This window comes from Bacillus sp. BS3(2021) (assembly GCF_021043345.1).
In the GTDB taxonomy this organism is placed as follows: domain Bacteria; phylum Bacillota; class Bacilli; order Bacillales; family Bacillaceae; genus Bacillus; species Bacillus paralicheniformis.
In genome coordinates this window covers 1-55869 of the sequence record NZ_JAJNDM010000010.1, presented here as the reverse complement: position 1 = coordinate 55869, position 55869 = coordinate 1, and the positions used below count along the sequence as shown (strand labels likewise).

The window sequence follows — 55869 nt, the reverse complement described above, 5'->3', positions numbered from 1 at the left end:
TGCTTATCCATAAAGACTGGGCGAAGAAGCATACGACAGCGCTGCTTCAAAAGCTTGAAGAAGCAGGCGTTGAAATCAGGGGAGACGAAGCTGTATGTGCGCTGCTGCCATCTGCGGTTCCTGCTCGCGAGACCGACTGGGAAACCGAGTTTCTTGCGCCGGTTGTCAGCATCAAAATTGTCGCCGGAATCGATGAAGCCATCCGGCACATCAGGCAGTACGGCACGCGTCATTCGGAAGCGATTCTGACTGAAAATCAGGAAAACGCCCGGTTTTTCTTAACGTCTGTTGACGCTGCAGCGGTTTACCACAATGCTTCCACGCGTTTTACGGACGGCTTTGAATTCGGCTATGGCGCCGAAATCGGCATCAGCACGCAAAAGCTTCATGCAAGGGGGCCGATGGGCCTTAAAGCGCTGACTTCTTCTAAATATATCATTAAAGGAAACGGGCAAATCCGGATATGAAAGTGAAACATCCTGTCTTGACATGCAGACAGGATGTTTTTTTGTTGCGTTTTCGTATTTAATTTTATAAAATTTAATTGTGCACAATATAAATTAAAGGAGACGATAAATCATGAAACCGCTATTTACCTCGCAAGCTACTGCCAAAGGCGGCAGAGACGGACAAGTCACCTCATCTGACCGCGTCCTTGAACTGGAGCTGGCCATGCCGGGAACGCCAAAAGCCAAGAAGAACGAAAATGCCACCAATCCGGAGCAGCTGTTTGCTGCCGGATATGCGGCATGCTTTGACAGTGCATTGCAATTGACCGCCCAAAAAGCGCGTCTTCGAATGGAGACAGAGGTGACGGCAAACGTCAGCCTTCTGAAAGATGAAGCAGATGAAGGCTATAAGCTCAGTGTCACGCTGCAAGTAAAAGGAACCGGCGTTGAACAGTCGGAGCTCGAAAAACTCGTTCACCAAGCTCATACCGTTTGTCCGTATTCAAAAGCGATTTCCGGAAATGTTGATGTCAGCCTTGAAGTCATTTCTTAAAAAAAAAGGCGCCTTCATATCGAAGGCGCCTTTTTGCTGTCTTTACAGCGCATCTGTGTTTTTCGTCAATGAAGCCAGAAGGGATTCAAGCGTTTGTTTCAAGTTCTTCAGTTCGCCAGCCGACAGATCGGTCTGGGCGATCATGTGTTGCGGAATGCTGCTCGCTTTTTCCTGAAGTGCCTGGCCGCCTGCTGTCAGTCTGACGACCACAGACCGTTCATCTTCAGGTGACCGCTCCCTTGTTAAAAGCCCGTGCTGCTCCATCCTCTTCAGCATCGGCGTCAGTGTGCCGGAATCGAGATAAAGGAGCTTGCCCATTGTTTTGACGTTTAATTCCCCGTGCTCCCATAATAAAAGGAGTGCGAGGTACTGCGGATACGTAATATTGAGTTTATCAAGCAGCGGCTTGTAAAGCTTCGTCATTTCACGCGAACTGGCATAAAGGAGAAAACAAAGCTGTCTGTCAAGCCTCATATGTTCAAATTCGTTTGTCATCGTTTCACCAACTCTTTTTTATGTTCCTTTTTATTGTATAAGATTTTTCGTTTTTTTCCCATTGTTCTGCAGAAAACCCGAAAAAACAAAAACGGATGTTTAAAAAACTCATTTTGTGAAATATAAAGAGTAGAGGAAAAAAACGTAAGGAGGAATCAGGATGACTGCATTATTTACAGCAAAAGTCACGGCAAAAGGCGGAAGATCAGGACATGTCACATCAGATGACGGGGTTTTGGATCACAACATTGTCATGCCAAATGAAAAAAAAGAAGGCGAATCAGGGACAAATCCTGAACAGCTCTTTGCGGCGGGATACGCGGCGTGCTTCGGCGGCGCATTGGAGCATGTCGCAAAACAAAAAGGCATTAACATCGATTCTGAGGTTGAGGGCCATGTGAGCTTGCTGAAGGATGAGAGTGACGGCGGTTTTAAAATCGGCGTCAAGCTGATCGTCACCTCAGGCGGGGTAGACAAAGAAAAAGCGAAAGAGCTGGTCGAAGCCGCTCATGACTTTTGCCCTTATTCAAAAGCGACGAGAGGAAATATCGACGTCAGCCTTGAAGTAAAATAAACAAACGGGAAAGATGAAAACGAGAAAGCAAACAAAGCTTGTTTGCTTTCTTTTTTAGAAAGGAGCAGCAAATGGCATATCTTAAAAAAGCGCTTGTATTCGCCGTGCTCTCTGCCGCCTTCGTCCTTGTAGGATGCGGAACCGGAGCGAAGGAGAACAACGGAAATCAACCCTCGGCTGATACGGCCAAACAGAAAGCGCCTGATTTGAAAACATATTCTCTTGACAAAAATATCCGGTCTGAAGAAGATTTTGATTTGATAGGCAAGTATGTTCATGCCGAAGACGACCAAATCACGCTCGAAATAAAGGATAAGGAACTGATTGTCCCGAAAAGCAGCCGTTTTCACAGCGAAGAAGACCATGATGACTTAATCGGGAAGCTTGTGAAGGTAGAGGTGGACGGAAAAACGCAAAAAGCCGAAGAAGCTGAGCTCATGCCGCAGTCAAAAGCCGACCAAAACGGCGTATATGAACAGGAGAATGACGGCAGCCGAAAAATCATTGCCGCGTTTGTCAGCGAATCGGAACAAAACATTACAATCAAAACAAAAGCAGGGGAAAAAACTTATCAGAAAACAGCCGATTTTGAGAGGGATGTCGCCGAAGCACCTGAAAAACTGAAAGGGAAAATCGTCAGGCTTGAAATTGAAAAGGATGGAAAGGCGGAAAGCCTTGATTTGGAATCTGAAGATCAAAAGCTTGAATGGTATGAGCCGTCAGCTTCAAAATGAAAAAGCTTCCTTCATCAGGAAGCTTTCTTTATTTTAATATTCCACTTTTTGATCGGTCGTTTCCCACGTGAGAAAGGGTTCAAGCTTTGCTTGAAGGTCCATTTTATAAAAAGGAATTGTCCGTTCGCTTTGCGTTTTTGTGATTTCTTCATAAATAAAAGAATCGTCAAAACCGGCCGATGCGGCATCTGAATGCTGAGCGGCGAAGTAAACTTCCTTCGGTCTTGCCCAGTAGATGGCTCCCAGGCACATTGGGCACGGTTCACAGCTTGTATAAAGAATGCAGTCGTTCAGCTGATAATCGCCAAGTGCTTCACAGGCGAGCCGAATAGCCGTTACCTCAGCATGCGCGGTCGGATCATTGCTTGTTGTGACATTGTTTTTTCCCTCGGCAATAATTTGGCCGTCTTTGACAATCACAGCGCCAAAAGGTCCGCCCGTGCCGCTTTTCACGCTCTCCACCGCAAGGTCGATTGCGCGCTGCAAAAATGCTTCATGATTCATTTCTGTATCCTCCTTGGTTGTCTTGCCTTCTTATTATAGCTGATGAATCTTGTAAAATAAACGCGCATCAGAATATTCAGTATGTTTGATTTCGAACGGACCATCGCATACAATGAATGCTAGAATGATGAACGGAGGATGATGTTTTGCTTACATTGTATATTGCAAGACACGGTCAGACGGAATGGAATATTGAAAAAAGAATGCAAGGCTGGGAAGACTCCAATTTAACGGCTTTGGGGCTGGCAAATGCAAACGCCCTCGGCGAACGGCTGAAAGATGTTCAATTCCAAGCCGCATATTCCAGTCCAAGCGGCCGGGCTGTTGATTCTGCGCGGGCTATGCTGCAGAACCGCAGTGTTCCCTTTATAACAGACGACAGATTAAAAGAAATATCGATCGGCCGCTGGGAAGGAAAAACGTATGATGAGATCAAACAAAGCGATCCTGACTTGCTGGAAGCGTATTTTAATGCGCCTGAAACATACATGCCTGATGAAGGGGAGAGCTTTTACGATTTTGAAAGACGGGTCAGCCGGGTGTATGAATTCATTCTCCGCCGCCATCGGGAAGGCAATGTCCTCATTGTCAGCCATTCCGTGTTTATTTTGATGCTTTTGAATCTGTTAAAAAAGAGGCCGGTCAGTGAACTATGGAACTCCAGCTATGTTCATGACACAGCTCTTGCAGTTGTAGCAGTTTCTGATGATGGAAGGGTCACAATCGAAAGAGAAGGAGACGGGGAACATAGAGTAGAAGCAAAGAATGCCACCTGGTAGGCATGCCAAAAAGCCTGATTTCAACAATCAGGCTTTTAGCGTGTCGACAAACCCTTGCAGGCCTGCAAAGGCGGTGCTCACAGGATCGGCGGCAAACCATCCAGGCGTCCTGCCTGAACGCCGCTGTCATCATATCCTGTGAAAGTCCGCTCCGAGCCTCTTAGCCGGAATACATTTTGGCACTGAAGCTGTGGAGCGTGGCAGCGGAAATCGTTTTGTTTTTTGAAAGACAAACGGTTTTGACATCTGCCGCATCTGCTTCCGCTTTTTTTCCGAAAAGGAAGACCGTAAGAGAAAGAGGGCCTTTTGCGATTTGCTGATACGCCAGAAGGCAAAGGTTGTCGGCGATTGTGCGGCTGATCATGCGGCGTGCTGACCACAGCTGCTGCTGTCCTTCTTCATCTAACTGAATATATGCTGCGGCTCGTTTTTTCGTAAAGAGTCCTGACAGGCCGTTTTGTTTGATCTGCTTCATGAGAGCGAGCGGTTCAGACAGCGGCGGCGCGGTCAGTCTGTAGCTGTCAGGGGAACATTTTGCCGCAGCCAAAAAAGACATGATCGGCAGGTAGCCTGCCAGACGCCCGCCGCTCTGGAAGAGCTTCTCTGCAAGCATTTGATCGGTCTTTTTCATGCGGATTTCTGTAAAGTGCAGAAGATGCTGCAAATCATCGAGCGTGTGTAAAAATCCATTGAGTTCATGTTCCATTTCGGATTGCGCCTGATCGATCCCGTAGGTCCTTGCTGTTTTCACGCTGGAGAAAAGAACATGAAAATGGCGGTTCAAAAGGTTTATTAAATCGCTGATTCGCTGGTGGGAATAGCGAAATTGGCGGGCGAGCGCGTGCAGATCATTGATGTTCAGCCGGATCGTCATGTCAGCTCCTCGGCTTTCAGCTGAAGCCGCTCAATTTCTTCGGACGCCTGCTCCTTAATGGCCCTCAGCCTGTCATACACGCGCGATTCCGCCCGGTCAAGATCGTCCAAAAGTGCGTCATACATTTCGCGCGCCTGTCCGCGCCATCCGTTGATATACATTTGGTGTGCTTTTAAAATAGAAGAACTTTCCTGCCTCAGCTCATCAATGGCGGCAGTCACTTCTTTTACGTATAGCTGAAGAGAGTGAATGTCTTCCTGATATATTTTTCGTTTGATTTTTCGTTCTAACGCTATTCCATCGTCAATCACTACATATTTTCCTTCCCTTCCATCATCTACTACAAATATGTTAAAAGAAAAGGATACGGAAGGAAATCGTACGAATGAATCAAAAGTCTTAATGATTTTTGGGCGGACGTACCTTATATAACGGTTCTTTCGGCCTAAAAAGGGCTGAGGACATGAAAAGAGCCGCCCGTGTGAACAGGCGGCGTTTGTGTTGGATTTTTTGTGGAATTAAACAGTCTGAGCGAGTTTGCCTCTTGCTTGTTTGGCTGCTTCAACCATATGTTTAAGCGCTGCGATCGTTTCTTCAGGCTGTCTCGTTTTTAAACCGCAGTCAGGGTTTACCCAGAAGCGGTCAGCCGGGCAGACTTTCAGCGCATCTTCTATAATCGTGAGCATTTCATCGCTGGAAGGGACGCGGGGACTGTGAATATCATAGACGCCAAGCCCGAGTCCTTTCAGGTAAGGATGCTGTTCCAGATAATCAAGGAATCCGCCGTGGCTTCTGCTGTGCTCGATCGTAATGACGTCTGCGTCAAGATCTTCGATCGTGTCTACAATATCTTCAAAGTTGCTGTAGCACATATGCGTATGGATTTGCGTCGTATCTTCTACTGATGAAGTGGACAGTCTGAACGCTTCGGCAGCCCATTTAAGGTACTCGTCCCAATCCCGTTCTTTAAGCGGCAGGCCTTCTCTCAAGGCGGGTTCATCGACCTGGATGATTTGAATGCCTGCTTTTTCGAGCGCTTCAACCTCTTTGCGGAGAGCTTGGGCGATTTGGAAGGCAATCTCTTTTCTCGGCAGATCATAGCGGGCAAAGGACCAGTTTAAAATGGTAACAGGACCTGTCAGCATGCCCTTGACTTTCTTCGAGGTCAAGGATTGGGCGTAAACTGTTTCTTTTACCGTCATCGGCTCTTTAAACTCGACATCTCCGTAGATGATCGGCGGACGGACGCAGCGGGAACCGTATGACTGAACCCAGGCGTATTTGGTAAAGGCGAATCCTCCGAGCTTTTCACCGAAATATTCAACCATGTCTGTCCGTTCGAATTCTCCGTGAACGAGAACGTCAAGTCCGAGGTCTTCCTGAATGTCAATCCATTTCTTTGTTTCTTTCTGAATAAATGCTTCATACTGCTCGTCAGACCATTCTTTTTTCCGCCATTTTTGCCGCGCGCTCCGCACTTCCGCCGTCTGCGGGAAGCTGCCGATCGTCGTTGTCGGCAATAGAGGAAGTCCGAGAGATTCATTTTGGATCCGCAGTCTTTCTTCAAAAGTTGTCGAGCGTTTAAAGTCTTCCTCGGTCAGCTTGTCTATTTCTTCGGCAAAGGCCGAATTTGTCGCTGCACCGTATTGTTTGAGAGCTTGAAGGTGCCCGTGCGCTTCATCGATTTCCGTTTGGATGGCCGCTTTTCCGGAAACAAGTCCGTTCTTCAGCAGTGTAAGCTCCAGAAGCTTTTCTTTTGCAAAAGATAAACCGTTCAAGAGATCATCGGCAAGCTGCTCGTCCGGGTGTTTTGCGACAGGGACGTGAAGCAGGCTGTTTGAAGGCTGAATCCAGACTTCGTCAACACCCGCACTCTGGATCAGCTCAAGCGTCAGGTCCAGGCGTTCTTCGAGATTGGCTTTCCAAATGTTGCGCCCGTCTAAAATACCGGCGGCAAGGACTTTGTCTTTAGGAAAACCGTGCGCTTTTAAATGCTCGTAGTTTTTCCCTTTATCATGAACAAAATCAAGACCAATCCCGGCGACAGGAAACGATATCAGCTCTTCATAAGCGTCAACCGAATCAAAGTAGGTTTGCAGAAGGATATTCACTCCAGGGACTTCCTCTGTAATCGTCTGATAGATTTCTTTGACTGCAGCCGCTTCTTCATGTGAAGCCGTCACTAGAGCGGGCTCGTCGATTTGCACCCATTTGCCGCCTTCCTGCTCAAGCTCTTTCAGAACTTGGATGTAAAGAGGCGTCATTTGGTTATAAATATCTTTAATATCTTGTTGTTCATAGCCTTTTGCAAGGGCTACGAAAGTGTAAAGGCCGAGTATGACGGGCTTCGTTTCTGTTCCCAATGCTGCTTTTGCTCTTTTATAATCTTCAAGCGGTTTGTTTCTCGTCACGCGGTATTGTGCGCCTTTTTCAAATTCAGGCACAATATAATGGTAGTTTGTGTTAAACCATTTTGTCATTTCACACGATACAGCATCTTTCGTGCCTCTCGCCATTGCGAAATAAGTATCTAACGGATCATTTACATCCTTGAATCTTTTTGGAATCCAGTTGAACATCACCGCCGTGTCAAGAACGTGGTCGTACAGGGTAAAGTCGGAAACCGGTATGATATCGATTTGCTGATCAAGCTGGGTCTGGAGGGCTGCTAAAAATTGTTCGTCCATTTCTTTTAAAAAGGTCTCACGGTCTGTGTTTCCTTTCCAATAAGCCTCAAGCGATTTTTTCCATTCTCTGTTCAAGCCGATTCTTGGAAATCCCAAGCTACTCGTTTTTACATTTGTCATTCTGGTCTCCTCCTTTAGTGTTCAATAAAAAAAGACACTCACACTTCGGACAATGAGAAGGTGAGTGCCTGAAAACAGCATTTTGCGAACGAGAAATAAACGTAGCGATTGTTACGTCAACTCGAACACCTCCTATCGACCGTAGGTTGATGGTGCGTCAGAACAGGCAGGTCTCCTGGCTCATGAATCGACGGTTATTTCCCCCTTCCCGTATAGAAACAGTGGGTTTTATGAAATAACCTCCTCATTCACAGTGGCGGGACCGCGTCGGATTTTCACCAAACTTCCCTTTTAAAATCTAACCTCGTTAGATTACCATGTTCCCGGCGATGAAATTGTTTAGTAGATTATATACCGTCACGATCTTTTAGTCAAAATAATTTTTGAATTCTTGCAATTAAAAAGATTCAGCCTTATCAATAGCCATGAAAAAGGCCGCCGACATTGTCGGCAGCCTCCTTAGGCTGTTAAAGGGAAAGAAGTTTTGCTTCGCCGGCTTTTTCCGCCAGTACCTCCGGCGCCGACAAATATAAGAATCCGTTGCCGATCAGCGCTTTTGAGTAATCAAGAGGAAGCGTGCGGCGGATTAACTGAGCATACAGTTCCGGTTCTGTCAGCTTCCGTTTAAACGCCTCTTCTTCAGCTGACTTGATGAGAGCGAGCGCGCCGCTGACGTGCGGTGTGGCCATCGATGTTCCCGTCAGCTTTCCATATTGATGATCGGGCAATGTAGAGAGGATTTCTTCTCCTGGTGCAACGAGGTCAATTTCTTTGTTCGCATTTGAGAATTCGGAAGACTCCCGCGTCAATGACACAGACCCGACAGCGATGACTTCGTTGTATGCAGCAGGGTATGAGTACTCCTCTGTACGGTCATTGCCGTCGCCTTCGTTTCCGGCGGCGCAGACGACGAGCACTCCGTTTTTCACGGCGTTTGTCACCGCTTCTTTCAATTCCGGAACGTCGGCAGGTCCGCCGAGCGACATTGAAATGATATCGGCTTTTTGTTCGACGGCGTAGTTGATCCCGTTGATGATCCATTCATAATCGCCGCTGCCGTCTTCACCGCCGAGCACCTTGACGATTAATAGGTTCGCTTCAGGTGCCACGCCGGAGATGCCGCCGTTTTGATCGTTTGCGGCAATCGTACCCGCCACATGGGTGCCATGTCCATTATAATCATGAAATTGATCTTCTTTTCCATTGTCATCATCAGTAAAGTTTCTGCCTCCGATGATTCGGTCTGCCAAATCGGGATGGGTTGCGTCACAGCCTGTATCAAGCACTGCGACAGTGATATCTTTTCCTTTAAAACCTTGTGACCACAGCTCCGGTGCCTTAATCGCATCGATTCCTTCCGGCAATTCGTTCACGTCCATCAGCTTTGTGTCAGTGACATAAGGAATTAATCGCATTTGCATTTCAAAGCCCTCCCTGTTATATGCTGCTTTAGATGGGTTACAAGGTGCGTGATTTTATTGTAAAACATTCACTTTGTTAAAAAAAGGTTCATTTGTATGAATTTTATGAAAAGTTAAAAAATATAGATAATAGAGGAGAAAAGTCGAATAACTGCGAACAATGCTGGAATTGTAAGCGAAAAGACCTGTGAAATCGGCGAAAGGGCGAGAGAATCACTATATATATGAGATTTCGCTTCATCATATTATCCCGGCAAAAGGATATCCTATTATAAAAAGGAGTTGATACAGGGTGAAAGAACAAGAAAACGAAAAAAGAGACGAATTGTCAATCGAGCAGGCGGAGTTTGTGCCGCATCCAAAATATGAAGGAGAATACGCGCTTTTGCTGCACGAAAACTATCACCTGCTGTCAAAGGACGACCTTGAACAGGATAGCGAAAAGTAAGAACGGAGCTCGGCATCTCGGCGAAAGAGCTGGTTTAATTTTGACGAAAAAGGGAATCAACCATAATAGAGAGCATTAAGTTTGCTTTTCTTATTGACAGTTATCCTTTTTTTCTGTAATCTCATTGTGTCCGGTAAATACAGCTCTTCGTTAGGTGAGGCTCCTGTATGGAGATACGCTGCTGCCCAAAAATGTCCAAAGACGCCAATGGGTCAACAGAAATCATCGATCTAAGGTGATTTTTAATGCAGCTGGCATGCTGCCTATGCCATACAGTGCTAAAGCTCTACGATGGAAGGCGTTAGGGTTTTATTTTGTATGGCTTTTAACACCTTCATTTCAATGAAATAGGTGTTTTTTTATTTTTTGAGGAAAGTGAACTTTCCGTATTAAACAAGGAGGTGGAAGTATGGATTCTCCCCATTCGAGGCGGTTTAATCATACGAGAAATATTTTACAGCATCACACATTGATTGATGAGGAGATCCTTATACTTCACCCCTTTTGCTATGGTGATATAAGGATCTCCTGAAAAGGGAGGTACAGATTGCCATGGTAAAAAACATGACATATGATGAACTGATTTTACGCATTATTATTTTACTGAGAGACGGAAAACGAAAAGAGTTTCAAAACGTTTTAGAGGAACTGCAGCCTTATGATATGGCGATTCTGTTTAAGGAAATGCCCGAAAAGCACCGCGGCCGGTATCTGTCTTTTTTAACGGTTGAAGACATTACCGATCTCATGGGCGAACTGGACAGAGAAGAGCAGCTTGTCGTTCTGAACAAGGTCGGCAAGGAAAAGGCGATCCATGTGATGAATAAAATGGACAACGACGACCTTGCCGCGCTCTTCGAGGAAATGGACTCAGAGCTGAAAGACCAGCTTCTTTCCAGTATGGAAGCGGAAGAATCTGAAGCGGTCCGCGTTCTGATGAACTACCCGCCTGAAACAGCGGGAAGAATCATGACAAACCGCTATGTCTGGATTCCGCAGCATTACACGGTAAAAGAAGCGGTTGTCAAGCTGAAAAGCTTTGCGGAAATCGCGGAGTCGATCAACTATTTATACGTTATCAATGAACAAAAGCAGCTTGTCGGGGTTATCTCATACCGGGATCTCATTTTGGCAGAACCCGATGAGAAGGTTCAGGAATTAATGTTTACAAGGGTCATCTCGGCGGACGCTCTTCAAGATCAGGAAGAAGTCGCAAGGCTCATTGAGCGGTACGACTTTCTGGCGATTCCCGTTGTAGAAAAAAACCATGAGCTTGTCGGGATCGTAACGGTCGATGACATTATTGACATCGTCATCCAAGAAGCGAATGAAGACTACGAAAAATTTGCTGCATCAGGTAAAGCAATCACGTTTGATACAAAATCGTATGTCGCTGCATATCGACGTCTGCCGTGGCTGATCTTGCTTCTGTTCATCGGTTTGATCTCAGGCAGCATCATGAGCTATTTTGAAGACACACTGCAGCAGGTTGTCGCATTGGCCTTTTTTATGCCGATGATCGCAGGAATGACGGGTAACACCGGGACGCAGTCTCTCGCTGTCGTCATCAGAGGGCTGTCAAAAGAAGAACTCAATAAAAAAACGATTTTCCGCTTGATTTTCCGGGAGCTCAAGGCCGGCATTATTATCGGCGTTGTTTGTGCGGTCGTGATTACAGGAATCGCGATTGTATGGCAGGGGAATCTGCTGCTCGGATTTGTGGTAGGGACTTCGCTCTTTGCCACACTGATCATCGGAACGATGGCGGGAACGATCGTCCCGATCATCCTTCACAAGTGCAACGTCGACCCTGCGATTGCATCGGGTCCGCTGATCACAACTTTAAATGACATTTTGTCACTGCTGATCTACTTCGGTATTGCAACTGCATTCATTCATTCACTGTAAGACAGCAGCCCTCCTTTTTTAGGGAGGGTTTTTTGCTTGCCAGAATCCGTAAAAGCCTATATATTTTAGGCAGAGATCAGGGGGGATTGGTATGAGAAGATTTGCAGCTGTGCTGATTTGTTTAGCCGTTGCAATGATTGCTGCCGGCTGTCAGAATGAAGATGAAGGAAAAGACAGGCGGCTCGTCGCAGTCGAGGGTATGCTTGAGGCGATATTGAACGATGATGTGTCAAAGATGAAGCGGTTGTACGTGGAGGGCGCAACCCCCTCTCCGGAAACAATCCTGGAAAACAAACAGAAATGGGGAATTTCCGGGCTTCGTGCTGATGATTTTCAAATTTCTGAAGCGAGCATCCATGTGTTTCATGCCGCTTACAAGATGGAAAATACCGGTCAGCCCGGAACGATCGCGTTTCGGATACGCAATGATCCAGATAAAGGCGTTATGATTGATTTCATCGGATACATAAAGGAAACGAAACAGCAGGAAAACAGGTGACGAATCATCCGGAGGGTATGATTCGTTTTTTTAGCGGTTTTTGTATTTAAAATGAGCGTTAAGCTGTCCTTCGAGCATTTTCTTTCTGAGCTGCTGGTCGTTTTTCAGTCTCTGTTCTTTTTTGCGCATATCTTTGAGGATTTCTGCCGTCTGAACACCGTCTTCCCGCTTGTTTGCGATTTCCATCAGCCGTTCGACGTCAGCAAAGGAATACTTGCGCGTGCCTCTTGAAGAGCGCTGCGGATAGATCAGCTTGCGTTCTTCATAATAGCGGATCTGCCTGACCGACAAACCCGTCAGCTCGCTGACAATGCCAATAGAAATCACTTTTTTATCTTTATAAGAAAGATCTTCGACTGTCATTTTCCCACCCCTAAGATGACTTTTTTTGTATTATATAAGAAAACGCGCGAAAAAACCTGACGTTTGTTAGAAAATCTAACATTGTTGAAAAACTTTTAAAAAAATCGCGGAAGAAAAGTTTACAGGAACCATGCAAGGGGTAAAAGTGTTTTGTATGCTGTAGATACAGACTGATGAGGGGGAATCATTGGATGAAGGAACACAAAGCGGTCTCACTCGCCAAAGAAATCGTTGCTTTAGACATTAAAAGAGACGAATTGCTCGAGACATTAATGAATCTTGCCGGAAAGGATGCGTTTCCGCTGCTGAGGGCGGTGCAGAACGGCATTTATCAAAAGTCCTCTTAAATCCGGAAGCGGGAGTGAAAGCAAACTTTACACGGCCTTAAAGCCTGGTTAATAAATAAGGTCTATTCTTATATTACAACACACGAAAATGAAAGGAGAAGATCATGAGCAGGTTGTTAAAAAACGCTTTGGAAAAGGAAAGAAACCATTACTCAAAAAAACTGAGCTCACTCGGTGAGTATAATCAGGATGTTTTGCAGAGGATGACGATTACGGAGCTCAGAAAAGAATATTTTTATTTTTTCCGGAAAAATAAAGCCCGTGTTCAAAATCGGCCATTTTGAAAAAACGGGCTTCTTTTTAATATCTTAAAAAAAATAAGCAGGAGTTTTCTTTCGAATAACGAAAATATATACTTATAGAATATGGGAAAAGCATGACCCTTTCTTTTTCTACATTTGTAAGGGTTTTCATTTCCCGGGTTCATTTTAAGAAAATAGTATAAGAGGTAGATGATATGAGACTTTCGTTTAATGAGGAAGAAGTTCACCGTGCTATGTCGCTGTACAAGGTTTTTGCCAGGGCTTTTAAAAGCGTTTCAGAACATAGTATTCGGGACAGCAAGGAACACGGCTTTAATCCTACAGAATTTGCTGTATTGGAGCTTTTGTATACGAGGGGAGCCCAAAAGCTGCAGCAAATCGGCTCGAGGCTGCTCCTTGTAAGCGGAAACGTAACCTATGTGATCGACAAATTGGAAAAAAACGGTTTCATCAAACGAGAGCAGGACCCGAAAGATAAACGGTCTGTCTATGCGAATTTGACAGAGAAGGGAAAGGCATATCTCGATGAGATTTATCCGATCCACTCCCTGAGAATTGCGCGGGCTTTTTCAGGCTTGACAAAAGAGGAACAGGAGCAGCTGATGGCCCTTTTAAAAAAAGCCGGAATCCACAGCCAGCACCTATTGTTTCGCTGAAAAAGTCAATTTTCCGAACGGTCAATTTCTTTTAAGTGATCGAGAATAGCTTTGATCTGTTTGTCTTGGGGCTGTCTGAAGAAGCTTTCGAAAGGGCATCCGAGCTCCTTTGTGCGTTTGATGACAGCCTCCATCGTAAAATTTGAGGGTGCCAAGTCTGAATGGACTTCATCCCAAAACAGTGGTGCGGCCACTGTGCCAATCTCATTGCCTCTTGTGGAATACGGGCAGATGATCGTTTTTCCCGGAGCGTGCTGCACATAATCAATATAGAGTTTTCCGCCCCTGTTTTTAATCAGGCGTTCGGTTGTGAACAGATCGGGAAAAAGTGAGACGCAATAAGAAGCCGCAAAGCTTGTGAAAAGGCGGGTTTCTTCATAAGTAAAGGCGTTTTTTGAAATCGGAATATAGATTTGTATCCCTTTATTTCCCGACAGCTTTGGAAAAGACAAGAGGCCAAGCTGTTCAAATAAACGGTGCAATTCATTCGCGGCTCTGACGGCCAGTGGAAACTCCGACCTTGAAGGCGGATCGAGATCGAAAACGATTTCGGTCGGACGGGTCGTATCCGCTGTTTGAAAAGGGATATGGAACTCCAGCGCAAGCTGATTGGCAAGCCACAGCAGAACTGAATAATCGCTGCAGATGATATGCTCGTGCTCGTCATCCCGAATGGTCGTGATAAATTCGGGTGCGTAGTCGGGCTTGTTTTTTTGAAAAAAAGATTCTCCGCCGGAACCGTGCGGATAACGGATAACGGTAAGCGCCCGATTGTCGAGAAACGGAAGCAGAAAATCGCCGATTTCATTCAGATATCCGATGTAATCCGCTTTTGTTTTATTGCTTTTAGGAAAGATGACTTTATCAAGGCTTGTCAGCTGCAAATCGGGGTGGACGTTTCTTGAATGAAGCAGCAGGCGCTTGTAAGTACAATCTTCCCAAGCCATGTCAAATTCAAAAGAAACAAACGACACCTCGCGCAATGTCCCGTAATGAATCGTTAAATAATGGACCGTCATGCAAATCGACGGATCTATGGTATATTCGCCGGGCTTTGTTTCGGTTCCGTACTGCTTGACGATTGAAAGAATGGCGTTTCTTTCCTGTTCTCCGAGTCCGTGGGAAACCGAACCGACTTCTTTGATTTGACCGCGGTCATAGACGGCGATTGTCAAATAACGGTTTGCCATGTTGTAGCCTGTCATAAATACAGCTGCTTTTTTGTAGTTTTTGAGCTTGAGCCATTCGGCTGTTTTTTTATTTTCAGCCCAGCGGCTGTCTTTTTTCTTCGCAACAATTCCCTCGCCGTCAAACCTTTTAACAGCATTCCATAGAGCATGGAAATCTGAAGTGTCAGGGATGTATTGAATTCGTGCGTGAGCCATCGGATCGGGAGCCATCGGCAAGCCGAGTTCTTTCATCAGGTCGGAAAGCACGCGTTTTCGTTCGGTATAGGGGAGTGAGGTTAAACTTTCTCCTTTAAAGACCAGTAAATCAAAAGCGAGGTACTGACACGGTTTCTTCGCGGCAGCTTGTTCAATCAACTCGGCCTTTTTGCTTAACCCTCTTTTTTGGACGTATTCAAACCGGGAACGAAAACGGTTTGTCAACGACACAATTTCCCCGTCAATCATGATCGGCAAGTGTTCTTTGAGATTTTCGATCATGCTTTTTGCAAATTCCGTAATTTCCGGAAATGTGTTTTCGAGCGGCTGCGCGTTTCTGCTGATGAGCGAAACGTCGCCGGCCGCAGAAATTTTTAAAAGCCCCCGATACCCGTCATACTTGGCTTCATACCGCCAATTGCCGCCTGAAGGAGCGGATGTGGTCAACACGGGCTGCATCGTAATTCCCATTTTTTATTTTGCCTCTGAAGCTTTTTTGCGCGACGTTTTTTTCTTTTTTTCCCCGGTTCCTTTTGCAACAGGCGTTTTTGCCGCTTCCCGGTCAGGCGCTTTTGTCCGTTCGATGCTGGCTTGGAGAGCGCTCACGAGATCGATGACATCCTCGCGCGGAGCGGCGGCTCCGGCATTTGGTGTGACACCCTCATTATGATCGATTTTCTCTTTGATTTTATCCATCAGCGCAAGTCTGTACGTATCTTCATATTGTTCAGGCGCAAATGTCGTCGTCAGCTCGTCTATTAGTGAAATCGCGGTTTGCAGCTCTTTTTCGTTGACCGCGGTTTCCTCCGGAACACCGGGTACGTGGGCCGCGTTTCGGACTTCATCAGGGTAGTGGATAGACTCCATTAAAATGCAGTTCTCGTAGACGCGAAGAATGGCGAGCTGTTTTTTGGAGCGGATGGTCATATGGGCGATTCCGATCTTTTCTGTTTTTCTGAGCGCTTCGCGCAAAAGTGAGTACGCTTTTACACCGTTATCTCCCGGTCCGACGAAATATGAACGGTTGAAATAGATGGGGTCGATTTCCTTTAGCTGGACAAAATCAACAATTTCGACAGCTTTGTCTTCCTGCTCTTCTTTGAGCTGTTTCAGCTCATCGTCCGATAAGACGACGTATTTGCCTTTAACATATTCGTAGCCTTTGACGATGTCGTCGGGCGCGATTTCCTGGTGGCAGTTTGTGCACTTTTTCTCATACTGAATCGGGGCGCGGCATTCTTTATGAAGCGACCTTAATTTAATATCCTTATCCTCTGTCGCTGCGAACAGTTTAATGGGGATATTGACAAGGCCGAAGCTGATTGAGCCTTTCCACATCGTATGCATCGGTTCGGTTCAACTCCTTTTCTTTTATTGATGCCTCTCTGCAGATTGTTTCATGAATAGCAACTTATGGATAACAGCGCGAAAAAAAAGCATCCAGGCTTCGGCCCGGATGCTTGCGGCGATACAGTGATTTGCTTGGGGAAAGCGCTTAGTTCGGCTCGGGTTCCTCCTGCAAAGACGGTCTGTTCTTTCTGGCGAGAGAAGAAGAAAAATATTGATATCTGCTTTTGCTTTTGTGCTTCGCGGCGTACATGGCCATGTCGGCTTTTCTCATCAGCTCATCACCGTCTGTTCCATCGGCCGGGGAAACGGCGATTCCGATGCTGACGGATGTTTTGAGACGGTGCTCTTTAATGTGAAAAGGCGTTTCAAACTGACTGATCAATTGCCTGGTCAGCTGATCGGTTCCATGTAAAGGGGCGACAATGATAAATTCGTCACCGCCTAACCGGGCGATGAAGCCTTCATCAGGCACACAATGCGCCAAACGCTGTGCTGCTGCCACCAGCAGCAGATCTCCGACGTCGTGGCCAAGGGCGTCATTAAACACTTTGAAACGGTTTAAATCCAAAAACAATACGGCCGTCCCCGTCTTCTGCCGCTCCAGAGCATTTGCGAGATGGTCGACTGCATACCGTCTGTTTGGCAAATCTGTCAACGCGTCATAGTGAGCCATTCTATGGATTTTGCGTTCTGCTTCACGCTGGTTTGTCATATCTTTACAAATGACATAAATGCTGTCAAGCTGCTTTCTGACGTACACCGGTATCAGCGTCACATTTACATCAAAACGCTTTTCAGCTATTTCGATTTCCGTGTCGCGGTTGAGGGCCTGTTTTTCATTTTGGACCTGAAGAAACCAGTTGAGCAGTCTGTCATGATCCTCCTGTCGAAAAAACGAAGACAGGCGCTCAGGCTCAACTCCCATTTTTTCAAGAAGGCTGTATCCCGATGAATTGGCGGAAAGCATTTTGCCTTCAAGCGAAAACACGTAGATCGGATCAATGTTGTGGTTAATTAAGGACTGGAACCGTTCCTCATTATCTTTGATTTTCTCGATATGAAACAGCAGACGCTTGTCAGTGAAGGCGCCGAAAATCAAGAAGCATTGAAGCATCAGGCTGACAAGTACGATCATAATGCCCAGTTCAATTGCATCGATTCCTTCGCGGCCTGTATCACGGCCGTCAGTCATGAAAAGCGTAGCTGCTGCCATTCCTGTATAGTGCATGCCGGAAATGGCGCCGCCCATTAAAAGCGCGCTTCCGATTTTAATGAACAAGATCCGAAAGGAGCCGGTTTTTTTGGCGAATACCACTGACAGTTTTAAGGCAGCGAAGGAGGCGAAAATGGCGATTGCAAAAGAGGCGGCATAAAGAACGGGATGATAGACGATTGTCATATTCTCCATCGCCTCCATCCCGAGAAAATGCATGGATGCGATCGCACTTCCCATTGCAAGGGAGCCCGCCGCCAGTCTTGCATTCGTCGGTTCTTTTCCATTCACAACATAAAATGAAATGAGCGAGCCTGCGAAAGCGGCAACAATCGAAAGCAAGACGAATCTCAAATCGTATTTCATTTCTTCGGCTGTCTGAAATGACAGCATCCCGATAAAGTGCATAGACCAGATACCAAGCCCCATCGTGAGGGATCCGGCCAAAAGCCATCCGATATTTTTCCTGCCCTTTGTATGGACGACCCGTTCCGATAAATCAAGGGCTGTGTATGCTGCCAAAACCGCAGTGATATAGGATAAAAGAACGAACCATCCATTATATTCACCAAAAACTTCTGTCACTTTCTTCTCCGCCTTTTTGTACTATGATGAAAAATCTGAATTTCTATACTGTATTATGAAAGGCCAGACTGCCGTACTCTTAACCGTTGACATAAAAAAAGCGGCAATAGCGCTACATCCGGTATAATTCGTGAATTATACTATATATAATGAAATTCGCCAATAAAAAATGATATCCTTCTGCTCTTTCTAAGGAGGACTTCCCATTTTGCTCTTCAATTTTCCTGAATTGTGTTAAAATCGTTTTTGTACGTTCTTTGGAACTTGAAATTATCAATCGTCAAAGGTTGTGGTCGATATCGAGGAGTTTATTTTATCATTGGCTGAGGCGTTTAAGAGCCTCTCGTATTTAGGGATTTTTCTGGCGCTGTGCATCGAATTCGTGCCGGCTGAAATCGTTCTGCCGCTTGCCGGCTACTGGGTGTATCAAGGCGATATGTTGCTGATCGGGGTCGTTGCCGCAGGTTCACTGGGAGGTGTCGCAGGTCCGCTGACGCTTTACTGGCTCGGGAGGTACGGGGGGCGGCCGTTTTTGGAGCGCTACGGTAAATACTTCTTCATTAAGCCTGAAGCGCTCGAAAAATCGGACAGGTTTTTTGAAAAGCACGGGGGGTTTGTCGCATTCAGCGGCCGGTTTATACCGGGCATCAGAACGCTGATTTCCATTCCGTGCGGACTCGCTAGAATGAACGTGTGGGTGTTTTGTATTTATACATTCCTTGCGATCACGCCGATTACGTTCGTCTATGTCTATTTAGGCTTTTACCTCGGCGAAAACTGGAGCAAAGTCGGCAGCCTATTGGACGGATACCTTCTTCCGGTCGGCATCGGATTCATCGTTTTGTTCGTTCTTTACCTTTGGGTGAAAGGCAGGCGGAAGAAAGTCAAATCGCAAAGCGTTTCAACTTTTTTAAATAAAAATAAGGATTGACAGCCGGGCGCATATGAGGTTAATATTATCTTATAATTCAATATTTTCTTTTATCCCAAAGGGGAGTAGCGTCCGGATGTTAAAACCGGAAACAAAGTCGTCAGTTCATGGATGTTCATCCATCGGCTTTGTTGGCATGATTTAATCAATGATAACCATGTCTAGCAAGACCTTTGCCTAATGTTGGCAGAGGTCTTTTTTGTTTTCTGAAAATACCCTGCTGCATTAGCGGGAATAAGAGAAAGAGACAATCACTTAGGAGGAATTATAAAATGGATGCAGCATTATTACTTGAATATGGTTGGGTTCTTCTCATCCTAGTCGGGCTGGAAGGTATTTTGGCCGCGGACAATGCCCTCGTCATGGCGGTCATGGTTAAACACTTGCCTGAAAAAGACAGAAAAAAAGCGCTCTTCTACGGGTTGGCCGGCGCGTTTGTGATGAGGTTCGGCGCTTTGTTTGCGATCTCTTTTCTTGTCAACGTCTGGCAGGTGCAGGCGATCGGCGCCGTCTATCTGCTTTACATCTCCATTCACCATATTTTGAAAACCCATGTTTTCAAAAAGGACGAAAAGGTGAAAGAGTCGAAGCAAAGCGGTTTTTGGCCGACGGTTATCAAAGTTGAGCTGGCGGACATCGCGTTTGCCGTCGACTCGATTTTGGCGGCGGTTGCGCTGGCTGTCACACTTCCGGCAACGAACCTGCCGCAAATCGGCGGACTTGACGGCGGACAGTTCATGGTGATTTTAGCCGGTGGGATTATCGGACTGATTATTATGCGTTTTGCTGCAAGTCAATTTGTGAACTTGTTAAAGAAACGTCCGAGCCTGGAAACGGCTGCTTTTCTGATTGTCGGCTGGGTTGGTGTGAAACTGACGCTCTATACGCTCGCACACCCGCAAATCAACATCGTCTCTGAACATTTTATTCATTCAGGTACTTGGAAGTTCATCTTCTGGGCGGTGCTGATCGCCATTGCGCTCGGGGGATGGTTTATGACAAATCCGAACAAACACGAGAATAAAGCTGCAGAGGAGTAAACAGCTTTCGCCAGACTGCCGGTCTTTCACCGGCGGTCTTTTTTGTTTGCCCGCACTAGGAAGCACCGGGGATGATTGCCCTAGTCCAACCGAAATAAGATTTCATTTTATTAACAGGCGTGTTACAAAAACGGCGGGAAAACCCCCTTAATCGTCAAACAGATCACGAATTGTTCTAGGAGATCAAACAAATCATTGTCACAATTGAAAAATTAGAAATGAATACCGCGTTTTCTCCTTTGCGAATCCCTATCAAATTAGCTATCATTAATGAGTAGTATAGGGAGGAACTGAGGTGAAACCAGTGCTTAGCCTTTTGTTTAAGACAGGAAAAAAGAAACAACAATCATTAGAAGAGTCTGTAATAAGCATACAAAAAGGAAATCAGCAGTTGCAAAACGAGCTTATCCATCAGTATAAGCCTTTTGTGGCTAAAACGGTTTCATCCGTGTGCAAACGATATATAGATGAAAAAGATGATGAATTCAGCATCGGCTTGATTGCATTCAATGAAGCCATTGAAAAATATTCTTCAGATAAAGGAAATTCTCTGCTGGCATTTGCAGAGCTGATCATTAAGCGCAAAGTCATTGATTATATCAGAAAAGAAGCGAGAAATGCCCAGAATATCAACATGGACATGCAAGAAGGAGAAGAACAGGAATCCTCTCAAAGCATGATTGAAGCGGAGCTTTCCATTCATGAATTCAACCGCATGCTCGAACAGGAGCAGAGGCGGGAGGAGATTTTCCATTTTAAAGAAAGGCTTAAAAGTTTTGGCCTGTCTTTTTCCGATTTGCTGGAGCATTCCCCGAAACATACGGATGCAAGGCAAAACGCCATCAAAGTGGCATATACGCTAGTCGAACATGAAGAGTTAAAAAAGATCTTGTTTGAAAAAAAGCAGCTTCCCGTCAAACAGCTTGAAAAGCTGGTGGCTGTCAGCAGAAAAACCGTAGAGAGAAACCGCAAATATATCATTGCTATGGCGATCATTATAACGGGCGATTATGTTTACCTTAAAGATTATCTAAAAGGGGTGCTCAATTCATGAGAAGAGGAATTATTGTAGAAAAAAATAAAAAATTCGTCACATTGCTAACCCCTGACGGACAATTTTTAAAAGCAAAGAGCACAGAGGAAGATTATGAAATCGGTCAGGAAATTGCTTTTCCCGCGGAGACGAGAATGTCGAGGAAGCGTGCGGGCTTTTTTGATCTGCTTTCGCTCCGTCCGCTGAAAGCAGGCGTTTTTTCAATCGCGGCGATCATGCTGCTCGCTTTCATGATCATCCCTGATGTTTTAAACAATAAAGCATACGCCTATATGACGATCGATATCAATCCAAGCTTTGAATTGACACTCAACAAAAACTGTGAAGTTATCGATTTGGTGCCGCTGAACGAGGATGGGAAGGACTTAATGAGCAGTATAGAAAATTGGGAAAAGTCTGACTTTAAAGAAGTGATCAGTGAAATTGTCGAAGACAGCGATAAGAGCGGTTATGTCACCGAATCAAAAGAAGTGCTTATCGCCACCGTATATGAAAACAATGAAGATGACACATATAAGGCGACGGTAAAAAGCGAAATCGATCATGTAGCGAAAAAATACGAGCAGCAGAACTATAAGATGGAAGCGGTGGAATCAGACCTGGATACGCGTGCAAAAGCACAAAAAGAAGGCATCTCAACAGGCCGTTATATCCGTTCCCACAAAGATGAATTAGAAGACAAAAACAAAGATGATGACAATGAAGATAACAAAGATGATCAAAATCAGGGAGAAGACACAGGAGAAAAAGAGAAAGCTGTGAAAGAAGAAGATCAGCCGGAACAACATATGGATGATGAAGAATCAGATACGGAAGATCATCCGGACGGCGAAAAACCTTCAGATCAAGATCACTCTCAATCTGATCAAGAAATAGAAAAAGAAAAGGAGTCAAAATCCCCTAATACCGAAAACCCTCAAGAACATAACCATAATGACAAAGACGGTCAGCAGTCGGAGGAAGGAACGCAGAGAAGCGGTTCCGGCACAAATCAAGAGAGCCCTAAAACTCCTTACCAAAAGGAGAAAAAACCTTCTGACCAAACAAATCAACAAGAATATCCGCCGAGCGGGCCCGGCGAATAAACCATAGGGTATTTATTTGTCAGTATGCCCATTCATTTGAGCTTGTGCCTGCTGTACAAGTCGTTTTGTCATTTCCCCGCCTACAGACCCGTTTGAGCGAGCGACCGAGTCCGAGCCGAGCTGGACGCCGAACTCCTGGGCGATTTCATATTTGAACTGGTCTAAAACCTGCTCCGCCCCGGGAACGACGAGTTTATTCGTTCTTGCCATGATTCTCAACTCCTTTTTCAATTGGTACTGCTTGTTTAGTTTGAAATGGACTGAGGCTTTTTATGCTGGCAATTGTTGAAGGTGTAAAAAAACGCCTGGCTTAATAGCCAGGCGCACCGGTCAGCGGCGATTACTTCATATCATATTTTAAGAAGACGCTGTCAATCATGGAATGGGCGGTCGCCTGTATGTACGAAGCGATAACGGATAGCACAGTGACAGCGGTGATATCTCTCGCTTTGTTCCATTCGGGATCGGCCAGATCTTGATAAAAACCGCGGAGCTGTCCAGTCTGCTCGATGACGATTTTTTCGAGCGCCGATTCATTCAGCGTATAGTCTTTGATCCGGTACACATAATCGAGAACCCGCGCATACCCTTCATAAAAGCGCAGCGGACTCACCACATCATCTGAGCGGTCTGTAATCGTATTAAAAACCGTTGTTAAGATTGGACGGATCGTTTCGAAGTCATAAACCGATTTTAAGTCTCGTACAATGAGAAGGATGACGGCTTGGTCGATGGAATATTTTTTGCCCAGTTCCGGATGTCCCATCAGATCTTTTATATCGCGTTTGATCCAGTTTTGGATGGCTGTCGATTTTAAGGATGTCAGTTCGCACAAATTTCCAAGTTCAACAATTTCATTTGTGGAAAGCCCGTGTTCCGTTTTTGGCTTTTTTCGTTCGTACCGGACAATGAATTCGGGGATGTCCAAATTGTCTTCCGGCTCATCGGGCGCCAAATCGGCCGATCTCAAAAGAATCGCAAGCGGACTGACATCCAGCTGCCCTTTTAAAGCGTACATCAGTTTGGCCATTTCCAGGCGAGTCAGTTTAAAAGGTTTCATCATTCCACCTCATTATGTATTAAAATGAAATAGCAAACAATATAAACATTATCTTACGTCTTATCACTTGCATTTTCAATTCTATGCCGTATAATTTTATTATACGAGTTCATTTGATCTTATTATAACATGGAGGTAATCATGGGAAAAAGAATCTTTCTCTTTCTTTTATCGAACATTTTAGTTATTACGACGATCGGTATTGTGCTGTCCATTATCGGTTCGCTGACAGGCGTAGGCACGTATTTCACGGCTGGCGGCGGCATCGATATTGTTGCGCTTCTCGTATTCAGTGCGGTTGTCGGCTTTGTCGGCTCCTTTATGTCGCTTTTGATGTCAAGATGGATGGCGAAAATGGCGATGGGCGTTCAGGTGCTGAATCCTGATAAGCAAACGCTCAGCTACGAAGAGCAGCAGCTCGTTGACCGGGTATATAAGCTGTCCCGCGCTGCCGGACTGACAAAGATGCCTGAAGTCGGCATCTACAATTCACGCGAAGTGAATGCCTTTGCGACCGGGCCGTCCAAAAACCGCTCGCTTGTCGCTGTATCGACGGGTCTTCTTCAGGAAATGGATGACGACGCAGTGGAAGGCGTTCTTGCTCACGAAGTCGCGCATATTGCAAACGGCGATATGGTGACGATGACGCTCCTTCAGGGAATCGTCAACACGTTTGTTGTTTTCTTCGCCCGGATTGCGGCATGGGCTGTTTCACGCGTTGTCCGTGAAGAGCTGGCGCCGATCGTTCACTTTATCGCGGTCATCGTATTCCAAATCGTGTTTTCCATTCTCGGAAGCCTTGTCGTGTTTGCGTACTCCCGCCACCGCGAATATCATGCGGATAGAGGAGGAGCGGACCTTGCAGGCAAGGATAAGATGATTCACGCGCTCCGCTCGCTTGAGCAGTACACTTCAAGAGTCAAAGAAGAGCAGGCATCTGTTGCCACTTTGAAAATCAACGGGAAAAAGCACACATCGCTTTTCTCAACACACCCTGATTTAAGCGACAGAATCCGCCGTCTGGAAGCAAAATAATCAATATGCAAACCCCCTTTTTCAAGGGGGTTTGCTTTTTAAATTTAAAAATCGAAAATCGGCTGTACATAAGAGCATGTTTCCTTTAAAATGGAACACGTTATACACAAGAAGCGCAACTTTTGAATATTGAAAAGAAGGAACGATTATGAAGGTTTTATTGAAAAAACTACTGCGCGTGCTGTCTCCTGTACAGCTGATCGCGCTCTATTATTTTTTGGCGGTGACGGTTTCCGTTATATTATTAAGTCTGCCCGTTGCACACAAGAATGATGTGGAATGGTCATTTATCGATGCCCTTTTTACTGCGGTGAGCGCAGTGAGCGTAACCGGTTTGACGGTTGTTGATACAGCTGATACATTCAGCACGGCCGGAATATGGATTTTGGCGTTTGTTCTGCAGTTTGGCGGGATCGGTGTGATGGCGCTCGGAACATTCGTCTGGCTGATTTTCGGCAAGCGGATCGGTTTGAAAGAGCGCCGGCTGATTATGACCGATCAAAATCAATCCAACTTATCGGGCCTTGTCAAGCTGATGAAGCACGTGCTCGGCTTGATCCTGCTGATCGAACTGTTTGGCGGGCTGATTCTCGGCACTTACTTTTTAAAGTATTTTGATACACCCGGGGAAGCCTTTATACACGGATTTTTTACGAGTATCAGCGCAACGACCAATGCGGGTTTTGATATTACCGGCAACTCGCTGATTCCGTTTCAGCACGATTATTTTGTCCAGTTTATCGTCATCATGCTGTTGATTTTGGGTGCGATCGGCTTCCCGGTGCTGATTGAGGTAAAGGATTTTCTGCTCAGCAAAGAGCGCAAATTCACTTTCAGCCTGTTTACCAAACTGACATCAGTCACTTTTTTCCTTTTAGTGATTGGAGGCGCGATCGGCATATTCGCCACGGAAGCGCGCTTTGCCTTTTCAGGAAAATCGTGGCACGAAGTCATATTCTATTCGCTGTTCCAGTCGACGACGACCAGGAGCGGCGGACTCGCGACGATCGACATCAGCCAATTCACGCATACGACCATTTTGTTTATGTGCATGCTCATGTTCATCGGCGCTTCGCCAAGCTCTGTCGGCGGGGGCATCCGGACAACGACCTTTGCCTTAAACCTGTTGGCGCTGTATCACTTCGCGCGGGGAAATAAATCGGTGAAGATTTTCAAACGTGAACTGCACCAGGCGGACTTAATGAAGTCATTGATTGTGACGCTGATGGCGGTTATTCTCGTTTTCGGCTCGACACTCATTTTGACAATGACGGAAAAACATTCTTTGCTTGAACTGCTGTTTGAAGTGTGTTCCGCCTTCGGTACGACCGGCTTGTCGATGGGCATTACTTCAGATTTGAGCACGATCGGCAAAAGTGTCATCATCCTTCTGATGTTCATCGGCCGAATCGGCATTGTCACGCTGCTTTATTTATTCGGCAGAAAAGAAATCGAAGCGAACTACCATTATCCAAAGGAAAGAATAATTATCGGATAAGAAAGACAGTTTAGTTAAACTGTCTTTTTTTATGATCATAAAGTCGGTCGCTGTATTTATTTGTATGATATAATGCTTAAATGGCGGATTGAAAAAAAGGGGGAAGCAACGATGAAAATGAGAGTCATCCATTTGTTTATAGCCGCCGGATTTCTATTGCTCGCCGGAGCCTGTTCTAACGAGCCGACAGCAAAAGAAAGCATGGATCAATATGTAAACAAATGGAACGATCAAAAATTTGAAGAAATGTATGAACAGCTGTCGGCTGAAGCGCAAAAATCGATTTCAAAAGACGATTTCATCAAGCGCAATCAATCCATTTATGAACAGATCGGAGTTTCCGATTTGAAGGTTTCAGCCGTCGATAACGATGAAGATGAAAAAAATAAAGAGAAAAAAGATGCAGTGACAATACCGTATAAAGTCAGCATGAATACATTGGCCGGCCCCGTTTCTTTTGAAGGGAAGGCAAAGCTTGTCAAAGAAAAAAAAGACGGTGACACGTCATGGAAAGTCAACTGGAACCCATCCTTTATTTTTTCACAGCTGAAGGAAGGGGAGACCATCCGGATTACCGCCAAGGAACCAGCGAGAGGCATCATTTATGACAGAAACGGAAAGAAACTCGCTACGAATGCGACAGTGCCTGAAATCGGCGTCGTTCCGGGGCAGCTCGGAGATGATAAAGATGGTGTCATCAAAAAGCTCGCGAACATGCTTGACATGGAAAAAGAAGACATCGAAAAACAGCTGTCCGCAAGCTGGGTGACGGACGAATCATTCGTTCCCTTGAAAAAAGTGAAGCCTGGTAGCACAGAGCTTCTTAAAAAAGCGACCTCTCTTCCCGGGGTTTTGAAACAAGACACGCAATCAAGATACTATCCTTACGGTGAAAAAGCCGCACATCTTACCGGTTACATACGGCCGATTACCGAAGAGGAATTAAAGCAGAATAAAGAAGGCTACAGCGAGCATTCACTGCTCGGAATCGTCGGTCTCGAACACATTTATGAAAAAGAACTCAGAGGAGAAATCGGCTGGACGATTTCGATTCCTGAATCAAACGCGACGGTTGCCTCAAAGGATGCAAAAGACGGAAAAGACATCCATACCACGATCGATATCAACAAACAGGAAGAACTGTACAACCAGTTAAAAGATGACTCCGGTGCTGCCGTTGCGTTAGAGCCGCAGACTGGAGAAACGTTGGCGCTTGTCAGCGCGCCTTCATACGATCCGAACGGGTTTTTGTTTGGCTGGAAAAAAGGAGAATGGGAAAAACTCAACAAAGATGCGTCTGCGCCATTCACCTCTAAATTTAATAAAACCTATGCTCCGGGTTCAACGATCAAACCGATCACGGCTTCAATCGGTCTGAAAAATGACGCGATCAAAGCGGATGAACCTAAGAAGATCGAAGGGAAGGAATGGCAGAAAGATTCGTCATGGGGCGGATATAAAGTCACACGGGTTTCCGATCGATTAAGCGATGTCAACCTGGAAAACGCGCTGATCACTTCCGACAACATTTATTTCGCGCAGACCGCCCTTGACACAGGGAAGGATCAATTTGTCGAAGGCCTGAAATCATTCGGCTTCGAGGAAAAACTTGATTATGAATTCCCGACGAAGTCTTCCTCCATATCAAACGAAGGAATCGACTCGGATATTCTCCTTGCCGATTCAGGATACGGACAGGGGCAAATGCTGATGTCGCCGATACACCTCGCGGCAAGCTATACGCCTTTCTTGAACGATGGTAATCTGATCAAGCCGCACCTGATCAAAAAGGACGGCGAAGAGAAAGAAATATGGCATAAAAACGTACTGCCCACAGGCGGAGCAGAAGCGATTACAAAAGGATTGAAAGGCGTTGTAGAAGACCCTCGCGGCTCGGCTTACAAGCCGGTTGTCAAAGGGCTCACGATCGCAGGGAAAACGGGAACGGCCGAGCTGAAAACGAAGAAAGACGAAAAAGGTAAAGAAAACGGCTGGTTCACCGCTTATGATTACAAAAACAAAAACCTTTTAATCACGATGATGATCGAGGATGTGTCAGATCGCGGCGGCAGCTCATATGTCGTCAATAAAGTGAAAAAAGTGTTTAAATAAGCACCCTTCAGGGTGCTTATTTTTTTGCCGAAAACTGGATGTGTGGAATGTACGGAAACGGAAAGGATATGGATGAAACGACAAAAGAAAGGAATGTCACCATGAAAAGAAAAGTTGCCAGAAATGAAGCGGCTCTTAACAATAAAACGCCTGCTGAAAGCATGCATGATCATCAATACATGACCCAATATGATGCCGAAAACGGAGACAGGGGCGCCAACCGCAACTCGAAACAAGGGAAGCAGGGAGAATCACGCCAATGAAAAAACATCAAAAAAGCAAGGATATGCAAAACCATAAAAAACCGATGAATCCAGATGTGCTTCAAGAGGAATTTTCAAACGAACTGGGCGATGTCAACGCCTTTAAATTGATTGATGTGATCGAGAACAATAAAAAGAAGAACAAAAAGGCGGACGGACAGCAGCGGGATAAAGATTAAAACTGCGGATCAAACGAGAAAGGTGCAAATCGGAAACGATTTGCACCTTCCAGCGTGTCGCCAAACCCTCGCATTCGTTGTCAGGCCTGCGCGTCGGTGCTCACGAATTCTAACATTCGCTCCGCTCCGATGCTCGGCCTTCCTAGACTGCAAGGGTTTTCAATCACGCTGATGGGATGAAAAAATCGCAAAACAAAAAAGCTGTTTTGCGATTTTTTCAACAATCTGAAAGGTCCAAATCGGAAACGATTTGGACCTTCATTTATTTTAAATAAGGGTTATATCCGTTGTCTTTTTTCAACATCCTCATTAAATTCGTCATTTTCAATTCGATGAATGGCTGGGCGACCGTTTTCACAAATCCGCTTGATAAGCAGAAAGTTAAAATCGCCGTGGCGATGATTAATAGTGTCAGACTTTGATAATCGGCAAGCCATTCTTCCGCTCCCGTTTTTCTGAACGACTTGATGATAAAGCCGTGCAGCAGATAGACATAAAATGTGCGCGTTCCCCACAGGGTAAAGAAATACCGCCTTTCAGGCACAAGCGCCATGAACGCGAAGGTTGAAGCGAACGTGATGACGAGGAGCGCTACTCGGTTTAACCCGCTTTTTATCCCGACATCGCCGAATTCCGAATAGGGTTTGGACCCGAACAGCCAGGAGTAATCGAAGTCTACAAAAAAGTAGAAAACGAACGTTGCTGCTAAAACGGCTAGAGCGGCCTGCTTGCCTTTCCAGCCTCTCAGTATTTTAAAATGGTCTTTTTGCAAATAATAGCCCGCCAAAAAGACCGGGAAGAAAACAAACGTGCGGGACAGGCTGAGCGTGTTGCTGATCAAGTCGATATATCCGACAAGAACGGCGATCGCAAAGCTTGCGGCAAACGCCCATTTCGCCGGCAGTTTTGTGAATGGAAACAACAGGATATTCCAAAAGAACAGGCTCAGCAAAAACCAAAGCGACCATTGCGGTTCAATCGGATTTGCGGCCGTTAAGCTTTGATCATCGATAAAGGAATAAAACAGCGTATAGATTCCCTGGAAAATCAAATAAGGAACAATCAGCTTCCAGGCGATTTTTTTGACATAGCCGGGGCGGTTGAACCCTTTTGCAAAATAGCCTGATATGAGAATAAAAGCAGGCATATGAAACGTGTAAATAAATTTATAAATATGAAGCAGAGCATCATTATCATGAATATAGGACCTGATTATATGTCCGAATACGACGAGAAAAATTAATAGGAATTTTGCATTGTCGAAATAGCTGTCGCGCGAAGTCGCCATAACATCACCCTTTCACAAACATTTTCAGGAGACGCCGGTGCGGGAAGCGTCTGAACCCCGGAACATTCTTTCCGGAATGACGTCTTCCACCAGTCTGGCCTCATTTTAAAATTTTAAAATAGAAAGCATGTGTTTTCCTATGCATTAAGTCTTATTGTTAGGTCGATGTAATTGAACAGTAAGGAACTTTTATATCGTCATCTTCCTGTAAAATAGGCGGAAAGGTTGTAAAAGTTCGAAACAAATGAAGGAAGATTTTCCGGTTTGTAGAATAATTGGAGGACAGGTTTTCAAGAAGGAGTGTAATAAATGGAGGAAACTCTTGATTTGAATGAATCCTTAAATCTGCAAAACCAGCTGAACAGACTGAAGAAAGAGAACGCCAAGCTGAAAGCGGATTTGTATCAGTATGAGCTGCTGTTTAACGGGACGCTGGACGCTATTTTTATATTGGATAAACAGATGAACATCATCCAGGCGAATGATGCCGCCTGCAAAATTCTGCAAAGCCAAAAAAAGAATTTGCTGGACCGGTCGGCGCTCGACTTCCTGCACGCCGTCCCGCCGGATGAACTGAACCAGAGCATTCAACGCTTTTTGGAGCGGGGATATGCGAAAAAAGAAGTGGCCATCAGGCTTGACAACGGATCTGTCAAATATATCGAGTTTACTGCAAGCAAAGGAATCGGTGAAGACTGCTATTTTGTCGTCATGAGAGACATTTCATCGAAAAAAATATTGGAGCGGGAGCGCACCATTAATGAAAAGCTGTTTAAAGATTTGTTTCACCGCGCGGTTGAAGGAATCGTCATCTTTGATAAACAAGGCTGTTTCATCGATGCGAACCATTCGTTTTGCCAGAGCTTCGAAATTGAAAAAACAGAGCTTTCAAAACTGAAGCTGTCTCAATTCGTATCCCCTGAAAACAAGGGGCGGCTCGATAAAATCTGGAATGCTCTTTTCAGAAGAGGGAAAGCAAAAGGGGAGCTTCCTGTCCGGCTCAGATCAGGAGAAGACCGGCTGTTTGAGCTTACGATAACCTCGAACATTTTAAACGGCTTTTACATGTCGATTATGAGGGATATTACCGAGAAGCGCTCGATGGAAAAACAGCTGTTTAAAAGCGAAGAACGCTTTAGAGAAGTCTTTGAAAATGCGATGGATGCCATTATACTGATGAATAACGACGGCCGCATCGTCAAAGCGAACCAGTCGGCCTGCAAAATCTTCGAACTGCCGATGGAACAGCTTCTCAACAAGAAGATGACCGATTTTATTGATCAAACCGATCAGAGGTACCATGCCATTCAAAAGCAGTATGATCAAAAAGGGGAAATCCGGGCGGAACTGCTGTTTCGTATGGCAAACGGACAATATAAAGAGCTTGAGTTCACGTCAAAACGGATCATGTTCGACAGCCAGGACCTAACCATTTTAAGAAATGTCAGCGACAGAAAACGAATGGAACAAGAATTGCGGGAAAGCGAATTGAAGTTCAGAAAAGTATTCAACGGATCAATGGACGGAATCGTTCTTTTCAACAACCAGTACGACATTATCGATGCGAACCCCCTTGCCGGAAAAATTCTCAGCACCCCTCTTGAACAGCTGAAAACGTCCAATCTACTTGATGTCATCTCCGGCTATCATATAGAAAATGCAGCTTCTCCCGCTAAAACGATTTCCTTAGAAGAAATGGACAATGACATCCCATTCCTGCTGAGCGACCAAAAACGGATTCTTGAATTTTCATTTAAAAGAAATATCATTCAAAATATGAACTTGGCGATGCTCAGAGACGTGACAGAACGAAAAGAGCTTGAAGAGCGGCTCCGCAAGTCTGATACCCTTCACGTCGTCGGCGAACTCGCAGCCGGAATTGCCCATGAAATCCGCAACCCGATGACGGCGTTAAAAGGATTTATCCAGCTGCTGAAAGGCAGCATCCAAAATGAGGATCACGCGCTTTACTTTAATGTCATCACATCAGAACTCAAAAGGATTGAATCGATTATTACGGAGTTTCTCATCCTTGCAAAACCGCAGGCGATTATGTATGAAGAAAAAAATATCGTCAAAATCATGCAGGACACAATGGATTTGCTGCACGCTCAGGCAAACCTTGACAACGTTCAGATGCATCTGAAGTGCGAAGGCGGCATTCCGCTGATTTATTGCGAGCCGAATCAGCTGAAACAGGTATTTATCAACATTTTGAAAAATGCGATTGAAGTGATGCCTGACGGAGGCAACGTATATGTGTCGATCAAACCGAAAGGAGACGACCATATCATTATCTCGCTTGCTGACGAAGGAATCGGCATGACAGAAGACAAATTGAAGAGGCTCGGCGAACCTTTTTACACGACAAAAGAACGGGGCACTGGACTCGGGCTCATGGTCAGTTATAAAATTATTGAAGAGCATAATGGAAAAATCGAAGTTGAAAGTGAAGAAGGGAGAGGCACGACATTCCATCTGACTCTCCCGATCAGACAGCATCATGAGGAGGAGGCTTAACCGCATCGTGGGCTTTTATATTGAAATGACCTCGCCTTTTGGACAAGCTTACATTGTCGAGGAAAATCACCACATTACACATTTGCTATTTGAAAAAGATGAACTAAAACAGCTCCAGCAAGACGGCTTGGAGCTTCGCCGGACCGAAACGGAATTGTTGAAGGAGGCAAAGCGCCAGCTCGAAGAATATTTCAGGGGGGAGCGGAAGACGTTCACCCTTCCTCTCCGCCAGGATGGAACCCCGTTTCAGAAAAAAGTGTGGGAGGCGCTGCAGTTGATCCCGTACGGTGAATCACGGAGCTATTTAGATATCGCGTGCGCCGTCGGGAATCCGAAAGCGGTTCGCGCAATCGGCCAGGCCAATAAAAGAAATGCGCTGCCGATTTTGATCCCGTGCCACCGTGTCATCGGCAAAAATCGTTCTTTAACGGGGTACTCCGGAAATGAAACGGATAAAAAAGCGGTGCTGCTCGACATCGAAAATATTGCATATAAGGGAAAATAATATACGAGCACGCCGTTTCTTTTTTTCGTCAGCGACATATAATTTTATTAAGTTAAAAATGTTGGTCTTGGTAAAAAAGGAGGACGAATAAGTGAAAACGAACCGCCCGAACAAAATAGCAGGATACGCGGAATTGTTCGTCAAGCTGCACGTGTTGACCGAAGAGCAGAAGAAAGACATCATCAAATCGATTAAAATCCGCTAAAGCGGCCTAAGTAAGGGCTTCAGCGGAAAACAGCGCTTCAATTTCTTCTTCAAACCTGTCTGTGATAATCCCTTTTTCCGTAATGATGCCTGAGATTAAATCGTGCGGCGTGATATCAAAAGCAGGGTTGAACACTGGCACCTCTTGCGGAGCTATTTGCGTCCCGTTTATCAGCCTGACTTCATCCGGATCGCGTTCTTCAATCGGAATGTCGTCGCCGCATGAAATCGAAACATCAAAAGTTGACAGGGGAGCGGCGATAAAAAACGGGATTTGAAAGGCTTTGGCGAGGATTGCCAAGCCGTATGTTCCGATTTTATTGGCTGTATCTCCGTTTCTCGCGATCCTGTCCGCTCCGACAATGACGGCTGAAATGTTTTTTTCTTTCATCGTATGGGCAGCCATGCTGTCTGTAATCAGCGTCACGTCAATTCCCCCCTGCATAAGCTCCCACGCCGTCAGGCGCGCCCCTTGCAGGACAGGCCTCGTTTCACAGGCATAAATATGAAGGTCGAGGTCCTTTGTTTTGGCAAGATAAAACGGGGAAAGGGCCGTACCGTACCTGCTTGTCGCAATCGAGCCGGCGTTGCAGATGGTCATGATGCTGTCACCCGATTTGAACAAATGCAGTGCATTCTGTCCGATTTGCCGGCACGTTTCTTCGTCTTCAACCTGGATCTGAATGGCTTCATGGATCAGATTTGTTTTTGCTTCATTGACCGATTTTGCGTCCTCCGCACTTTTTACCAGCCGATTGAGAGCCCAGGATAAATTGACGGCTGTCGGCCTTGCCTGATTGAGTTCATCTTTGATTTTTCCGAGTTCCACCAGAAACGCGGAAACGTCAGATGTATTGATGCTTTGTGCGCAAAGGGCGAGTCCGAAGGCGGCTGTAATGCCGATGGCAGGTGCCCCCCTCACTTTCAGCGTTTGAATCGCATCATAGACGTCTTCTTTTGTTGTGAGGTGCAGGTATTCCGTCTTTTCGGGAAGCTTTTGCTGGTTCAGAATTTTTACCGATGCTTCTTCCCATTCGACAGAGCGGGGCACCGCAAATTGTTCAGGCATGTCATTCACTCCTTAAGCGCGTTCCGAAACGCTTCAATCAAGTCTTTTGGCGTCCGGAAACCGCTGCGTTTTTCTATGAATGCTGCGCCTATTTTAAGGGCGAGCTTTTTTTGGCTGATTCTCCGGGAAAACGGAACGATTGTTTCAAGGTCCGCCACATGGGCAAGGCCGATCGTCCGGCGGATCATTTCGCAGCCGGCAAAGCCTGCTGCGTCTTCAAACGCCTGTTTCAGAACTGATTCAAGGCGTCCTTTCTCATTTTTGCAAGCGTCAAGAGCATCGTTTTCCCATGCTTCGCTGAATATCCGGCTGAACGTATGCCAGACGGTCTCGACATGGCGGTATAAAGGAGCCCGCCTGTTTTCTTCGCGGGAAAGCGCGTGCAGCAGCAGGTTGGCGATAAACTGTCCAATGTCAAACCCGATCGGGCCGAAAAACGCAAATTCAGGGTCGATGATTTTCGTTTCGGCTTCTTCACTTGCGAAAATGCTGCCTGTATGAAGGTCGCCGTGGATCAGCGTTTCCTCTGCAGACAAAAAGCGCTGTTTCAGTTTTGCCGCTTCAATTTTTAATGCTTCATTGCGCCAAAGATCTTCCGCTTCATCGCGAAGCTCTTCTTCGAAATCGTTTGTCTCATGATCAAAGAAAGGGTCTGTGAACACAAGGCTTTCTGTAATATCGCACAGATCCGGATTCGTAAACTGCTTCACAAGCCGCCCTTTAACTGTTGGGTCAAGTGCATATTCAGACGAGTAAAAATGTGTTTTTCCAAGGAATTCTCCGATGTCTTCCGACAGGTGGGGATAATCCTTCCCGTCAATCAGTCCTTTTCTGGCGATTTCCAAGTGAGAAAGGTCTTCCAATACGGTAACGGCAAGCTCGGTGTCAGAATAGTAAACGTTCGGGACAAGGTGCGGGACATGCTCGGCTTGGCGGATCAGCGCACTGCTTTCGATTCTCGCCCTGTCAAGCGACAGCGGCCAGCTTTCGCCGACGACTTTCGCATAAGGCACCGCCTGTTTGATGATCAGCCCTTTTTGCTGCTCTTTGTCATACACGCGGAAGACCAAATTCAAGTTTCCGTCCCCGATCTCCCGGCATGTCAGGGTGCTTTTGCTTGGAAAAAGCCCGAGGCGGACGGCCAGCGCGGCCGCGGAGCTTTCGGTCAAAGTTTCGTATGCTGCGGTTTTCGTTACGGTCATGTGTGATTCCCCCTAAATGTCGTTAACAATAAAAAAGCCTCTTTCTCATCGAGAGAAAGAGGCTGATTTGTCGCGTTCGCCTCTCTTATCTCTCAGAATTCAAAGTCTGATGGAATTAGCACCGTGCCCTAGCGGCGCAGAATTTCGCGCCCCATTTCACAATGGTATTACGGTCGGTTGCTGTTGGGGTCATTAGGCCAGTCCTTCACCCAACTCTCGATAAGAGAAATCAATATAAAATTTTGAAATTTCAGTTCGGTCAGTTGCTGAAAATGTTACCAGCATCTCAGTTTTCTTGTCAACACTTTTTTAATATAAATCTCTGCGAATGTCCTCAAAAACCGGAATTTGCCCCCGCGCTTTTTCAATGTCCCCGAGGTTGATTTCGGTCCTGATGACGGCTTCACCGCTCCCTGCTTCAGCGAGGGTGCGGCCGAGCGGATCAATGATGATGCTGTGGCCCGCAAATTCGTTTGCGGGGTCACTTCCCGCTCGGTTGCAGGCTGCGACAAAGCACTGATTTTCAATCGCTCTGGCTTTTAAAAGGCTTTGCCAGTGATCGAGGCGGGCGAGCGGCCATTCCGCCGATACAAAGATGATGCCCGCACCTTCCTTCGTATGTTTTCTGATCCATTCCGGGAAACGGATGTCGTAGCAGATAAACCCCGCAGCCGGGATCCCTTCAAGCTCGAAGCTCCCGTCGCCTGAGCCCGCTGACAAATAGAGGTGTTCGTCCATCAGCTGGAAAAGGTGAGCTTTGCTGTATTCTTTGATCAAATGTCCGTTTTTGTCTGCGATGTACATGATATTGTACACACCGCTTTTTTTCTTAACGGCGACAGAGCCGCATATGATATGGACACGGTTTGTTTTTGCCGTTTCCTGCAGCCATCTCTTCGTTTGCCTGCCTTCTTCATCTGCGATGGAGCCGAGATTTTTTAAATCATAACCCGTCGTCCACAGCTCGGGAAGGAGAAGAACATCCGCTTTTCGGCTTTCCTGTTCGATCAGCTGCTCCGCTTTTTTAAAATTTTCAGAAGGATTGCCGTATGCGATATCGAATTGCAGACATGAAATTGTCAGCTTCAATCTGGATCACCTCATTTTTTTCTTTACATTTTACATTTAACAATATATGATGATGGACTATCATTTCAAGAATTTTTCAAAAGCGGGTGAATCATATGAAATTTGAGCTTTCAGATGTGCTGAAACAGCTGCCTGAGCAGTTTTTCGCTTCCTTGGTGAAAAAGGTGAATGAAAAAATCGCCGCCGGCCATGATGTGATTAATCTCGGCCAGGGGAATCCCGATCAGCCGACACCTGATCACATCGTTGATACAATGGCGCAAGCCGTTCGCAACCCTGAAAACCATCAGTATTCCTCCTTTCGCGGCAGCCGTTCACTCAAGGAGGCGGCAGCCGCGTTCTATCGAAGGGAATACGGCGTAGAGCTCGATCCCGAACGCGAAGTCGCTGTATTGTTCGGCGGAAAAGCCGGTCTTGTCGAGCTTCCGCAATGTTTGTTAAATCCGGGGGATGCCGTGCTCGTTCCCGATCCCGGCTATCCCGACTACTGGTCGGGCGTTGAGCTGGCAAGAGCGAACATGGAAACGATGCCGCTTACAGCGGGCAATCAGTTTCTGCCTGACTACAGCCGGATTCCGAAGGAAGTGAAAGAAAATGCGAAGCTCATGTATTTAAATTATCCAAACAATCCAACCGGTGCCCAAGCCACGCCTGTTTTTTTCGAAGAGACTGTCCGGTTTGCCAAGTCGAACGGAATTTGCGTCGTCCACGATTTTGCCTACGGTGCGATCGGCTACGACGGCAAGAGGCCTGTCAGCTTTCTCGAAACGGAGGGGGCAAAAGACACAGGAATCGAAATTTACACGCTTTCCAAAACGTATAATATGGCTGGATGGCGGGTCGGGTTTGCAGTTGGCAACGCCTCTGTGATCGAAGCGCTGAACCTTTATCAGGACCATATGTATGTCAGCCTTTTTAAAGCGGTCCAAGACGCCGCGGCAGCCGCGCTTCTATCAGACCAAGCGTGTGTCAAAGAGCAAAATGAGCGCTACGAAAAAAGGCGGGATGTATGGATTCGTGCGGTCCGCGAAATCGGTTGGCACGCGGATGCTCCGCAAGGTTCTTTTTTCGCCTGGATGCCTGTCCCTGACGGGTATACATCTGAGGCTTTTTCCGATCTGCTTCTCGAAAAAGCGAATGTCGTCACAGCGCCCGGCATCGGCTTCGGCAAATACGGAGAAGGCTATGTGAGAGTCGGCCTCTTGACAAGCGAAGAGCGGCTCCGGGAAGCGGCTTCGCGCATTGCCAAGCTGAATATATTCAAAAAGACCGGCCACAGTCATTGACAATCGGGAAAAACGATGGGATAATTCAAAATAATTTATAAAATCAATATTCTTATCAAGAGCAGGCAGAGGGACAAGCCCGATGAAGCCCGGCAACCGACTTTTTAAGCACGGTGCTAATTCTTGCAGCTGACGCTGAGAGATAAGGATTCGAACCTGAAATGCGAAACCTCTTTTAGCTAAAGCAGCAAAAGAGGTTTTTTTATATGCATGAAGCAGGAAGGAGCTACAGAATGAGTGAACTTTTGGCAACATATGTTTTGACAGATCAAGGATGTGACGCAGAAAAGCGGGCCGAGCAAATCGCGATCGGACTGACGGTCGGGTCGTGGACAGATCTGCCGCTCTTAAAGCAGGGACAGCTGAAAAAGCATAAAGGACGCGTCGTCAAGGTCGAAGAAACAGAAAGCGCGCTGGGGGAAAAACAGGCATCGGTCACCATCGCTTATCCGGAAGCCAATTTTACAAGCGACGTTCCCGCTGTGCTGACGACCGTTTTTGGAAAGCTGTCTCTCGACGGAAAAATCAAATTGGCGGATTTGGAGTTTTCGCAGTCTTTTAAACGATCATTGCCGGGTCCGAAATTCGGCGTATACGGGATCCGGAAAAAAATCGGCGAATTTGAAAGGCCTCTGTTGATGAGCATTTTTAAAGGCGTCATCGGCCGCGATATGGAAGACTTGAAGGAACAGCTCAGACAGCAGGCGCTCGGCGGAGTGGATTTGATCAAGGACGATGAAATCTTATTCGAAACAGGCAGTGCCCCCTTTGAAAAACGAATCACGGAAGGAAAGAAAGTGCTTGAGGCAGCTTTTGAAGAAACAGGGCGCAAAACGCTGTATGCCGTCAACCTGACGGGCAGGACAATGGAGCTGAAATCGAAGGCGAGAAAAGCAGCCGAGCTCGGAGCCGATGTGTTGCTGCTGAATGTGTTTGCCTACGGGCTCGATGTTTTGCAAAGCCTTGCGGAAGACGGCGACATCCCGCTGCCGATCATGGCGCACCCGGCAGTAAGCGGCGCACTCACTTCGTCGCCGCATTACGGTTTTTCCCATTCGCTCTTGCTCGGCAAGCTCAACCGGTATGCGGGTGCTGATTTCAGCCTGTTCCCTTCACCGTACGGAAGCGTTGCTCTGCCGAAGCGGGATGCGCTTGCCATATATGATGAATGCACGAAGGAAGACGTTTTTAAACCGACATTCGCCGTCCCGTCGGCCGGTATTCACCCCGGCATGGTGCCGCTCTTGATGAAAGACTTCGGCATTGACCATATCATCAACGCAGGCGGGGGGATTCACGGTCATCCAAACGGAGCGGCAGGCGGAGGAAGGGCGTTTCGGGCGATCATTGATGCCGTCCTGGAAGCGGAGCCAGTCGAAGAAAAAGCAAAGTGTTCTCCCGATTTAAAGCTCGCCCTTGAAAAATGGGGAAGGGTTGAGGTTTCCGTATGAGGCAGCCGCTTATCATTTGCGATTTTGACGGAACCATTACAACAAACGACAACATCATCAGCATTATGAAACAATTTGCTCCAGAAGAGTGGCACGCTTTAAAAGACGGAGTTCTGTCCAAGGACATATCGATTAAGAACGGGGTCGGCAAAATGTTTCAATTGCTGCCGACAAGCCTGAAAGAAGACATTATGGGATATGTACTGAAACAAGCCGAGATCCGCCCCGGGTTTACAGAGTTTGTCTCTTTCCTGGATGAGCAGGGTCTTCCGTTTTACGTCGTGAGCGGAGGGATGGACTTTTTCGTCTATCCTCTGCTTGAAGGCATTGTCGAAAAGGAACGCATTTACTGCAATGAGGCCGGCTTTTCAGGGCGCAATATCGAGATCCGCTGGCCGTATCCGTGTGATGGCTGCTGTGGAAATGAATGCGGCTGCTGCAAGCCTTCCATCATCCGCCGGCTGAAAGGCCGGGACGATTTTGTTGTCATGATCGGGGACTCTGTTACAGATGTTGAAGCTGCCAAATGTTCCGACTTGTGCATCGCGCGCGATTATTTGCTGCGGGAATGTGAGGGGCTCGGCCTGAAGCATGCGGGATTCGGCGATTTCCGTGATGTAAAGCGAATACTTGAAGAGACCGCGGAGGTGAAAGAATGGACCCTGAGCAAAAATGGCAAGAACTTGCCGAGGTAAAAAAAGAGCTTGCGGAAAGGGATTGGTTCCCGGCGACAAGCGGCAATCTGTCAATCAAAGTATCAGAAGACCCGCTGCGATTTATCATCACAGCAAGCGGAAAAGATAAGCGAAAAGCGTCCGCGGAGGATTTTCTGCTGGCGGACGAAGAGGGGAGACCGGCGGAGACCGGACATACGCTGAAACCGTCGGCGGAGACGCTGCTGCACACCCGTGTCTATCAAAATACAAACGCGGGCTGCTGTCTTCACGTCCATACGATTGACAACAATGTCATCTCAGAGCTTTACGCAAAAGAAAAGCAAGTGACATTCAGAGGCCAGGAAATCATAAAGGCGCTCGGTCTTTGGGAGGAAAATGCGGAGGTTGCGATCCCGATTATCGAAAACAGCGCTCATATTCCGGATTTGGCGGCGGATTTTGCCGGACACCTTTCAGGCGATTCAGGGGCAGTGCTGATTCGCAGCCACGGCATTACCGTCTGGGGAAAAACGGCATTTGAGACAAAGCGGATGCTTGAAGCGTATGAATTCCTGTTCAGCTGGCATTTAAAACTGAAAGCTTTGCAGGCTTACCACGTTTAATTAAAAAGGGGGAGAAAGCATGGCGACAATTCGAATCCATGATGAACAAAACACGACCATTGAAAAGCAGGAAGAAGTAGAACAATTTCTAAAGGGGCAGGAGGTCATTTATGAAAAATGGGATATCACAAAGCTGCCGGCCGGCTTAAAAGAAAAATACGATTTGACCGATGAAGAGAAACAGGAGATTTTAGACGTCTTTGCCGCTGAAATCAAAGACATTTCAGAACGCCGCGGCTATAAAGCGAGCGATGTCATCTCGCTTTCCGACCAAAATCCGAAACTCGATGAGCTCTTGAAAAATTTCAAACAGGAACATCATCATACAGACGATGAAGTCAGATTTATCGTCAGCGGCCACGGTATCTTTGCGATAGAAGGAAAAGACGGCACATTTTTTGATGTCCTCTTAAATCCGGGAGATTTGATCTCCGTTCCTGAAAACACCCGCCATTATTTCACGCTTCAGGAAGACCGAAAAGTCGTGGCTGTCAGAATCTTTGTGACGACAGAGGGCTGGGTGCCGATTTATGAGAAAGAGAGTGTGAGCCGATAATGAAAAAGCGTCCGCGTGGACGCTTTTTTATTTGTTTCTGTCATAAAGGGCCTTGATGTGGCCTTCATGAAAGGAGAGATGCTGTTTTTCATTTTGATAGTATTGAAGACGGTCAAATACAGAGCCGGTGTGAAGCTCGAACTTATGGCCGTCCGGATCTGAGAAATAAATTGAATCTTTGTCGCCTTCATGCCGTTTTCTGCCCTTTAGCACGTTTACACCTAAATCGCGTAATTTCTTTTCCCAGAACGGCAAATCTTCCTGTTGAATCGAAAAGGCGATATGGGTGTAAGAGTCGTGGATTTCCTGTCTTTTAATGCCTTTCTCTTCGTTTAATGCGAGCCAGATGCCGTTCAGGTCAAAATAAGCGGTTTTCTCGGCCTTTACGAGCCACTTGGCATCAAACACCTTTTCATAGAATGAAATAGAGACGGACAGGTCAGAGACTGAAAACAAGAGATGATTGATACCGAGAATATTATTGTTTGCCATTGCCGTTTATTCCTTCCGTTAGATGTATTTCAAATCCGTCCAGTTCTTTGGTGATTTGCCTGAATAGAAAAGCGAGCACAGCCGCGTCATCAAGCCAGCCGATACCTGCGAGAACATCGGGAATCAAATCGATCGGAGACAGCACATAAATCAATGCCAGCGCGGCCAGTAAAATCGTTTTTTTCGGGAATAAGGGGAAGTCTCCCTTTCTCCAGGCTCTAAATGCCTTGAAAAACAATAAGAGGCCTGAATACGCTTCTTTCACGGCAAAGATGGTTCGGAGCCTTGACACTGGTTTTTTCATCATTTAGACCTCCTTCTATCCTCATGAACTCTTTTAAAGGTGTTTGCCGTATTTCATCGATGGGTATTACACCTTTAATTCCACAATTCTATTATACTCGATTTCAAAATAATTTTTTGAGAAATAGGTTTACAAAATAAGTATAATCTGTAATAATGCTCAAGTACGCAAAATCTGGATGGTTCTAAGAAACGATATGTCGGTAAGGGGTGAAGCGTATGCAAAATTATGTTGAAAAAGAAGCATTGCTCGTTTCCATCAGCAAGAAGCGGCAAATGATGGTTGAAGCCGCTGAAATCTATGGATTTACAGGGGATGAAACGATCAGGCGGAGCCAGGAGCTGGATCAATTAATTTATGAATATCAAAAACTGTCTATGAATGAAAATGCGTCGGACCATCTGCTGCAGGATTTTTTAGGCTGCATCGACTGTCTGACCGTTGAAAAATATACAGCATAGTGACTGAACGAAAAAGAGCTGCCGTGAAAGGCAGGCTCTTTGCAGGAACGGGGAAGCCTCAGTCAACCTGTTCCTTTGAAGTCGGCAGCGTAATCGTTACAGTCGTTCCTTTATGCTGTTCGCTTTCGATCTGAATGGTTCCCCCGTACATGGAAATGATGCGCTTGCACACGACAAGGCCGAGTCCGGTTCCCTTTTCCTTTGACGTGACAAAAGGCTGGAAAATACTCTCCATCATTTCTTTTGGAATGCCTTCTCCGATATCCTTCACAATAATTTGCGCCTTCTCTTGATGATGTTCGATTTGAATGAGCAGCTTTCCGCCGTTTTTCATCGATTCAAGAGCATTTTTGGCGACGTTCAAGACAACCTGCTTAATATGATCTTTTTTACAATACACATAAGCCGGGTCTTCTCCACAGTCTTGAAATTCCACTTCCACATTATATAAATTTGCCTCAGAATGAATAATCGGCATGATTTCGTCAATCATTTCATTCATGGCGTTAAGCTGCCACTGCTCTGCCGTCGGCTTTCCGAGCACGAGAAACTCGCTGACAATCTGGTTGATCCTCCGGATTTCCTGGTCGATGATTGAGAAATACATTTGATCTTCTTTTGATTGATATTTTTTTTGCAGGAGCTGGATAAAGCCGCTGATACCTGTCAGCGGGTTTCTGATTTCATGAGCGGTGCTCGCTGCCAGGGTGCCGATTAATTCGAGCTTCTGGGCTTCATTTTGGGCGCGCTCCTGCTTGGTCCGCCGCTTCAGCAGCACATACTGGAGCATGAGGAACATAATATTCAGCAGAATGAAAATACTTAAAAATGACAGCAGAAGACTGTGAACGATTTCATCAAGCTGGACCGGTTCCGGATAAACTTCAAGCTTCCAGTCGATCTGATCCAAAAAAGCATCGACGGTGCCGCCGTCCGGCTTCTCAGGAGGAGAATGGCCTGCTGTAAAGACAATCTGATTCTTCTGGTTGAGAATTTTGATATAAAGCTCAGGGCTCAGGACGTTCATGATATTTTTCAGATAATCGACGCGGATCGAAGCCAGCAGAAAATTTGTCGTTCTGCCTTCGCTGTCATAGACAGGAGTAAAAATATTCAGCTCCAGCCTGTCCGACACTGTATGTATATCGTCTGTGATCACGGATTTCTTTGATTTTTCCGCTTTTTGCAGAATGTTCTTGTATGAAACCTTCTTTTTTTCTTTGACGGGAGACGTGCTCACCATGACATCGCCGTCTTTATTTAAAAGGTATAAAGCCGAAAAACGCGGTTCTTTTTTATACGTTTCCGTCAGGATTCGTTTGATATGCTGCTCATTAACAGGGTGGTTGAGGGCCGTGGCAAGGGAGCTGAGCCTTGCTTCTGTTTCGCCGATCAGGTAGTTGATTTGGTTGCGGTGAATATTGAGCATGAGAGTCGCAGTCTGACGGTGCTTTTCAGTGATATTTTCTCGTTCTTGTTCGTATACAAAAAAGCTTATAATGAAGGCGGGGATCATTACCAAGATCAAATAAAGCCTGACTTTCTTCCATAGATTTTTCAAATTGCGCATATTTTTACTCTCTCCCAATCGATACAGGAATAGGGGTATTATATCACTAGTGAGAGCCGATTTATAGAAAAGATAACCAATACCGTGAAAATAGGACACAATACCGGGGAATTTCCGGATATATCTATTTGATGTTCGATTCCTACTCATCATAACATGGTTTGAATGTTAACAGTTGACATTTTCCTCATAGTTTATTAATGTTTTCCTGTAGTTGTTTCTTTGGAGATGAGAGATATGAGTAATAGAGAACAGGAACAGTCCTTGAAATTATTTATTGTATTATCTCGAGCGTACAGATCCATTAATGATCATATGAATAAACATATTCATCATCATGGTCTGAATCCAACCGAGTTTGCCGTTTTAGAACTCCTCTATCATAAAGGGGATCAGCCCCTTCAGCAAATAGGGGATAAGATTCTACTGGCGAGCGGGAGTATTACATATGTGGTTGACAAGCTTGAGCAAAAGGAGCTGATCGCGAGAAGAGCCTGTGCGACCGACCGCAGGGTGACCTATGCGCAAATTACAGATAAAGGCACCAAGCTCCTGGAGAAGATTTTTCCGGGTCATGCAGAAGAGCTTCACCACATGATCAGCGTGTTAAGCGATGAGGAGAAAGAAGCCTGCATCGAAATGCTGAAAAAAGTCGGACTGAACGCAAGAAATATTTATAAGGGCAAAGAATAAGGAAGCTGCCAAAAGGCAGCTTCCTATTCTTTTTTATTCAAGTTTTCCTGGCCGATCGGCAGGATGAGGATTTCAACGCGTCTGTTTTTCCTTCTTCCTTCTTCGGTGTCATTTGAAGCGATCGGTTTAAATTCTCCGTAGCCTTTCGCGCTGAATATCTTGGCGTCAAGCTTGGGATTTTCGATTAAAAGCCCCATGAAATTGACTGCCCGCATCACGCTTAAATGCCAATTTGATTTAAATTGAGAATTTCGAATCGGCACATTGTCCGTATGTCCGCTGATTACGATATTGCGGGGCGGATTCAAGACGAGAAGGTCGGATACTTCCTTGGCCAGCGGAATGTCCTGCTGGCGGATCTCCGCTTTTCCGGAATCAAAAAAGATATTATCCTCGATGGAAAGGAGGAGGCCTTCGTCTGTCAGCTTCGTATTGACCTGTTTTTCAAGACTTTTCTCTTTAATAAACCGGTTGACCTGCTCCTGAATTTTTTTCAGCGACTGCTTGTCTTTTTCTTTTTGATCTTGAGAGAGATCTTTTGCTTGGTCAGGGCTTTTTCCATCTTCGGTTGTGCTCGTTTTCGGCTCGGTGAAGCTGGAATAATCCATCATTCCTGTTCCGCCGGTAAATACGGCATTGAATGATTTAGACAGCATATCGAACTTCTTGGCGTCGATCGAGCTCATGGCAAACAGTACGATGAACAAGGCCAAAAGCAGTGTCAGCAGGTCGGCATATGGGATGAGCCAAGACTCATCCACGTGTTCTTCATGGTCTTTTTTGTGCTTCTTTTTTCTAGCCATTGCTGCTGTCTCCTTTGTCTCCTTCTGGGATGACGATGCTGGAGCGTTCGCTTGGAGAGACATACATCAAAAGCTTTTGTTCAATGACTTTTGGAGCTTGGCCTTCCAAGATCGAAAGGATGCCTTCAATCATGACTTCGCGGACTTTGACTTCCTGTTTGGATTTCCGCTTTAATTTATTGGCAAAAGGATGCCATAGTACATATCCGGTGAAGATCCCGAGAAGGGTCGCGACAAAAGCGGCGCTGATCGCATGTCCAAGCGCTTCAGTGTCGCTCATATCCGCAAGCGCTGCGATCAGTCCGACAACAGCGCCCAAAACGCCGAGTGTCGGTGCGTATGTGCCCGCCTGGGTAAAAATGCCCGCTCCGACTTGATGTCTTTCTTCCATTGCTTCAACTTCTTCAGTTAAAACGTCCCTGATAAATTCGGCACTTTGGCCGTCTACTGCCATGCTCATGCCGTTTTTCAAAAATTCATCATCGATCTCATTCAAATTTGCTTCCAAAGCGAGAAGTCCTTCACGTCTTGCGATTTGTGCCCACTCGGAAAACATCGGGATCAATTCGTTGATTTCGATCATCTTCTTCTCTTTGAACAAGATGCCGAAGAGTTTGGGAACCTTTTTGATCTCGCGGATTGGAAAAGCGATCACAACTGCTGCGATTGTACCGACAAGGATGATCAGCCATGCCGCGGGATTGACGAGAACGGAAGGGCTGACACCTTTCATGACCATGCCGACACCTACTCCGATGATAGCTAAGATGATTCCAATTAACGATGTTTTGTCCATTTTTTCACCAATTCCTTTAACTAACTTTTCTATCGTTAATATCGGTGTTGCGTGATAGGAACTTTAGGGTGTTTCTTAAATTGTTTCAAAATCATGGTGAAAAGGGACTTTAGGGTTATTTAATGTTAAAAAATAGAATTTTTGTGATTCTTACGTTGTATGTAAAGCGGCCTCCGCAATTGGAGGCCGTTATGTGTGTTATGCGGTTGGTTTCACCAAGATTTCATCGTTTTCAACGATAACCGCAAAACCGTTGATGTATTCTTCTTCAAGCAGCAGATCGGTCATTTGATCTTCGACTGCTGTTTGAATGGTTCGTCTTAATGGGCGGGCGCCGAAGGCCGGATGGTATCCGATTTCAGCAATTTTTTCTTTTGCTTCATCTGAAACTTCAAGCGTCATGTTTTGCTCTTTTAACGTTTCTTCAAGCTCTTCCAGCAAGAGAGTGACGATCTTGACCAGATCTTCTTTTTCGAGCGGCTGGAACTCGATGATGCTGTCAAATCTGTTCAGGAATTCCGGCTTAAAGTAGCTGCTTAGGGAATCGATCATTGATTGTTCGCCCATTACTTGTTCTTCCCGGTTAAAACCGACGGTTGTCCGCTTTTCAGATACTCCGGCATTGCTTGTCATAATGATGACGGTATCTTTAAAGCTGACCGTCCGTCCCTGGCTGTCTGTCAGACGTCCGTCTTCCATGATTTGCAGGAACATGTGCTGAACATCGGGATGGGCTTTTTCGATTTCATCAAGCAAAACGATGCTGTACGGGTTCCTCCGGACTTTTTCGGTGAGCTGTCCGGCTTCTTCGTGGCCGACATATCCAGGAGGTGAACCGATCAGCTTCGATACGGCGTGTTTTTCCATGTATTCGCTCATATCGAGGCGGATGACGGCATCCTTCGTGCCGAACAGTTCTTCCGCAAGCCTTTTAGAAAGTTCTGTTTTACCGACACCTGTCGGGCCGACGAACAGGAATGAACCGACTGGCCTGTTTTTTGATTTCAGGCCGGCGCGGCTTCTTTTGACGGCTTTTGCCACTTTTTTTACCGCTTCTTTTTGACCGATCACGCGGCTTGAAAGGTTTGCTTCAAGCTCTTTCATTTTCTTCTGATCGTCGTGCTGAAGCTTGCCGACCGGAATGCCGGTTTTTTGTTCGATGATCGCTTGAATGTCTTCAGCTTTAACGGTTGCCCGTTTTTCTTCCGCATGGTTTTCCATTTTTTTGTGCAGTGCTTCTTCTTCATCGCGGAGCTTTGCTGCAAGCTCATAGTTTTCTTCCTGCAGCGCTTTAGCTTTTTCCGCTTCGATTTCTTTCAGGCGTTGGGAAGCTTGTTCACCGCTGACCGTGTCGATTTTCAAGTTCGCTTTTGAACCGGCTTCATCCAAAAGGTCGATCGCCTTATCGGGAAGATGACGGTCCTGAATATAGCGGCTAGACAGAACGACGCAGGCTTTGATCGCTTCATCCGTGTAAGTTACATCATGATACGCTTCGTATTTTTCTTTCAGCCCGTTTAAAATCGCCGCGGTCTGCTCAATTGTCGGTTCATGCACCATGATCGGCTGGAAGCGCCGCTCTAATGCTGCATCTTTTTCGATTTGGCGATATTCTTTCAACGTCGTCGCGCCGATGACTTGCAGTTCGCCTCTGGCAAGCGCAGGTTTTAAAATGTTGCTGGCGTCCATGGAGCCTTCGGCAGAGCCTGCTCCGACAAGAAGGTGAATTTCGTCAATAAACAAGACCGCGTTTTTGCGTTCTTTCAGCTCTTTCATCAGCTGTTTCATTCTTTCTTCAAATTGTCCTCTGATGCCGGTGTTTGCTACGAGGGAAGCGACATCAAGCAGGTAGAGTTCTTTGTTTTTCAATTTATTTGGAACATCGCCTTCGGCGATTTTGAGAGCAAGTCCTTCAGCAACGGCTGTTTTACCAACGCCCGGTTCACCGATTAAGACAGGGTTGTTTTTATTTCTGCGGTTTAAGATCTCGATTACACGGGCCACTTCATCATCGCGGCCGATCACCGGATCGAGCAAGCCTGTCTTTGCGGCATTCGTTAAGTTGACGGCAAGTTCATCGAGCAAGCCTTTTTTGGCAGTGGTTTGCGTCTGCGCTTGTGATGGCTGGCTGAAGAAAGAACCTCCTCCGCCAAAAAAATGATTTCCTGAAAACATAGAAGGCTGAGTCAGCTCTTTATAGCAGTCTTCACATAAATCCATTTGCTTTTTTGTAAAGTTGATTTGCATGTTCAGGCGAATCGTCGCCTCATTTTTTTGACAATGTTGACAACGCATTTGCCAAAACCCCCTTTATTGAATTTGACCTTTTTTGACCAATTGACTTTGAAAAAATGGTCTGCAATTTGACCATTTCTGACTATTAGTATACATTGACCTTCTTTGACTTTCAAGTTCTATGCTTTTTCTTTTTTGTTCCTGAGTGAGAAGTTGTCCTTCTTTTTAAAGGACATGGCTCATATGGTGTAGAAAGGGAATTCGTTTACGGAGGAGTCGTATGAGTCAATCACATGGATCAGCCTTTCAGCTGGCATTTGTTTATGTAGGAACAGTCGTCGGAGCCGGATTTGCAACTGGAAGAGAAATCGTCGAGTTTTTTTTAAGATTCGGCTGGCCGGGGTTAGCCGGAATTTTGATCAGCGGACTGATGTTTACATTTCTCGGCGCAAAAATGATGCTGATTGCGGTCAGAATCAATGCCAAATCTTATCAGGAGCTGAATCAATATTTATTCGGCCATACGCTCGGGAAATTTGTCAATGTCTTCATGCTCGTGATTTTGCTCGGCGTGACGTCTGTCATGCTGTCCGGAGCGGGGGCGATATTTGAGGAACAGCTCGGCTTTTCAAACCAAGCGGGGATGATTGCGACGATTGCCTTGAGTCTGTTTGTCATGATGAAGGGCGTTAAAGGGATATTCGGCGTCAATGTCATTGTCGTTCCGCTGCTGCTTCTGTTCACAGTCATCGTCCTGTTTGATTCGTTTATTTTCAGAGGGCCGGAGATCCACAATTTGGCGGCATTCTCGGCGGCAAAACCCGATTGGATTTTATCCGCTGTTTCGTACGGCGCTTTTAATTTGTCGCTCGCACAGGCGGTTCTCGTGCCGATCGCTTCTGAACTGAAATCTGAACGGCTCATTATAAAAGGAGCATTAATCGGAGGGTGTCTGCTTACCCTTGTGTTGATCGCGAGCTTTCTGTCTCTTTCAACATTGCCTGATGTCCTTTTATACGAAGTTCCGATGGCACAGGTTGTATTCATTGTCCAGCATTCTGTCCATATCATCTATCTGTTTATCATTTTCGGGGAAGTCTTCACATCGGTCATCGGCAATTTATATGGTCTTGAAAAGCAGATTAATGAATATCTTCATATGAAAAGCCTGTATGTATTTATGTTCATCCTGCTGACAATCTACTTGACGGGACAAATCGGCTACGGAAAGCTGATATCGACCATTTATCCTTTGTTCGGCCAGCTGAGCCTCGTCTTTATATTCTTTTTGATCGTCAAAAGGGTGCCTGAGCGTTGAATGGCAGGCATTGCACTTGGCGAAACATGTGATTTGTGATAAGATGGCGAAGGAAAATTGAAACAAAATCCGCTTGAAACTGCGGGAGAGGTTCTAGCAAAACCCTCTATAAAAAACTAAGGAAAGCTGTATCCTTGGGGTATGGCCTTTTTTATTGTTTTTTTGCTAGAACACTTTTCTCACAGAGAAAGGTGTTTTTTCGTTTAGATATTAGTGAATCTCTTCTTTTATGAAATACTGACGGAAAGCGGAGAAGGAGGAATTATGAAACAGGAAAAAGCGATCGTCGTATTCAGCGGCGGTCAGGACAGTACGACTTGCCTTTTGTGGGCGCTTCGGCAATTTCAGGAGGTGGAAGCGGTCACCTTCCAATATAATCAGCGGCACCGAGAGGAAATCGAAGTCGCGAAAAAGATCGCTGAAAAGCTTGGCGTCAAGCATCACCTTCTTGATATGGAACTGTTAAATCAGCTCGCGCCGAATGCTTTGACAAGGGATGATATCGAGATTGAGGCGAAAGAAGGCGAACTTCCGTCCACTTTTGTTCCGGGACGCAACCTCGTGTTTTTATCGTTCGCTTCGATCCTCGCCTACCAGGTCGGCGCGCGGCACATCATAACTGGTGTATGCGAGACGGATTTCAGCGGCTATCCGGATTGCCGGGATGAGTTCGTCAAATCCTGCAATGTCACTGTCAACTTGGCGATGGAGCGCCCGTTTGTCATCCACACGCCGCTGATGTGGCTGAACAAGGCGGAAACGTGGGAGCTCGCCGATGAGCTTGATGCGCTTGATTTCGTGAAAAACGAGACGCTGACGTGCTACAACGGAATCATTGCCGACGGCTGCGGCGAATGCCCGGCCTGCAAGCTTCGGGCGAATGGCTACAATGAATATATGAAAATGAAAAAGGAGCGAGCTTAACAGTGCTTACACAAATTTACCCGCAACCAAGCCATCCTTACTCTTTTGAACTAAATAAAGATATGCAGATGTCAGCCGCGCATTTTATTCCGAGAGAGGATGCGGGCGCATGCAGCAGAGTCCACGGCCATACGTATACAATCAATATCACGATTGCCGGGGATGAATTGAATGAATCAGGATTCCTTGTCAACTTCAGCACCATTAAAAAATTGATCCACGGGGAATACGATCATACGCTTTTAAATGACCATCAGGAATTTTCGGGTGAAAGCGCGGATCGGATCCCTTCGACAGAAGTGGTGGCGAAAACGATTTACGATAAAACAGAGGCTTATTTGAAAGATCTCAAAAACCGTCCGCATTGCGTTCAGGTGTTTGTCAGGGAAACGCCGACAAGCTATGTCGTCTACCGTCCGAAACCGGGTGTTCACAATGGCTAAGCCGATTCCCGTACTTGAAATTTTCGGTCCGACGGTTCAGGGAGAGGGGATGGTCATCGGGCAAAAAACGATGTTTGTCAGAACAGCCGGCTGCGACTATTCGTGCAGCTGGTGCGATTCAGCTTTTACCTGGGACGGTTCGGCGAAAAAAGACATCAAATGGATGACCGCGGAAGAAGTATACGAATCTCTTAAAGACATCGGCGGAAACGCCTTCTCGCACGTTACGATTTCAGGAGGCAACCCGGCGCTTTTAAAACAGCTGGACGGACTGATTTCCCTTTTAAAAGAAAACGGTATACGGACAGCGCTTGAGACGCAAGGGACGTTTTATCAAGACTGGTTTGCCGGAATCGATGATTTAACAATTTCGCCAAAGCCGCCGAGCTCCAATATGAAAACCGATTTTAACAAGCTTGATCATATTGTTGAAAAACTGAAAGAGCACGGCCGGGCGGCAGCGGCAAGTTTGAAGGTCGTCATATTCACGGCGGAAGACCTTCAATTTGCAAAGCAAGTTCACCAGCGTTATCCTGATGTCCCGTTCTTTCTCCAAGTCGGAAATGACGACGTTCATACAGAAGACCAAGTGCGGCTCGTCGAACGGCTGCTTCAAAAGTATGAACAGCTGGTAGAAGCGGTCACGCGCGACCCTGAATTGAACCGCGTCCGCGTTCTCCCGCAGCTCCATACCCTGATCTGGGGTAACAAACGAGGCGTTTGAATGAAGAAAGGAAGATGAATGATGACCACAAGAAAAGATTCAGAACTCGAAGGCGTAACCCTTCTTGGAAATCAAGGCACCAATTATTTGTTTGACTATTCTCCAGAAGTGCTTGAGTCTTTCCCGAATAAACACGAAAACAGGGACTACTTCGTGAAATTCAACTGCCCTGAATTCACATCCCTGTGCCCGAAAACCGGACAGCCCGATTTTGCCACGATCTATATCAGCTACATCCCTGATAAAAAAATGGTAGAAAGCAAGTCTTTGAAACTGTATCTCTTCAGTTTCCGAAATCACGGCGATTTTCACGAAGACTGCATGAACATCATCATGAACGATTTAATTGAGCTGATGGACCCGCGCTACATCGAAGTCTGGGGCAAATTCACCCCGAGAGGCGGAATCTCGATCGACCCGTACACCAACTACGGCAAGCCCGGCACAAAGTATGAAAAAATGGCCGAGTATCGGATGATGAATCATGATCTGTATCCGGAAACGATTGATAATCGGTAAGAGGTGCAGGAGAAGTGAGGGTTTGTGATCGATGTGTGACCGGAGTGACCTCGTCTTTATAGACGGGGTTATTTTTTTAGAAGTTGAATTATCACTTTTAACGGAATGGGCATAATATGACACGCAATTCATATTGTGAAAAAGATGTAATCTCGGCTCGCCTCGTTAACGTCTTCGTTCGCTAGTTCGCCTCTAACTACGCAACCTTTATCGTTCGTATAAACGAAAAAGGGGGCCGTAATTGGCGTTTTGAGTTTCCTGGGATTCACGAAGGGATTTCATCAGCATTTCGTCTCTTTCCTTCTGCCGTTTCTCAAAAAGTTCAATGCGTTCCAGCATCATTTTATTGAATTCCTATTGTTGTTTGACAAATTGAGATAAGGCGTGATCTATTTTCAGGCCGTCCAGCATATCTTTTAGTCCACACAGTGGCCTGAACGTAACAGATACGCAGTTGTTATCTATTATTGATCTATAGAAAATTCTTTTTCAGGGAGTCCCAAAATATCTGTATTATTAGGAATATAACCAAGCAACCGTAACATTGCTACAATTTGCCCCTTATGATGAAACTCATGCGTAATAGAATGGACTAGTAATTGGTGTGGTGTTTTTTTTACGATTCCACTGCCCGCTTTCCAAGAAGGCTCTTTTTCGATAAAATTATCAAATTTCTCAGTGAATTGTTCAAACACAGTATCCACATATATATCAGCCTGTTGAAAATAACGTTGAATATCTTCTATCTGCATATTATGGAGTGCTTCCTTTGTTATGAGTGGTGAAGTTGTTTTTGAAAGCACAAAAGAACCCAGCCAAGCATGATAACAACCAGCCACATGAACTAAAGAATCTCTTATACTTTGAAAACCAAATCCAAACTCTTTTGTAAAATCATTTTTATTCAATACTTTACACTGGTCTAGTAAAATCTGTCTTGTTTGTTTCACCCAATCATATTCGTGTTTTTCCATCACTATCCCACCCCTTAAAAACAATAAATATCAAAATATTCTTCTAATTATACACAAAGGTGTACCATCATTAAATGCTTGATTTAATCGAACTTTAATGCAGGCAAATCAAGGCGCTCTATTTTGAGGGGGAAAAGATACATAATAATAATACATAGCCAAGTGCGACCGATAAAATGAAGAAATTGAAGAGTTTAAAACTGCGAAAATACATATGGGAAATCATTGAAGAAAACATGACGGTATATACATCCCGACAAATAATAAGATAATGAGCTAAGAATGCAGATACCAAGATTGCGAATACTAAAAATAGACGCCAACTATGGCGTCATAAACTCCTTGATACCCTTTAAAATAAAGAGTTATAAAAATTGACCGGCATCCACTCTAGTGGAATCTTTCTCCTTAACCAGTTTTAATGTGGCCACGATTAGAAAGCTGACAATCACTAGTAAGAGCCATGAACTCACTTTTCCTAGATGAACGAGACTCCACGCGCTGGTTTGGTTTGGATATGTCCAGGCTCCAAAAAACGTTGCGATATTTTCGGCTATCCATATAAAAAATCCGATGAGCACAAAAGAAAGTGCGAGCGGCATACGGTAACGAATTCCATTAACCTCGTATATGACCCATGATTTCCAAAAGACAATTACTACAAGTCCAGATAACCAAAAGCGGACGTCAATCCAATAATGATGGAGGAAAAAATTCAAATAAATCGCAGCGGCAAGAGGTACAACGACAAAAAACGGCGGCCACTTAACCAGTTCAACCTTAAGCCTCCTCCACGCCTGGCAAAGATAACTGGCGACACTTGCATACATAAAGCCGCTATATAAAGGTACTCCGAAGATTTTGGAATAACCTTCCTCTGGATAAGACCAGGAGCCCATTTGCACCTTGAAAAGTTCAAGAGCTAGTCCAATAAGGTGGAACAATGTGATCACCTTTAGTTCATCCCGTGTTTCAAGCCCGGAATACACCATCCACCACTGCATGAGAAGGCAGATAATGAGCAGCCAGTCATACCGCGGCAGGAAGGGAAGAGGGATGATTTGTGTAATTGCCAAAGAGGCAAAAATAACGACAGGAAATAAACATGACAAGGACTGCTCCCAACCAAAACGAACGAGTTGATTTAGTGCTCTCATCATGTGTGCCTCCGAAGTTTTTTTCTGAATATATGCGAGGCCAGCTTAGTATTGCAGCTAAACAGATTTACGGGTATGCGCATAAGATCACCGCCGAATAGGCTAAATTTTTAATCATGGGTGTCTTCATCACTTCGGTATTCCAAAATATCTCCGGGTTGACATTCTAAAGCCTTGCAAATCGCCTCTAAAGTTGATAATCGAATAGCCTTTGCCTTTCCGTTTTTTAATATAGAAAGATTCGCCATTGTGATTCCAACCCTCTCAGAAAGTTCCGTTACGCTCATTTTTCTTTTAGCAAGCATCACGTCAATATTGATAATAATTGCCATTGTTTTCACCTCAGACTGTTAAATCATTTTCTGATTTTATATCAATCGCTTCTTGCAATAGCCTTTGGAGAACAGCAGCAAAGACGGCGATAACCATTGAAGCAAAAATAAGGACCAGTCCGATTAGTATGATGCCAGGAGCGTCGTCCATCTCCGCGATGAGATAGAAGAGCGGCATGCCTGCCGCTAATAAAATACTGATGGTGATTGCACAGTATTTTATATTCTTTAAAGCCCGTACAGACAATTTCGAGAAAGCTTTATTGTGGTCAATATAGCTTAAAAGTTTAAAGGCTTGATACAGAGCAAAGTAAAAAGGTATCGCCGCTGCATACAAATCGATATAAACGAGATATTTCAGATAAGAAATATCTGGATACAAATCAGCTGCAAAATTCGCTATCTTCGGCACGAAAAATATGCACAAAGCAAGAACTGGGATTCCAATAAGAATAACAGCCATCTTTAAAAAGAGTGTTGATCCCCGTTTCATTAAAAGCACCTCACTTATTTTGTCGATTTGAATTTAACACATTATTTATCGTTTTACAATAAAAAAATATTGATAAAGGTGATTTTATTGTTGTTATGGTATGATACCTTTTTGATTTTAGACAAGCGTTTATAAAGCTAAGCAAAGAAATACGTCAGCGGAGTATACATCACCTCTTTTGGACATTTGCGGCTTCCGCCAAACGAAAAGATCAAGCTTAAAGGGTCTCGAACGATAGCTTATATGAACGCAGGTTCGAGACAGTCAATGAATTGAAAAACGCTGGTTATGCGTTAGTTAACCGGAACTCAGCAGAACCATATCGTCAAATAAATCCTAGGGTGAAAAAGCTCATACGTACCATAAAGGAATATGTGTCAACAAGGAGACAATAAAACAGCTTCCGATTGGCATGTCTTTGCCCATAACGTGAAGACTCGGGTTGAAGTCGAGGAGTTATTTGAGGTGAAGACCGAAGACGATTAGTGTGGTGAAAACAGAAAAGAGAATGTTGTTAGATTTAAATAAAAATAAGGCGCCAATTAAGGCGCCTTCATCTCGTCTTAAATCCATTCACAAAACTTTCTCCGTCCTGCTCCGTGTTAATAAGCTGCTGGGCGCTTTGGCTGATTCGTTGAGCAAGCGCCTCTTGCGCTTTTCCTTCAAAGCTGTAGAGAAGCGATGAATAGACGCTGTTCATTTCTTTTTGTATATCGTC

The 55869-nt window shown here is 45.6% G+C and carries 61 protein-coding genes and 5 riboswitches (1 of these 66 only partly in view); of the genes, 35 read left to right on the top strand and 26 right to left on the bottom strand.

Features of this window, described 5'->3' with window-relative positions; all coding sequences use genetic code 11:
- Positions 1-467 carry the end of a glutamate-5-semialdehyde dehydrogenase gene (locus LQ247_RS19075; protein WP_231006426.1) on the top strand. 781 nt of this gene lie to the left of the window's left edge, so the window shows 467 of its 1248 coding nt (coding positions 782-1248); its start codon lies beyond the left edge, outside the window; it ends in the stop codon at positions 465-467.
- A 109-nt stretch (positions 468-576) separates the two neighbouring features.
- On the top strand, positions 577-1002 hold the full coding sequence (locus LQ247_RS19070; protein WP_105978992.1) for an organic hydroperoxide resistance protein: 426 nt from the start codon (positions 577-579) through the stop codon (positions 1000-1002).
- 42 nt (positions 1003-1044) lie between these two features.
- On the opposite strand, the gene LQ247_RS19065 is transcribed toward LQ247_RS19070, so the two are convergent.
- Complete coding sequence (locus LQ247_RS19065; protein WP_105978991.1) at positions 1045-1497, bottom strand: MarR family winged helix-turn-helix transcriptional regulator; 453 nt, start codon at positions 1495-1497, stop codon at positions 1045-1047.
- Positions 1498-1657: 160 nt separating this feature from the next.
- Here LQ247_RS19065 and LQ247_RS19060 point away from each other — a divergent pair, with 160 nt between their 5' ends.
- Both LQ247_RS19060 and LQ247_RS19055 read left to right on the top strand, forming a co-directional pair.
- A complete protein-coding gene (locus tag LQ247_RS19060) occupies positions 1658-2071 on the top strand; it encodes an organic hydroperoxide resistance protein (protein WP_020451103.1) in 414 nt (137 codons plus the stop codon).
- A 71-nt stretch (positions 2072-2142) separates the two neighbouring features.
- Positions 2143-2805, top strand: a complete 663-nt coding sequence (locus tag LQ247_RS19055; RefSeq protein ID WP_231006423.1) for a hypothetical protein — start codon at positions 2143-2145, stop codon at positions 2803-2805.
- Positions 2806-2838: 33 nt separating this feature from the next.
- Here the strand turns inward: LQ247_RS19055 and LQ247_RS19050 are convergent, their stop codons facing one another.
- Entirely contained in the window at positions 2839-3309 is a 471-nt protein-coding gene (locus LQ247_RS19050) for a nucleoside deaminase (RefSeq protein WP_023856775.1), read from the bottom strand.
- Between the two features lie 146 nt (positions 3310-3455).
- Between LQ247_RS19050 and LQ247_RS19045 the strand changes: the two genes are divergently transcribed.
- Entirely contained in the window at positions 3456-4088 is a 633-nt protein-coding gene (locus LQ247_RS19045; RefSeq protein ID WP_195257739.1) for a histidine phosphatase family protein, read from the top strand.
- Between the two features lie 160 nt (positions 4089-4248).
- Here the strand turns inward: LQ247_RS19045 and LQ247_RS19040 are convergent, their stop codons facing one another.
- From LQ247_RS19040 to LQ247_RS19025, 4 genes are all read right to left on the bottom strand, one after another.
- Positions 4249-4962, bottom strand: a complete 714-nt coding sequence (locus LQ247_RS19040) for a hypothetical protein (protein ID WP_026579821.1) — start codon at positions 4960-4962, stop codon at positions 4249-4251.
- Entirely contained in the window at positions 4959-5273 is a 315-nt protein-coding gene (locus tag LQ247_RS19035; RefSeq protein WP_020451108.1) for a hypothetical protein, read from the bottom strand. The genes LQ247_RS19040 and LQ247_RS19035 overlap by 4 nt, the downstream gene beginning before the upstream one ends.
- 207 nt (positions 5274-5480) lie before the next feature.
- Entirely contained in the window at positions 5481-7769 is a 2289-nt protein-coding gene (gene metE / locus LQ247_RS19030) for a 5-methyltetrahydropteroyltriglutamate--homocysteine S-methyltransferase (protein ID WP_231006421.1), read from the bottom strand.
- A 148-nt stretch (positions 7770-7917) separates the two neighbouring features.
- Positions 7918-8106, bottom strand: a riboswitch (cobalamin riboswitch).
- A gap of 130 nt (positions 8107-8236) precedes the next feature.
- Entirely contained in the window at positions 8237-9190 is a 954-nt protein-coding gene (locus tag LQ247_RS19025) for a S8 family peptidase (protein WP_023856779.1), read from the bottom strand.
- Positions 9191-9482: 292 nt separating this feature from the next.
- On the opposite strand from LQ247_RS19025, the gene LQ247_RS19020 reads away from it, so the two are divergent.
- The 3 genes from LQ247_RS19020 (at position 9483) to LQ247_RS19010 (ending at position 12045) form a co-directional block, all read left to right on the top strand.
- Positions 9483-9638 carry a transcriptional regulator SplA domain-containing protein gene (locus tag LQ247_RS19020; RefSeq protein WP_020451111.1) on the top strand — a complete coding sequence of 52 codons (156 nt, stop codon included), beginning with the start codon at positions 9483-9485 and terminating at the stop codon, positions 9636-9638.
- 139 nt (positions 9639-9777) lie between these two features.
- Positions 9778-9942, top strand: a riboswitch (M-box (ykoK) riboswitch).
- Between the two features lie 248 nt (positions 9943-10190).
- The gene (mgtE, locus tag LQ247_RS19015) at positions 10191-11546 is read left to right on the top strand and encodes a magnesium transporter (protein ID WP_020451112.1); all 1356 of its coding nucleotides are present in this window, start codon (positions 10191-10193) and stop codon (positions 11544-11546) included.
- A gap of 91 nt (positions 11547-11637) precedes the next feature.
- Positions 11638-12045: a hypothetical protein gene (locus tag LQ247_RS19010; protein ID WP_144498118.1), complete on the top strand. Its 408-nt coding sequence runs from the start codon at positions 11638-11640 to the stop codon at positions 12043-12045.
- Between the two features lie 30 nt (positions 12046-12075).
- Here the strand turns inward: LQ247_RS19010 and LQ247_RS19005 are convergent, their stop codons facing one another.
- Positions 12076-12408, bottom strand: a complete 333-nt coding sequence (locus LQ247_RS19005; RefSeq protein WP_020451114.1) for a MerR family transcriptional regulator — start codon at positions 12406-12408, stop codon at positions 12076-12078.
- A gap of 191 nt (positions 12409-12599) precedes the next feature.
- Between LQ247_RS19005 and LQ247_RS19000 the strand changes: the two genes are divergently transcribed.
- The 3 genes from LQ247_RS19000 (at position 12600) to LQ247_RS18990 (ending at position 13674) form a co-directional block, all read left to right on the top strand.
- Complete coding sequence (locus tag LQ247_RS19000; protein ID WP_096748033.1) at positions 12600-12755, top strand: hypothetical protein; 156 nt, start codon at positions 12600-12602, stop codon at positions 12753-12755.
- Positions 12756-12859: 104 nt separating this feature from the next.
- Entirely contained in the window at positions 12860-13039 is a 180-nt protein-coding gene (locus LQ247_RS18995) for a hypothetical protein (protein ID WP_020451116.1), read from the top strand.
- A 173-nt stretch (positions 13040-13212) separates the two neighbouring features.
- Positions 13213-13674 carry a MarR family winged helix-turn-helix transcriptional regulator gene (locus LQ247_RS18990; protein ID WP_020451117.1) on the top strand — a complete coding sequence of 154 codons (462 nt, stop codon included), beginning with the start codon at positions 13213-13215 and terminating at the stop codon, positions 13672-13674.
- 5 nt (positions 13675-13679) lie between these two features.
- Here LQ247_RS18990 and LQ247_RS18985 read toward each other — a convergent pair whose 3' ends face one another.
- The 3 genes from LQ247_RS18985 to LQ247_RS18975 all read right to left on the bottom strand — a co-directional run bounded on the left by LQ247_RS18985 (position 13680) and on the right by LQ247_RS18975 (position 18207).
- The gene (locus LQ247_RS18985; protein ID WP_231006420.1) at positions 13680-15530 is read right to left on the bottom strand and encodes a DNA ligase D; all 1851 of its coding nucleotides are present in this window, start codon (positions 15528-15530) and stop codon (positions 13680-13682) included.
- Between the two features lie 3 nt (positions 15531-15533).
- Positions 15534-16406 carry a non-homologous end joining protein Ku gene (gene ku / locus LQ247_RS18980; protein ID WP_026579818.1) on the bottom strand — a complete coding sequence of 291 codons (873 nt, stop codon included), beginning with the start codon at positions 16404-16406 and terminating at the stop codon, positions 15534-15536.
- Positions 16407-16554: 148 nt separating this feature from the next.
- Positions 16555-18207, bottom strand: a complete 1653-nt coding sequence (locus tag LQ247_RS18975; protein WP_023856782.1) for a diguanylate cyclase domain-containing protein — start codon at positions 18205-18207, stop codon at positions 16555-16557.
- 289 nt (positions 18208-18496) lie between these two features.
- Between LQ247_RS18975 and LQ247_RS18970 the strand changes: the two genes are divergently transcribed.
- From LQ247_RS18970 to LQ247_RS18955, 4 genes are all read left to right on the top strand, one after another.
- The gene (locus LQ247_RS18970) at positions 18497-19138 is read left to right on the top strand and encodes a DedA family protein (RefSeq protein WP_026579816.1); all 642 of its coding nucleotides are present in this window, start codon (positions 18497-18499) and stop codon (positions 19136-19138) included.
- Positions 19139-19410: 272 nt separating this feature from the next.
- The gene (locus LQ247_RS18965; RefSeq protein WP_020451122.1) at positions 19411-20178 is read left to right on the top strand and encodes a TerC family protein; all 768 of its coding nucleotides are present in this window, start codon (positions 19411-19413) and stop codon (positions 20176-20178) included.
- A 295-nt stretch (positions 20179-20473) separates the two neighbouring features.
- Complete coding sequence (gene sigI, locus LQ247_RS18960) at positions 20474-21232, top strand: RNA polymerase sigma factor SigI (protein WP_023856784.1); 759 nt, start codon at positions 20474-20476, stop codon at positions 21230-21232.
- Positions 21229-22317, top strand: coding sequence for an anti-sigma factor domain-containing protein (locus LQ247_RS18955; RefSeq protein ID WP_231006418.1), 1089 nt, complete (start codon positions 21229-21231; stop codon positions 22315-22317). The genes sigI and LQ247_RS18955 overlap by 4 nt, the downstream gene beginning before the upstream one ends.
- A gap of 12 nt (positions 22318-22329) precedes the next feature.
- On the opposite strand, the gene LQ247_RS18950 is transcribed toward LQ247_RS18955, so the two are convergent.
- On the bottom strand, positions 22330-22527 hold the full coding sequence (locus LQ247_RS18950; protein ID WP_020451125.1) for an alpha/beta-type small acid-soluble spore protein: 198 nt from the start codon (positions 22525-22527) through the stop codon (positions 22330-22332).
- Positions 22528-22657: 130 nt separating this feature from the next.
- The gene (locus LQ247_RS18945) at positions 22658-23377 is read right to left on the bottom strand and encodes a DUF1836 domain-containing protein (protein WP_231006475.1); all 720 of its coding nucleotides are present in this window, start codon (positions 23375-23377) and stop codon (positions 22658-22660) included.
- 141 nt (positions 23378-23518) lie between these two features.
- Between LQ247_RS18945 and htpX the strand changes: the two genes are divergently transcribed.
- The 5 genes from htpX (at position 23519) to LQ247_RS18920 (ending at position 28464) form a co-directional block, all read left to right on the top strand.
- Positions 23519-24412 carry a protease HtpX gene (gene htpX / locus LQ247_RS18940; protein WP_020451127.1) on the top strand — a complete coding sequence of 298 codons (894 nt, stop codon included), beginning with the start codon at positions 23519-23521 and terminating at the stop codon, positions 24410-24412.
- A 148-nt stretch (positions 24413-24560) separates the two neighbouring features.
- A complete protein-coding gene (locus LQ247_RS18935; RefSeq protein WP_025811989.1) occupies positions 24561-25910 on the top strand; it encodes a TrkH family potassium uptake protein in 1350 nt (449 codons plus the stop codon).
- Positions 25911-26021: 111 nt separating this feature from the next.
- The gene (locus tag LQ247_RS18930; protein ID WP_020451129.1) at positions 26022-28022 is read left to right on the top strand and encodes a penicillin-binding transpeptidase domain-containing protein; all 2001 of its coding nucleotides are present in this window, start codon (positions 26022-26024) and stop codon (positions 28020-28022) included.
- Between the two features lie 47 nt (positions 28023-28069).
- Positions 28070-28285 carry a hypothetical protein gene (locus LQ247_RS18925; RefSeq protein ID WP_101560789.1) on the top strand — a complete coding sequence of 72 codons (216 nt, stop codon included), beginning with the start codon at positions 28070-28072 and terminating at the stop codon, positions 28283-28285.
- Positions 28282-28464: a hypothetical protein gene (locus tag LQ247_RS18920; protein ID WP_020451131.1), complete on the top strand. Its 183-nt coding sequence runs from the start codon at positions 28282-28284 to the stop codon at positions 28462-28464. The genes LQ247_RS18925 and LQ247_RS18920 overlap by 4 nt, the downstream gene beginning before the upstream one ends.
- Before the next feature lie 262 nt (positions 28465-28726).
- Here the strand turns inward: LQ247_RS18920 and LQ247_RS18915 are convergent, their stop codons facing one another.
- Positions 28727-29752 carry an acyltransferase family protein gene (locus LQ247_RS18915; RefSeq protein WP_020451132.1) on the bottom strand — a complete coding sequence of 342 codons (1026 nt, stop codon included), beginning with the start codon at positions 29750-29752 and terminating at the stop codon, positions 28727-28729.
- A 309-nt stretch (positions 29753-30061) separates the two neighbouring features.
- Between LQ247_RS18915 and LQ247_RS18910 the strand changes: the two genes are divergently transcribed.
- The 3 genes from LQ247_RS18910 to LQ247_RS18900 all read left to right on the top strand — a co-directional run bounded on the left by LQ247_RS18910 (position 30062) and on the right by LQ247_RS18900 (position 32982).
- Positions 30062-32272, top strand: coding sequence for a PAS domain-containing sensor histidine kinase (locus tag LQ247_RS18910; protein ID WP_020451133.1), 2211 nt, complete (start codon positions 30062-30064; stop codon positions 32270-32272).
- 7 nt (positions 32273-32279) lie between these two features.
- Complete coding sequence (locus LQ247_RS18905) at positions 32280-32777, top strand: methylated-DNA--[protein]-cysteine S-methyltransferase (protein WP_020451134.1); 498 nt, start codon at positions 32280-32282, stop codon at positions 32775-32777.
- Positions 32778-32868: 91 nt separating this feature from the next.
- Positions 32869-32982: a hypothetical protein gene (locus tag LQ247_RS18900; protein WP_023857319.1), complete on the top strand. Its 114-nt coding sequence runs from the start codon at positions 32869-32871 to the stop codon at positions 32980-32982.
- A gap of 6 nt (positions 32983-32988) precedes the next feature.
- Here the strand turns inward: LQ247_RS18900 and mtnA are convergent, their stop codons facing one another.
- The 3 genes from mtnA to LQ247_RS18885 form a co-directional block, all read right to left on the bottom strand.
- Positions 32989-34050, bottom strand: a complete 1062-nt coding sequence (gene mtnA / locus LQ247_RS18895; RefSeq protein ID WP_101560790.1) for an S-methyl-5-thioribose-1-phosphate isomerase — start codon at positions 34048-34050, stop codon at positions 32989-32991.
- 5 nt (positions 34051-34055) lie between these two features.
- Positions 34056-35252 (bottom strand): S-methyl-5-thioribose kinase, encoded by a 1197-nt coding sequence (gene mtnK / locus LQ247_RS18890; RefSeq protein ID WP_101560791.1) that lies wholly within the window; start codon positions 35250-35252, stop codon positions 34056-34058.
- 82 nt (positions 35253-35334) lie between these two features.
- A riboswitch (SAM riboswitch) is annotated at positions 35335-35478 on the bottom strand.
- Between the two features lie 83 nt (positions 35479-35561).
- Entirely contained in the window at positions 35562-36341 is a 780-nt protein-coding gene (locus tag LQ247_RS18885; protein ID WP_105978982.1) for a carbon-nitrogen family hydrolase, read from the bottom strand.
- Positions 36342-36436: 95 nt separating this feature from the next.
- Here LQ247_RS18885 and LQ247_RS18880 point away from each other — a divergent pair, with 95 nt between their 5' ends.
- From LQ247_RS18880 to LQ247_RS18860, 5 genes are all read left to right on the top strand, one after another.
- Positions 36437-37627 carry a pyridoxal phosphate-dependent aminotransferase gene (locus LQ247_RS18880; RefSeq protein ID WP_224145984.1) on the top strand — a complete coding sequence of 397 codons (1191 nt, stop codon included), beginning with the start codon at positions 36437-36439 and terminating at the stop codon, positions 37625-37627.
- Positions 37628-37676: 49 nt separating this feature from the next.
- A riboswitch (SAM riboswitch) is annotated at positions 37677-37776 on the top strand.
- 84 nt (positions 37777-37860) lie between these two features.
- Positions 37861-39078 carry a 2,3-diketo-5-methylthiopentyl-1-phosphate enolase gene (gene mtnW, locus LQ247_RS18875; RefSeq protein WP_144498102.1) on the top strand — a complete coding sequence of 406 codons (1218 nt, stop codon included), beginning with the start codon at positions 37861-37863 and terminating at the stop codon, positions 39076-39078.
- Positions 39075-39773, top strand: coding sequence for a 2-hydroxy-3-keto-5-methylthiopentenyl-1-phosphate phosphatase (mtnX, locus tag LQ247_RS18870; RefSeq protein WP_144498100.1), 699 nt, complete (start codon positions 39075-39077; stop codon positions 39771-39773). The genes mtnW and mtnX overlap by 4 nt, the downstream gene beginning before the upstream one ends.
- Positions 39734-40357 carry a methylthioribulose 1-phosphate dehydratase gene (locus LQ247_RS18865; RefSeq protein ID WP_144498091.1) on the top strand — a complete coding sequence of 208 codons (624 nt, stop codon included), beginning with the start codon at positions 39734-39736 and terminating at the stop codon, positions 40355-40357. Before mtnX ends, LQ247_RS18865 begins: the two co-directional genes overlap by 40 nt.
- Before the next feature lie 19 nt (positions 40358-40376).
- A complete protein-coding gene (locus tag LQ247_RS18860) occupies positions 40377-40913 on the top strand; it encodes a 1,2-dihydroxy-3-keto-5-methylthiopentene dioxygenase (protein WP_020451142.1) in 537 nt (178 codons plus the stop codon).
- A gap of 27 nt (positions 40914-40940) precedes the next feature.
- Here the strand turns inward: LQ247_RS18860 and fosB are convergent, their stop codons facing one another.
- Together fosB and LQ247_RS18850 are read right to left on the bottom strand one after the other, a co-directional pair.
- Entirely contained in the window at positions 40941-41405 is a 465-nt protein-coding gene (fosB, locus tag LQ247_RS18855; RefSeq protein ID WP_144498089.1) for a metallothiol transferase FosB, read from the bottom strand.
- Positions 41392-41712 (bottom strand): YkvA family protein, encoded by a 321-nt coding sequence (locus LQ247_RS18850; protein ID WP_144498087.1) that lies wholly within the window; start codon positions 41710-41712, stop codon positions 41392-41394. Before LQ247_RS18850 ends, fosB begins: the two co-directional genes overlap by 14 nt.
- Before the next feature lie 215 nt (positions 41713-41927).
- Here LQ247_RS18850 and LQ247_RS18845 point away from each other — a divergent pair, with 215 nt between their 5' ends.
- Entirely contained in the window at positions 41928-42170 is a 243-nt protein-coding gene (locus tag LQ247_RS18845) for an aspartyl-phosphate phosphatase Spo0E family protein (protein ID WP_020451145.1), read from the top strand.
- A gap of 58 nt (positions 42171-42228) precedes the next feature.
- Here the strand turns inward: LQ247_RS18845 and LQ247_RS18840 are convergent, their stop codons facing one another.
- Complete coding sequence (locus LQ247_RS18840) at positions 42229-43740, bottom strand: PAS domain-containing sensor histidine kinase (protein ID WP_020451146.1); 1512 nt, start codon at positions 43738-43740, stop codon at positions 42229-42231.
- A gap of 237 nt (positions 43741-43977) precedes the next feature.
- On the opposite strand from LQ247_RS18840, the gene LQ247_RS18835 reads away from it, so the two are divergent.
- Positions 43978-44433, top strand: a complete 456-nt coding sequence (locus LQ247_RS18835) for a MarR family winged helix-turn-helix transcriptional regulator (protein ID WP_020451147.1) — start codon at positions 43978-43980, stop codon at positions 44431-44433.
- Between the two features lie 23 nt (positions 44434-44456).
- Here the strand turns inward: LQ247_RS18835 and motB are convergent, their stop codons facing one another.
- The 3 genes from motB to LQ247_RS18820 form a co-directional block, all read right to left on the bottom strand.
- On the bottom strand, positions 44457-45236 hold the full coding sequence (gene motB, locus LQ247_RS18830; RefSeq protein ID WP_020451148.1) for a flagellar motor protein MotB: 780 nt from the start codon (positions 45234-45236) through the stop codon (positions 44457-44459).
- On the bottom strand, positions 45229-46032 hold the full coding sequence (gene motA / locus LQ247_RS18825; RefSeq protein ID WP_020451149.1) for a flagellar motor stator protein MotA: 804 nt from the start codon (positions 46030-46032) through the stop codon (positions 45229-45231). Before motA ends, motB begins: the two co-directional genes overlap by 8 nt.
- A gap of 198 nt (positions 46033-46230) precedes the next feature.
- Positions 46231-48327, bottom strand: coding sequence for an ATP-dependent Clp protease ATP-binding subunit (locus tag LQ247_RS18820; RefSeq protein WP_231006416.1), 2097 nt, complete (start codon positions 48325-48327; stop codon positions 46231-46233).
- 220 nt (positions 48328-48547) lie between these two features.
- Here LQ247_RS18820 and LQ247_RS18815 point away from each other — a divergent pair, with 220 nt between their 5' ends.
- The 5 genes from LQ247_RS18815 (at position 48548) to queF (ending at position 52195) form a co-directional block, all read left to right on the top strand.
- On the top strand, positions 48548-49585 hold the full coding sequence (locus LQ247_RS18815) for a YkvI family membrane protein (RefSeq protein WP_020451151.1): 1038 nt from the start codon (positions 48548-48550) through the stop codon (positions 49583-49585).
- Between the two features lie 81 nt (positions 49586-49666).
- Positions 49667-49711, top strand: a riboswitch (PreQ1 riboswitch).
- 138 nt (positions 49712-49849) lie between these two features.
- Complete coding sequence (queC, locus tag LQ247_RS18810) at positions 49850-50509, top strand: 7-cyano-7-deazaguanine synthase QueC (protein WP_020451152.1); 660 nt, start codon at positions 49850-49852, stop codon at positions 50507-50509.
- A 2-nt stretch (positions 50510-50511) separates the two neighbouring features.
- Positions 50512-50952, top strand: a complete 441-nt coding sequence (gene queD / locus LQ247_RS18805) for a 6-carboxytetrahydropterin synthase QueD (protein ID WP_023857309.1) — start codon at positions 50512-50514, stop codon at positions 50950-50952.
- On the top strand, positions 50945-51676 hold the full coding sequence (gene queE / locus LQ247_RS18800; RefSeq protein ID WP_075213208.1) for a 7-carboxy-7-deazaguanine synthase QueE: 732 nt from the start codon (positions 50945-50947) through the stop codon (positions 51674-51676). The genes queD and queE overlap by 8 nt, the downstream gene beginning before the upstream one ends.
- Positions 51677-51697: 21 nt before the next feature.
- Positions 51698-52195, top strand: coding sequence for a preQ(1) synthase (gene queF / locus LQ247_RS18795; protein WP_009328607.1), 498 nt, complete (start codon positions 51698-51700; stop codon positions 52193-52195).
- Positions 52196-52659: 464 nt separating this feature from the next.
- On the opposite strand, the gene LQ247_RS18785 is transcribed toward queF, so the two are convergent.
- The 4 genes from LQ247_RS18785 to LQ247_RS18770 all read right to left on the bottom strand — a co-directional run bounded on the left by LQ247_RS18785 (position 52660) and on the right by LQ247_RS18770 (position 55151).
- Positions 52660-53169 (bottom strand): DinB family protein, encoded by a 510-nt coding sequence (locus tag LQ247_RS18785; RefSeq protein WP_101560801.1) that lies wholly within the window; start codon positions 53167-53169, stop codon positions 52660-52662.
- A gap of 365 nt (positions 53170-53534) precedes the next feature.
- Positions 53535-54326 (bottom strand): DUF817 domain-containing protein, encoded by a 792-nt coding sequence (locus LQ247_RS18780; RefSeq protein ID WP_023857306.1) that lies wholly within the window; start codon positions 54324-54326, stop codon positions 53535-53537.
- A gap of 110 nt (positions 54327-54436) precedes the next feature.
- Positions 54437-54658 (bottom strand): helix-turn-helix domain-containing protein, encoded by a 222-nt coding sequence (locus LQ247_RS18775; protein ID WP_020451161.1) that lies wholly within the window; start codon positions 54656-54658, stop codon positions 54437-54439.
- Between the two features lie 10 nt (positions 54659-54668).
- Positions 54669-55151 (bottom strand): DUF2975 domain-containing protein, encoded by a 483-nt coding sequence (locus tag LQ247_RS18770; protein WP_020451162.1) that lies wholly within the window; start codon positions 55149-55151, stop codon positions 54669-54671.
- Positions 55152-55869: the final 718 nt, after the last annotated feature.

Bases quoted from the DNA above. Each gene is read 5' to 3' on its own strand.
- queE (WP_075213208.1), top strand. From the start codon at position 50,945: ATGGCTAAGCCGATTCCCGTACTTGAAATTTTCGGTCCGACGGTTCAG.
- LQ247_RS18865 (WP_144498091.1), top strand. From the start codon at position 39,734: ATGGACCCTGAGCAAAAATGGCAAGAACTTGCCGAGGTAAAAAAAGAG.
- LQ247_RS18840 (WP_020451146.1), bottom strand. From the start codon at position 43,740: ATGCGCAATTTGAAAAATCTATGGAAGAAAGTCAGGCTTTATTTGATC.
- mtnW (WP_144498102.1), top strand. From the start codon at position 37,861: ATGAGTGAACTTTTGGCAACATATGTTTTGACAGATCAAGGATGTGAC.
- LQ247_RS18775 (WP_020451161.1), bottom strand. From the start codon at position 54,658: ATGGCAATTATTATCAATATTGACGTGATGCTTGCTAAAAGAAAAATG.
- LQ247_RS18945 (WP_231006475.1), bottom strand. From the start codon at position 23,377: ATGAAACCTTTTAAACTGACTCGCCTGGAAATGGCCAAACTGATGTAC.
- LQ247_RS18935 (WP_025811989.1), top strand. From the start codon at position 24,561: ATGAAGGTTTTATTGAAAAAACTACTGCGCGTGCTGTCTCCTGTACAG.
- LQ247_RS18815 (WP_020451151.1), top strand. From the start codon at position 48,548: ATGAGTCAATCACATGGATCAGCCTTTCAGCTGGCATTTGTTTATGTA.
- queC (WP_020451152.1), top strand. From the start codon at position 49,850: ATGAAACAGGAAAAAGCGATCGTCGTATTCAGCGGCGGTCAGGACAGT.
- LQ247_RS18955 (WP_231006418.1), top strand. From the start codon at position 21,229: ATGAGAAGAGGAATTATTGTAGAAAAAAATAAAAAATTCGTCACATTG.
- LQ247_RS18845 (WP_020451145.1), top strand. From the start codon at position 41,928: ATGCAAAATTATGTTGAAAAAGAAGCATTGCTCGTTTCCATCAGCAAG.
- LQ247_RS18820 (WP_231006416.1), bottom strand. From the start codon at position 48,327: ATGCGTTGTCAACATTGTCAAAAAAATGAGGCGACGATTCGCCTGAAC.
- mtnX (WP_144498100.1), top strand. From the start codon at position 39,075: ATGAGGCAGCCGCTTATCATTTGCGATTTTGACGGAACCATTACAACA.
- LQ247_RS18850 (WP_144498087.1), bottom strand. From the start codon at position 41,712: ATGATGAAAAAACCAGTGTCAAGGCTCCGAACCATCTTTGCCGTGAAA.
- LQ247_RS18915 (WP_020451132.1), bottom strand. From the start codon at position 29,752: ATGGCGACTTCGCGCGACAGCTATTTCGACAATGCAAAATTCCTATTA.
- LQ247_RS18930 (WP_020451129.1), top strand. From the start codon at position 26,022: ATGAAAATGAGAGTCATCCATTTGTTTATAGCCGCCGGATTTCTATTG.
- LQ247_RS18860 (WP_020451142.1), top strand. From the start codon at position 40,377: ATGGCGACAATTCGAATCCATGATGAACAAAACACGACCATTGAAAAG.
- LQ247_RS18965 (WP_020451122.1), top strand. From the start codon at position 19,411: ATGGATGCAGCATTATTACTTGAATATGGTTGGGTTCTTCTCATCCTA.
- LQ247_RS18835 (WP_020451147.1), top strand. From the start codon at position 43,978: ATGAGTAATAGAGAACAGGAACAGTCCTTGAAATTATTTATTGTATTA.
- LQ247_RS18785 (WP_101560801.1), bottom strand. From the start codon at position 53,169: ATGGAAAAACACGAATATGATTGGGTGAAACAAACAAGACAGATTTTA.
- LQ247_RS18920 (WP_020451131.1), top strand. From the start codon at position 28,282: ATGAAAAAACATCAAAAAAGCAAGGATATGCAAAACCATAAAAAACCG.
- LQ247_RS19065 (WP_105978991.1), bottom strand. From the start codon at position 1,497: ATGACAAACGAATTTGAACATATGAGGCTTGACAGACAGCTTTGTTTT.
- metE (WP_231006421.1), bottom strand. From the start codon at position 7,769: ATGACAAATGTAAAAACGAGTAGCTTGGGATTTCCAAGAATCGGCTTG.
- fosB (WP_144498089.1), bottom strand. From the start codon at position 41,405: ATGGCAAACAATAATATTCTCGGTATCAATCATCTCTTGTTTTCAGTC.
- motB (WP_020451148.1), bottom strand. From the start codon at position 45,236: ATGGCTAGAAAAAAGAAGCACAAAAAAGACCATGAAGAACACGTGGAT.
- LQ247_RS18770 (WP_020451162.1), bottom strand. From the start codon at position 55,151: ATGAAACGGGGATCAACACTCTTTTTAAAGATGGCTGTTATTCTTATT.
- mtnK (WP_101560791.1), bottom strand. From the start codon at position 35,252: ATGACCGTAACGAAAACCGCAGCATACGAAACTTTGACCGAAAGCTCC.
- LQ247_RS19050 (WP_023856775.1), bottom strand. From the start codon at position 3,309: ATGAATCATGAAGCATTTTTGCAGCGCGCAATCGACCTTGCGGTGGAG.
- LQ247_RS18910 (WP_020451133.1), top strand. From the start codon at position 30,062: ATGGAGGAAACTCTTGATTTGAATGAATCCTTAAATCTGCAAAACCAG.
- LQ247_RS19060 (WP_020451103.1), top strand. From the start codon at position 1,658: ATGACTGCATTATTTACAGCAAAAGTCACGGCAAAAGGCGGAAGATCA.
- queF (WP_009328607.1), top strand. From the start codon at position 51,698: ATGACCACAAGAAAAGATTCAGAACTCGAAGGCGTAACCCTTCTTGGA.
- LQ247_RS18780 (WP_023857306.1), bottom strand. From the start codon at position 54,326: ATGAGAGCACTAAATCAACTCGTTCGTTTTGGTTGGGAGCAGTCCTTG.
- LQ247_RS18995 (WP_020451116.1), top strand. From the start codon at position 12,860: ATGAGCAGGTTGTTAAAAAACGCTTTGGAAAAGGAAAGAAACCATTAC.
- LQ247_RS18925 (WP_101560789.1), top strand. From the start codon at position 28,070: ATGTACGGAAACGGAAAGGATATGGATGAAACGACAAAAGAAAGGAAT.
- motA (WP_020451149.1), bottom strand. From the start codon at position 46,032: ATGGACAAAACATCGTTAATTGGAATCATCTTAGCTATCATCGGAGTA.
- mgtE (WP_020451112.1), top strand. From the start codon at position 10,191: ATGGTAAAAAACATGACATATGATGAACTGATTTTACGCATTATTATT.
- LQ247_RS19000 (WP_096748033.1), top strand. From the start codon at position 12,600: ATGAAGGAACACAAAGCGGTCTCACTCGCCAAAGAAATCGTTGCTTTA.
- LQ247_RS19010 (WP_144498118.1), top strand. From the start codon at position 11,638: ATGAGAAGATTTGCAGCTGTGCTGATTTGTTTAGCCGTTGCAATGATT.
- LQ247_RS19055 (WP_231006423.1), top strand. From the start codon at position 2,143: ATGGCATATCTTAAAAAAGCGCTTGTATTCGCCGTGCTCTCTGCCGCC.
- LQ247_RS18880 (WP_224145984.1), top strand. From the start codon at position 36,437: ATGAAATTTGAGCTTTCAGATGTGCTGAAACAGCTGCCTGAGCAGTTT.
- LQ247_RS19040 (WP_026579821.1), bottom strand. From the start codon at position 4,962: ATGACGATCCGGCTGAACATCAATGATCTGCACGCGCTCGCCCGCCAA.
- mtnA (WP_101560790.1), bottom strand. From the start codon at position 34,050: ATGCCTGAACAATTTGCGGTGCCCCGCTCTGTCGAATGGGAAGAAGCA.
- ku (WP_026579818.1), bottom strand. From the start codon at position 16,406: ATGCATACGATGTGGAAAGGCTCAATCAGCTTCGGCCTTGTCAATATC.
- LQ247_RS18990 (WP_020451117.1), top strand. From the start codon at position 13,213: ATGAGACTTTCGTTTAATGAGGAAGAAGTTCACCGTGCTATGTCGCTG.
- LQ247_RS19025 (WP_023856779.1), bottom strand. From the start codon at position 9,190: ATGCAAATGCGATTAATTCCTTATGTCACTGACACAAAGCTGATGGAC.
- LQ247_RS18950 (WP_020451125.1), bottom strand. From the start codon at position 22,527: ATGGCAAGAACGAATAAACTCGTCGTTCCCGGGGCGGAGCAGGTTTTA.
- htpX (WP_020451127.1), top strand. From the start codon at position 23,519: ATGGGAAAAAGAATCTTTCTCTTTCTTTTATCGAACATTTTAGTTATT.
- LQ247_RS18985 (WP_231006420.1), bottom strand. From the start codon at position 15,530: ATGGGAATTACGATGCAGCCCGTGTTGACCACATCCGCTCCTTCAGGC.
- LQ247_RS19005 (WP_020451114.1), bottom strand. From the start codon at position 12,408: ATGACAGTCGAAGATCTTTCTTATAAAGATAAAAAAGTGATTTCTATT.